Annotated in this window: 40 protein-coding genes and 1 pseudogene; 15 read left to right on the forward strand and 26 right to left on the reverse strand. The window is 66.4% G+C overall.

Annotated features, from left to right (window positions below; translation table 11 throughout):
* Positions 1-244 precede the first annotated feature (244 nt).
* From ligD to SREC43747_RS0110915, 5 genes are all read right to left on the reverse strand, one after another.
* Positions 245-1,930 carry a non-homologous end-joining DNA ligase gene (ligD, locus tag SREC43747_RS0110895; RefSeq protein WP_029721280.1) on the reverse strand — a complete coding sequence of 562 codons (1,686 nt, stop codon included), beginning with the start codon at positions 1,928-1,930 and terminating at the stop codon, positions 245-247.
* 33 nt (positions 1,931-1,963) lie between these two features.
* Complete coding sequence (gene metX / locus SREC43747_RS0110900) at positions 1,964-3,082, reverse strand: homoserine O-acetyltransferase MetX (protein ID WP_051387942.1); 1,119 nt, start codon at positions 3,080-3,082, stop codon at positions 1,964-1,966.
* 53 nt (positions 3,083-3,135) lie between these two features.
* Positions 3,136-4,449 carry a bifunctional o-acetylhomoserine/o-acetylserine sulfhydrylase gene (locus SREC43747_RS0110905; RefSeq protein ID WP_029721282.1) on the reverse strand — a complete coding sequence of 438 codons (1,314 nt, stop codon included), beginning with the start codon at positions 4,447-4,449 and terminating at the stop codon, positions 3,136-3,138.
* 616 nt (positions 4,450-5,065) lie between these two features.
* Positions 5,066-6,184 (reverse strand): acyl-CoA dehydrogenase family protein, encoded by a 1,119-nt coding sequence (locus SREC43747_RS0110910; RefSeq protein ID WP_029721283.1) that lies wholly within the window; start codon positions 6,182-6,184, stop codon positions 5,066-5,068.
* Entirely contained in the window at positions 6,169-7,095 is a 927-nt protein-coding gene (locus tag SREC43747_RS0110915; protein ID WP_081722530.1) for an oxygenase MpaB family protein, read from the reverse strand. Before SREC43747_RS0110915 ends, SREC43747_RS0110910 begins: the two co-directional genes overlap by 16 nt.
* Before the next feature lie 200 nt (positions 7,096-7,295).
* Between SREC43747_RS0110915 and SREC43747_RS0110920 the strand changes: the two genes are divergently transcribed.
* The 3 genes from SREC43747_RS0110920 (at position 7,296) to SREC43747_RS0110930 (ending at position 10,459) form a co-directional block, all read left to right on the forward strand.
* The gene (locus SREC43747_RS0110920; RefSeq protein ID WP_037331785.1) at positions 7,296-8,483 is read left to right on the forward strand and encodes a TetR/AcrR family transcriptional regulator; all 1,188 of its coding nucleotides are present in this window, start codon (positions 7,296-7,298) and stop codon (positions 8,481-8,483) included.
* Positions 8,484-8,653: 170 nt separating this feature from the next.
* Positions 8,654-9,430, forward strand: a complete 777-nt coding sequence (locus SREC43747_RS0110925; protein WP_029721286.1) for an oxygenase MpaB family protein — start codon at positions 8,654-8,656, stop codon at positions 9,428-9,430.
* A gap of 57 nt (positions 9,431-9,487) precedes the next feature.
* On the forward strand, positions 9,488-10,459 hold the full coding sequence (locus SREC43747_RS0110930) for an NAD(P)H-dependent flavin oxidoreductase (protein WP_029721287.1): 972 nt from the start codon (positions 9,488-9,490) through the stop codon (positions 10,457-10,459).
* 300 nt (positions 10,460-10,759) lie between these two features.
* Here the strand turns inward: SREC43747_RS0110930 and SREC43747_RS0110935 are convergent, their stop codons facing one another.
* From SREC43747_RS0110935 to SREC43747_RS0110975, 10 genes and pseudogenes are all read right to left on the reverse strand, one after another.
* Positions 10,760-11,377 carry an Rv1363c family protein gene (locus SREC43747_RS0110935; protein WP_152528388.1) on the reverse strand — a complete coding sequence of 206 codons (618 nt, stop codon included), beginning with the start codon at positions 11,375-11,377 and terminating at the stop codon, positions 10,760-10,762.
* Positions 11,377-12,561 (reverse strand): MlaD family protein, encoded by a 1,185-nt coding sequence (locus SREC43747_RS0110940; RefSeq protein ID WP_029721289.1) that lies wholly within the window; start codon positions 12,559-12,561, stop codon positions 11,377-11,379. The genes SREC43747_RS0110935 and SREC43747_RS0110940 overlap by 1 nt, the downstream gene beginning before the upstream one ends.
* On the reverse strand, positions 12,558-13,580 hold the full coding sequence (locus tag SREC43747_RS0110945) for an MCE family protein (RefSeq protein ID WP_029721290.1): 1,023 nt from the start codon (positions 13,578-13,580) through the stop codon (positions 12,558-12,560). Before SREC43747_RS0110945 ends, SREC43747_RS0110940 begins: the two co-directional genes overlap by 4 nt.
* Positions 13,577-14,656, reverse strand: coding sequence for an MCE family protein (locus tag SREC43747_RS0110950; protein ID WP_029721291.1), 1,080 nt, complete (start codon positions 14,654-14,656; stop codon positions 13,577-13,579). The genes SREC43747_RS0110945 and SREC43747_RS0110950 overlap by 4 nt, the downstream gene beginning before the upstream one ends.
* The gene (locus SREC43747_RS0110955; RefSeq protein WP_029721292.1) at positions 14,653-15,648 is read right to left on the reverse strand and encodes an MCE family protein; all 996 of its coding nucleotides are present in this window, start codon (positions 15,646-15,648) and stop codon (positions 14,653-14,655) included. Before SREC43747_RS0110955 ends, SREC43747_RS0110950 begins: the two co-directional genes overlap by 4 nt.
* Positions 15,645-16,304 (reverse strand): MCE family protein, encoded by a 660-nt coding sequence (locus SREC43747_RS19755; RefSeq protein ID WP_051387946.1) that lies wholly within the window; start codon positions 16,302-16,304, stop codon positions 15,645-15,647. Before SREC43747_RS19755 ends, SREC43747_RS0110955 begins: the two co-directional genes overlap by 4 nt.
* Positions 16,305-16,371: 67 nt before the next feature.
* Positions 16,372-16,644, reverse strand: a pseudogene (locus SREC43747_RS21945) (MlaD family protein); the annotation flags it as partial.
* On the reverse strand, positions 16,641-17,849 hold the full coding sequence (locus SREC43747_RS0110965; RefSeq protein WP_051387947.1) for an MCE family protein: 1,209 nt from the start codon (positions 17,847-17,849) through the stop codon (positions 16,641-16,643). The pseudogene SREC43747_RS21945 and the gene SREC43747_RS0110965, both read right to left, overlap by 4 nt.
* Positions 17,846-18,700 (reverse strand): ABC transporter permease, encoded by an 855-nt coding sequence (locus tag SREC43747_RS0110970; protein WP_037331786.1) that lies wholly within the window; start codon positions 18,698-18,700, stop codon positions 17,846-17,848. The genes SREC43747_RS0110965 and SREC43747_RS0110970 overlap by 4 nt, the downstream gene beginning before the upstream one ends.
* Positions 18,700-19,479 (reverse strand): MlaE family ABC transporter permease, encoded by a 780-nt coding sequence (locus SREC43747_RS0110975; protein WP_236623139.1) that lies wholly within the window; start codon positions 19,477-19,479, stop codon positions 18,700-18,702. The genes SREC43747_RS0110970 and SREC43747_RS0110975 overlap by 1 nt, the downstream gene beginning before the upstream one ends.
* 127 nt (positions 19,480-19,606) lie before the next feature.
* Here SREC43747_RS0110975 and SREC43747_RS20255 point away from each other — a divergent pair, with 127 nt between their 5' ends.
* A complete protein-coding gene (locus tag SREC43747_RS20255; RefSeq protein ID WP_051387948.1) occupies positions 19,607-20,218 on the forward strand; it encodes a TetR/AcrR family transcriptional regulator in 612 nt (203 codons plus the stop codon).
* 158 nt (positions 20,219-20,376) lie between these two features.
* Here SREC43747_RS20255 and SREC43747_RS0110985 read toward each other — a convergent pair whose 3' ends face one another.
* Positions 20,377-22,203: an AMP-dependent synthetase/ligase gene (locus SREC43747_RS0110985; RefSeq protein WP_029721297.1), complete on the reverse strand. Its 1,827-nt coding sequence runs from the start codon at positions 22,201-22,203 to the stop codon at positions 20,377-20,379.
* Between the two features lie 639 nt (positions 22,204-22,842).
* Between SREC43747_RS0110985 and SREC43747_RS0110990 the strand changes: the two genes are divergently transcribed.
* Entirely contained in the window at positions 22,843-24,027 is a 1,185-nt protein-coding gene (locus tag SREC43747_RS0110990; protein WP_029721298.1) for a cytochrome P450, read from the forward strand.
* A 47-nt stretch (positions 24,028-24,074) separates the two neighbouring features.
* Here SREC43747_RS0110990 and SREC43747_RS0110995 read toward each other — a convergent pair whose 3' ends face one another.
* Positions 24,075-25,250 (reverse strand): 4-hydroxybenzoate 3-monooxygenase, encoded by a 1,176-nt coding sequence (locus SREC43747_RS0110995; protein ID WP_029721299.1) that lies wholly within the window; start codon positions 25,248-25,250, stop codon positions 24,075-24,077.
* A gap of 402 nt (positions 25,251-25,652) precedes the next feature.
* Here SREC43747_RS0110995 and SREC43747_RS0111000 point away from each other — a divergent pair, with 402 nt between their 5' ends.
* The 4 genes from SREC43747_RS0111000 (at position 25,653) to SREC43747_RS0111015 (ending at position 29,303) form a co-directional block, all read left to right on the forward strand.
* The gene (locus tag SREC43747_RS0111000; protein WP_037331787.1) at positions 25,653-26,804 is read left to right on the forward strand and encodes an efflux RND transporter periplasmic adaptor subunit; all 1,152 of its coding nucleotides are present in this window, start codon (positions 25,653-25,655) and stop codon (positions 26,802-26,804) included.
* A 101-nt stretch (positions 26,805-26,905) separates the two neighbouring features.
* On the forward strand, positions 26,906-27,343 hold the full coding sequence (locus tag SREC43747_RS0111005; protein ID WP_051387949.1) for a DUF4383 domain-containing protein: 438 nt from the start codon (positions 26,906-26,908) through the stop codon (positions 27,341-27,343).
* A gap of 143 nt (positions 27,344-27,486) precedes the next feature.
* Positions 27,487-28,626: a Gfo/Idh/MocA family protein gene (locus SREC43747_RS0111010; RefSeq protein ID WP_029721302.1), complete on the forward strand. Its 1,140-nt coding sequence runs from the start codon at positions 27,487-27,489 to the stop codon at positions 28,624-28,626.
* Positions 28,627-28,682: 56 nt separating this feature from the next.
* Positions 28,683-29,303, forward strand: coding sequence for an L-threonylcarbamoyladenylate synthase (locus SREC43747_RS0111015; RefSeq protein WP_029721303.1), 621 nt, complete (start codon positions 28,683-28,685; stop codon positions 29,301-29,303).
* Between the two features lie 4 nt (positions 29,304-29,307).
* On the opposite strand, the gene SREC43747_RS0111020 is transcribed toward SREC43747_RS0111015, so the two are convergent.
* A complete protein-coding gene (locus tag SREC43747_RS0111020; RefSeq protein WP_029721304.1) occupies positions 29,308-30,279 on the reverse strand; it encodes a sigma-70 family RNA polymerase sigma factor in 972 nt (323 codons plus the stop codon).
* 365 nt (positions 30,280-30,644) lie between these two features.
* The gene (locus SREC43747_RS0111025) at positions 30,645-31,832 is read right to left on the reverse strand and encodes a zinc-dependent alcohol dehydrogenase (RefSeq protein ID WP_029721305.1); all 1,188 of its coding nucleotides are present in this window, start codon (positions 31,830-31,832) and stop codon (positions 30,645-30,647) included.
* 224 nt (positions 31,833-32,056) lie between these two features.
* Between SREC43747_RS0111025 and SREC43747_RS0111030 the strand changes: the two genes are divergently transcribed.
* On the forward strand, positions 32,057-32,860 hold the full coding sequence (locus tag SREC43747_RS0111030) for an SDR family oxidoreductase (protein ID WP_236623140.1): 804 nt from the start codon (positions 32,057-32,059) through the stop codon (positions 32,858-32,860).
* 11 nt (positions 32,861-32,871) lie between these two features.
* Positions 32,872-33,696, forward strand: a complete 825-nt coding sequence (locus tag SREC43747_RS0111035; RefSeq protein WP_051387950.1) for an SDR family oxidoreductase — start codon at positions 32,872-32,874, stop codon at positions 33,694-33,696.
* A 14-nt stretch (positions 33,697-33,710) separates the two neighbouring features.
* Here the strand turns inward: SREC43747_RS0111035 and SREC43747_RS0111040 are convergent, their stop codons facing one another.
* Positions 33,711-34,685: a TIGR03557 family F420-dependent LLM class oxidoreductase gene (locus SREC43747_RS0111040; protein ID WP_029721308.1), complete on the reverse strand. Its 975-nt coding sequence runs from the start codon at positions 34,683-34,685 to the stop codon at positions 33,711-33,713.
* Positions 34,686-34,984: 299 nt separating this feature from the next.
* Here SREC43747_RS0111040 and SREC43747_RS0111045 point away from each other — a divergent pair, with 299 nt between their 5' ends.
* Together SREC43747_RS0111045 and SREC43747_RS21045 are read left to right on the forward strand one after the other, a co-directional pair.
* The gene (locus SREC43747_RS0111045; RefSeq protein WP_051387951.1) at positions 34,985-35,287 is read left to right on the forward strand and encodes a hypothetical protein; all 303 of its coding nucleotides are present in this window, start codon (positions 34,985-34,987) and stop codon (positions 35,285-35,287) included.
* Positions 35,288-35,342: 55 nt separating this feature from the next.
* Positions 35,343-35,534, forward strand: coding sequence for a hypothetical protein (locus SREC43747_RS21045; RefSeq protein WP_152528389.1), 192 nt, complete (start codon positions 35,343-35,345; stop codon positions 35,532-35,534).
* Between the two features lie 775 nt (positions 35,535-36,309).
* On the opposite strand, the gene SREC43747_RS0111055 is transcribed toward SREC43747_RS21045, so the two are convergent.
* Positions 36,310-36,501: a ubiquitin-like protein Pup gene (locus SREC43747_RS0111055; RefSeq protein WP_029721310.1), complete on the reverse strand. Its 192-nt coding sequence runs from the start codon at positions 36,499-36,501 to the stop codon at positions 36,310-36,312.
* A 336-nt stretch (positions 36,502-36,837) separates the two neighbouring features.
* On the opposite strand from SREC43747_RS0111055, the gene SREC43747_RS0111060 reads away from it, so the two are divergent.
* Complete coding sequence (locus SREC43747_RS0111060; RefSeq protein WP_037331795.1) at positions 36,838-38,268, forward strand: MFS transporter; 1,431 nt, start codon at positions 36,838-36,840, stop codon at positions 38,266-38,268.
* On the opposite strand, the gene SREC43747_RS0111065 is transcribed toward SREC43747_RS0111060, so the two are convergent.
* Positions 38,256-39,158 (reverse strand): glycosyltransferase family 2 protein, encoded by a 903-nt coding sequence (locus SREC43747_RS0111065; RefSeq protein WP_160173003.1) that lies wholly within the window; start codon positions 39,156-39,158, stop codon positions 38,256-38,258. The two genes, SREC43747_RS0111060 and SREC43747_RS0111065, sit on opposite strands and share 13 nt — an antisense overlap.
* A gap of 124 nt (positions 39,159-39,282) precedes the next feature.
* Between SREC43747_RS0111065 and SREC43747_RS0111070 the strand changes: the two genes are divergently transcribed.
* Complete coding sequence (locus tag SREC43747_RS0111070) at positions 39,283-40,260, forward strand: NAD-dependent epimerase/dehydratase family protein (RefSeq protein WP_037331789.1); 978 nt, start codon at positions 39,283-39,285, stop codon at positions 40,258-40,260.
* On the opposite strand, the gene SREC43747_RS0111075 is transcribed toward SREC43747_RS0111070, so the two are convergent.
* The 4 genes from SREC43747_RS0111075 to SREC43747_RS0111090 are packed head-to-tail and all read right to left on the reverse strand — an operon-like array spanning position 40,211 to position 42,493.
* Positions 40,211-40,657 carry a hypothetical protein gene (locus SREC43747_RS0111075; RefSeq protein WP_029721314.1) on the reverse strand — a complete coding sequence of 149 codons (447 nt, stop codon included), beginning with the start codon at positions 40,655-40,657 and terminating at the stop codon, positions 40,211-40,213. The genes SREC43747_RS0111070 and SREC43747_RS0111075 overlap by 50 nt on opposite strands.
* On the reverse strand, positions 40,654-41,079 hold the full coding sequence (locus tag SREC43747_RS0111080; protein ID WP_029721315.1) for a phage holin family protein: 426 nt from the start codon (positions 41,077-41,079) through the stop codon (positions 40,654-40,656). The genes SREC43747_RS0111075 and SREC43747_RS0111080 overlap by 4 nt, the downstream gene beginning before the upstream one ends.
* Before the next feature lie 53 nt (positions 41,080-41,132).
* The gene (locus SREC43747_RS0111085; protein WP_081722532.1) at positions 41,133-41,621 is read right to left on the reverse strand and encodes a GAF domain-containing protein; all 489 of its coding nucleotides are present in this window, start codon (positions 41,619-41,621) and stop codon (positions 41,133-41,135) included.
* Positions 41,615-42,493 carry a glycosyltransferase family 2 protein gene (locus tag SREC43747_RS0111090; protein ID WP_029721317.1) on the reverse strand — a complete coding sequence of 293 codons (879 nt, stop codon included), beginning with the start codon at positions 42,491-42,493 and terminating at the stop codon, positions 41,615-41,617. The genes SREC43747_RS0111085 and SREC43747_RS0111090 overlap by 7 nt, the downstream gene beginning before the upstream one ends.
* Positions 42,494-42,563: the final 70 nt, after the last annotated feature.

Genomic DNA, 42,563 nt, shown 5'->3' on the forward strand with positions numbered 1-42,563 from the left:
CATGCCGATCGTGTAGTGGGCGTCCGGCCCCTTGCAGGCCTGCGTCGGGTCCTGGGCGTGGACCTGACCGCTGCTGTTGATGACGTAGACGCTGTTGTGCGGTTTGTTCCCGCGGCTGAGGCTGCTTCGAAGACGATTCCTGCTGTGCCACTGGCCCCGACCAAGGTTTCCAAACCTGTCCTGACTCGCTCATTTTGGCCTCGTCGAGGGCGGATGGCATGCAGACGGCGCCCCGGCGGGAGGGTCAGTGCGGCTCGGGCAGTTCCTGCTCCACCCCCAAGAGCGCGGCGAACGGGTCACCGGCGCTTTCCAGCCGGGCGAAGACGTCCCGGATCGTCCAGCGGTCGGGGGCGAGCTGCGGATCTTCCAGCTCGTCCCACTCGATCGGCACGGACACCGGCGCTCCCGGTTGCGGCCGAACGCTGTAAGGAGCGACGAGCGTCTTGTTGATGACGTTCTGCGTGTAGTCCAGTCTGGCGAGCCCGCGCCGCTGCTTCTTCTCCCAGGCCCAGCTGACCAGATCCGGAACCGCATCGCCGATGGCGCGGGAGACCTCCTGCACCCATGACCGGGTCTGTTCGAACGTGTACTTGGGTTCGATGGGCACCCAGATCTGGATCCCGCCCTTCCCGGTCACCTTGGGGCGCGCGATCACCCCGAGGTGCTCCAGCGCGGTCCGGTGCAGTCGGGCCAGGGTCAGCACGTCGTCGAACGAGGTCTTGCTGCCCGGGTCGATGTCGAAGAGCGCCCACGTCGGGTTGTGCACGTCGGGGACGCGGGAGATCCACGGGTGCAGTTCGACGGCGCCGTAGTTGGCCAGCCAGGCCAGAGCGGGCACGCTGTCCGGCACCAGGTACCACTGGCTCTCCCCGGGGTCTGCCTCGGAGTGGTGCCAGCGGCGCAACCAGTCCGGCGCGTAGGAGGGGATCTCCTTGTGCCAGAACCCCTTCTGCTCGACCCCGTTGGGGAAGCGGTGCATGTTCAACGGGCGCTCGCTGAGATAAGGGAGCATCACCGGGGCCACCCGGGTGTAGTAGCGGATCAGCTCCCGCTTGGTGATGCCGGGGGCGTCACCGCCCCCGGGGAACAGCACCTTGTCCAGGTTGGTCACCCGGAGTTGTTGCCCGGCCAACTGCCAGGTTCCCTTGGCGGACATCTGGTCGAGGGCGGCGAGTTCTTCCTCGGTCGGTTCCGGCCAGCTCTGCCGGGCCGATGCGGTTGTGGCCTTCTTCGACTTCTTCGCGGCGGGCTTGCGGCCTCGCCCGGAGCTCTCCGCGCGGGGGAGCGGCACTTCGGCTTGGTCCGCTGGCCGGTCGCCGTGCCACACCGCTTCCGGTTCGGCGGCGACTTCCTCGTTGGTGCGGTCGCTCTTCACCGAGCGGGGGTGCTCCTCCGGGTTCCAGCCGGGGCGGGCGTGCTCGTCGTCCTTGTGCAGCAGCAGCCAATTGCTCTTGCCGGAGTCGTCCTGGCCGCGCCGCACCAGCACGAAACGACCGGTCAACTTCTGGCCGTGCAGGTCGAAGTGCAGGTTGCCCGACTCCACTGCCCCCATCGGGTCGTCGGTGTCCACCGCTTCCCAGGTTCCCCGGTCCCACACGATGACATCGCCGCCGCCGTACTCCCCGCGCGGGATGATCCCCTCGAAATCGCCGTACTCGATGGGGTGGTCTTCCACCTGGATCGCCATCCGCCGGCTCTTCGGGTCCAGCGTCGGCCCTTTGGGCACTGCCCAGCTCACCAGCACACCGTCGATCTCCAGGCGCAGGTCGTAGTGCTGGCGGCGAGCCCGGTGGCGTTGCACGACGAAGAGCCGGCCGCTCGTCCGCCCGGAGGTGCCGGCCGGCTCTTCGGTGCGGGAGAAGTCCCGCTTGGCCCGGTAGGTGCGCAACCGATCGGATTTCCGCCGTGACTTCGCTTGGCCCACGGTCATCAGGTACCCGGAACGGCGGAATCGAATCTTCCGTCAGGCTGGTATCGCCGCCCCGCTGCTTCCGATCGCGGGCAGCAGGTCCTGGCAGAGCTTGCCGACCTGTTCGATCTCGGTGAGGAAACCGTCGTGCCCGTTGGCGGAGTGGATGACCCGCGCGGGAGCCGCCCCCGGGATCAGTTCGGCGAGCTGCTGCTGCTCCGCGAGCGGGAACAAGCGGTCGGTGTCTACCCCGGCGACGATCGTCCGCGCTTGGATGCGCCCCAGCGCGGCAGCCAGCCCACCTCGGCCGCGGCCCACGTCGTGGGAGGACATCGCCCGGACCAAGGTCACGTAGCTGGCCGGGTCGAAGCGTTCCACCAGCTTCGCCGCCTGGTGATCCAAGTAGGATTCCACGGCGTACCGGCCGCCGTACCACGGGTGCTCAGCTGTTTGGTGGTCGGCGGCGAAGCGGTCTTGCAGCTCCTGCGGACTGCGGTAGGTGATGTGCGCTATTCGCCGGGCCAGCCCCAGGCCAGCAGCGGGGCCGGTGCTCTCCGGGTGTTCGAGGTAGCGCCCGTCCAGCCAGGCCGCGTCGTTGACGATGGCCTGTACTTGGGTGGCGGACCAGGCGAGCTGTTCTGCCGAGGAAACAGCGGAACAGCTCAGCAGCAGCAGGTTCTTGACCCGCTCGGGGTAGATGATGGCCCACTCCATGGCTCGCATGCCTCCGAAGGAGCCACCGAGCACTGCTGCCCATTGCCGGATGCCGAGCGCGTCGGCGAGCTCCTGCTCGGCGCGAACGGTGTCCCGGACGGTCACCATGGGGAAGCGACCACCCCAGGGCTTGCCGTCCGGGGCGCGGTCGAGCGGTCCGGTGCTGCCCTGGCAGCCGCCGATGGCGTTCGGTGCGACCACGAACCAGTGGTTCGTGTCCAGCGCCCGTCCCGGGCCGACCAAGCCGTCCCACCAACCGGGGCTGGGATGCCCCTCTTGCGCCGGTCCGGCCACGTGGCTGTCCCCGGTCAAGGCGTGCAGCACCAGAACGGCGTTGCTGCCGTCGCTGTTGAGCTCGCCCCAGGTCTCGTACGCCAGGCGAACCTCGGGGAGGGTTTCACCGGATTCCAAGGCCAGCGGCTGGCGGAGGTGCAGCCATTTGCGGCGCCCCGCGGGCATCCCTTCCCGCCAGCCGCCGCAGCCGGGAAGGGATGCCGGGGAGTGCTGCTGTCTCACTTTTCCTGAGCTGCCTTGGCCGCTCGGAAGCCGGCGTTGAGATCCGCCTTGAGGTCCTCCACGTCCTCGATCCCGACGGCGAGCCGGACCAGGCCCGGGGTCACGCCGGTGAGCAGCTGCTCTTCCGGGGTGAGCTGGCTGTGGGTGGTGCTCGCCGGGTGGGCGATCAGGCTGCGCACGTCACCGATGTTCACCAGGTGGCTGAACAGCTCGACACCTTCGACGAAGGCCCGACCCGCCTCGACTCCGCCGCGCAGTTCGAAGGACACGACCGCGCCGGCACCGCGGGGGAGGTACTTCTGCGCCAGCGAGTTCCACGGGCTGCTGGGCAGGCCGGCGTAGTGCACCGCTTCCACCTCGTCCCGCTCGCTGAGCCATTCGGCGAGCGCCTGGGCGTTCTGGGTGTGCTTCTGCATGCGCAGCGAGAGGGTCTCCAGGCCTTGCAGCAGCAGGAACGCGTTGAACGGGGAGATGGCGGGACCCATGTCCCGGAGCCCCTGAACCCGCAGCTTCACCGCGAACGCGCCCGGGCCGAGGGCTTCCCAGTAGCGCAGGCCGTGGTAGCTCGGGTCCGGCTCGACGAAACCGGGGAAGCGGTCACCGTGCGCGCCGAAGTCGAAGGTGCCGCCGTCGACCACGATGCCGCCGATCGTCGTGCCGTGACCACCGAGGTACTTGGTGGCCGAGTGGAGGACGATGTCGGCGCCGTGTTCGATGGGCCGCAGGAGGTAGGGCGTGGTGACCGTGTTGTCCACCGCGAGGGGCACACCCGCCGCGTGCGCCACGTCGGCGACGGCGCGGACGTCGAGCACGTCGGAACGCGGGTTGCCCAGGGACTCGCCGTAGAAGAGCTTGGTGTTCGGTCGAACTGCTGCCTTCCACTCCTCCAGGTCACCGGGGTTTTCGACGAAGGTCACCTCGATGCCGAGCTTGGGCAGCGTGTGCCGGAACAGGTTGTAGGTCCCGCCGTACAACGACGAGCTGGTGACGATGTGGTCGCCGGACCCCGCGAGGGTGAGGACGGTCAGCGTCTGGGCGGCCTGCCCTGAGGACAGCGCGACCGCGGCGACCCCGCCTTCCAGAGCCGCCACCCGCTGCTCCAGGACGTCCTGCGTCGGGTTGTTGATCCGGGTGTAGATGTTGCCCGTTTCGCTGAGGTTGAACAGGTTCTCCGCGTGCTGGGTGTCGCGGAAGACGTAGGAGGTGGTCTGGTAGATCGGCACCGCGCGGGCACCAGTGGTCGGGTCGGGGGTCGCTCCGGCGTGCACTTGCAGGGTGTCGAAGGACCAGCCAGTGGCGTCAGCGCTCAATTCTGCTCCTTGGAAGGCGGTATCCGGGGCGTGGGAAAGAAGGTCCTCAGCGGTGGTTGGTGCGCAGGTGGAGGAGGAGTGCCTGGTGGCAGGCCGCGCTGGGGGCCTGGATGCATTCGGCACGACAGCGCACCATCGCAGAGATCACGTCTCGGAGCGTAAGTAGCACGCATTGAAACAACAAGGATTGCTCATTCTTTGGGAGATGCTTAAGCAAAAAGGGTAATTTTGACTCTTTTCCCTAAAGGTGATCATCGATTCATGATAAAATGTATGCTTTTTGTCTACTTTTATTCGATGTGGTCGGTGCTGGAGCGCACCGCCGCAGCGAGCCACCTGCTGATCGGCGCGCCAGGGGCGTCTCGGACCGATTGCACCTGAAGGCCGGGGGCCCGGGCGTGCGGTTGTCCGCCTGGAGCAATTCCCGACTGGCGAGCTGACCGTCCAGCGGCAGTGGCTCCGGTGAGGGCGCTCGACCCGCAGTGGTCCGATCGGTGGCGCACGACGTCCGGTGGGGCTGGCAACGCCACCCACCAGGGGGAATGCCGAGCAGGTCGGCAGTTCGACGCAGTCGAAGGCTGCCCGGGCCGGACCTGCTCCCCGACGTCAGCGGGAACTACAGTCCGTAGCTCTTGCCGATGATGTCGCGCTGTATTTCGCTCGTCCCACCGTAGACCGTGGAGACCACGGTGGAGCGCAGGACCGCTTCCATGCCGTATTCAGTGGCATAACCGTAGCCGCCCATCATCTGCATGCCTTCCAAGGCGACGTGCTTCGCCAGTTCGGTGCACTTCAACTTCGCCATGGAGGCTTCCCGGGGGAACATCTTGTCCGGGTTCTCGTCAATGGTCCGTGCGACGTCCGCCACCAGCAGGCGGGCGCACTCCAGCTCGGTCGCCATGTCGGCGATCCGGTGCCGGAGGGCCTGGAAAGAACCGATCGGGCGACCGAACTGCTCGCGCTGCTTGACGTAGGTGACGGTGTCGTCGAAAGCCCGTTGGGCGGTGCCGAGCATGTTGGCCGCGAGAATCATCCGCTCCAGGTTCAACCCGGCCATGAGCTGCTTCCACCCATGGCCGACCTCACCCACCACGGCGCTGTCCGGGACGAAGCAGTCGGTGAAGAAGAGGTCGTTCACTTCCTTCCCGCCCATCGTGTCGATGCCGCGGATCTCCAGGCCGTCGATGTTGGTCGGCACCATGAACTGGGTGAGTCCGTCGTGCTTCCCACCATCGGTCGAAGTCCGGGCGATGAGCAGGATGTGGTCGGCGATGTGCGCATTGGAGCACCAGGTCTTCTGCCCGTTGATCAAGTACCCGCCCGGTCTGCGCTCCGCCCGGCAGCTCAGCGCACCGACATCGGACCCGGCCCCGGGCTCGGACATGGAGATCGACTCCACCCTGCCCTGGACCACGCCGGTCAGCACCGCCTGCTTCTGCTCTTCGGTGCCGAAGCGTTCGTAGGCGGCTGCGGAGATGATCGTGGTGGCGAATCCGCTGATGGGAGCCTTCCAATAGGCGGTGGTCTCCAGGAACAGGCGCAACTCGGTCATGCCCAGACCGCTGCCGCCGTACTTCTCCGGCAGGGAGATCCCAAGCCAGCCCAGATCGGCCATCTTGCGGTAGAGCTCCTGGTCGTGGTGGACGCCAGGAGTACCGGTACCGACTTCGCGCCGGCAGAACTGGGTGACCGCATCCACCAAATCCTGCTGCTCACTGGTCAGCGCACGCGCCATGACCTGCTCCTTCCCGGTGTCCGGTAGCGCTTCCACGAGTTCTGCGCGACTGATGAGGGGGTACGAGGGGCTTTGCTGCGACGGTCGCGGAGCATGGCGACGTACGCCAGCGGGGCGTATCGCAGCGGCTCGGGCAGGACGCGCATCGCCGCGCGCACCAGTGCGGCGAACCGTTCGAAACGACGCTGGTCGGTGCTGCTCCAGCGAAGCCCCAACCGCTCGCGCAGTGGGGCGGGCAGTGTTGCCGCGGTGGTCATCAGGACGAGACGGGCGAGCGGCCGCATCAGCAATTGCCACAGTGGACTGGGAATCCACCGCGCCGGCTTCGGAGGGCGCGAAAGGCTTTCGAGGACATCGGCGGTCGACTGGTTCGCTTCCAGCTCCCGCTCGACCACCTCCCAGAACCACCGCTGCGCGTCGGACCAGGTGGCGGGCATCTGGTGGTCCTTGAGCCGCAGTGCTTTGCCGATCTCCCGGAACTCCTGCCACATCTGCTCGGCCTCGGCTTCGCTCAGCGGACGGTAGAACCACCTGGCGGTGTCCGCCACGTATTGGGCCAAGGTCAGGTGGACCCAGGCGTACGCATCGGGGTGGAGCGCGTGGTAGCGGCGGCCGGCTCCGTCGACGCCCTTGATGCTCCGGTGCACTTCCCGCAGGCGAGCTCCTTCGGCGTGCGGTCCGCCCTGCATTCCGTAGACGAACCGCATGGTGGAGATGTGGGGGCGCAGCGCCCTTTTCCACGGGTGCTGCTTGAAATTCGAATGGTGCAATACGCCCGCTCCGACCACGGGATGAGCGACTTGCAGCAGAAGACCTGTTCCGGCGACGAAGAAACCCGGTAGCAGAGCGAAGTGGCGCCAAGTTGCGGAATCCGCTCCTGGAAGTCGCGGTTCTGTTCTCGTGGTGTCCACTGTGGGCCTCCACGGCGAAGCGTTGGCGGAGGATCTGCAACGACGGACTGCGGTGAAGTGGGAACTGTCGCTGGGTGAACCGTGCGAATCTCGATTAACAATGGAGCCGGCTGTTCCGTTCTGTCAAGGTGTTCCGGTGGCGAACTTCGCGAGAAAAGGGCGAGTAGAGTAGCCAGCCGGTTTGGAGAGGAGGGGCTGTCATGCCGACCTCGGAAGCTCGACCGGCCCGACGGCGTTCGAGCGAACGGCAGGAGCAGATCGCTGCCGTAGCAGCTGAATTGTTCTGCGAACGCGGATACCACCGCGTTGGGCTGGGGGAAATAGCTGCTGCCGTGGGAATCACCGGACCGGCGATCTACCGCCATTTTCCGAGCAAGCAAGCGGTGCTGGCCTACGCCGTTCGGCGATTCGCCGATGCGCTGGTGGAGTGCGCCGAGCGAGCGACGGCATCCCAAGGCGGTCCAGCGGAAGAATTGGACGAGGTGCTCCGCTCGGTGATACGTCTCGTCGTCCAGCGGCGCAAAAGCGTGCGGCTCTACCAGTGGGAATGGCGGAACTTGCCGGTCGGCGACCGCGCCGTGCTCGGCAAATCGATCCGTGCTCTGCTGTCGACGGTGGCTGATCTGCTGGGTCGGGTTCGGCCGGACTTGTCGCGGCAGAGCACGCGACTGCTGGCGTTCGCCGCGCTCAGCGGAGTGGCCAGCTGGTCCACGCACCGGACGACGCTGGCCGATCGGGCGGCCGAACGCGGATTGCGCTCACTGGCAGACGTCGTGTTGGCCGCCTCGCCTCCCGATGAGCAGCAGCGATCACGAGAACAGCCGCAGGTGCCGGTGTACTCCCAGCTGAGCAGGCGGGAAGAGCTCATCGCAGCGGCCCTTCCGCTGTTCCGGAAACGCGGTTTCCACGCCGTGAGCATGGAAGAAGTCGGCGCAGCAGCGGGGATCAACGCCTCCGCGGTCTACCGGCACTTCACGTCCAAGGCCGATCTGCTCGCGGCGATCTACTACCGGGCTGCGGAACGGCTCACCGACATCACCAACCAAGCGCTGGCCGGCGTGACCGATGCCGAAACCGCGCTTGAGCACGTGGTGGACGCGTATGCGAGCTTCGCCTTCGACAACAGCGACCTGGCAACCGTGTACCTGTCGGAGAACGGCAACCTGCCCGCTCCGGACCGGCACGCGCTGCGCCGCGCGCAGCGCGACTACGTCCGAGGGTGGAGCCGGCTGGTCGCCGACGTGCGCCCGGGATGCTCGCGCGGCTACGTGCAGCTGCTGGTGCACGGCGCCATCAATCTCCTCAACGACCTGGCGATGGAGGGTGGCCGGCTGGGAAATCGGACCCAGGCCGCTTTTCTGGCGGTTCAGGTGTTGCGCAACGCCTAGCGCAAGCCATCCGGTGAATTCCGCTTCGCCCAGTTGGCACTTGGCGAACAGGCTTTTCGGCTGCTTGATCGTTTGAAGATCCCCTGCTCGCCCGATCAGACCTTCCCGCTAAGTTAATCCGTATTTACACTGCTTCCATGTCCGAAAGACCTCGCGACTGCGCCGTGGAAATGCACCGGATCGTTCGTGAAGGGGCGGTTCTCGCCGGCGGGGCCCGCGCGATTCTGCTGCAAATAGCGAATCCGGGGGTTGGGGAGGGAGTGAGCCGGCACAGCGACTTCGCGTACCGCCCGCTGGACAGGCTGCGCACCACGCTCACCTACATCTTCTGCGTCACGTACGGGACGGAACGCGAAGTGGAGGTGATCACCAAACTGGTCACCCAGGCGCACGCGAAAGTGCGAGGTCCCGGGTACAACGCGCTCGACCCCGAGCTGCAGCTGTGGGTCGCGGCGACGCTCTACGACACGGCCACCCTGCTGTACGAGCGGATCTTCGGGCCGCTGGACGACGAAACAGCAGAACGGATATACCAGGAATACGCACTGCTGGGCACCGCTTTGCAAGTGCCACCTTCGTTGTGGCCGGCCGACCGGAAGGCTTTCCGCAAGTACTGGGACGAAATGGTGGCCACCGCTGAAGTCACCGACCACGCCCGAGCGGTGGCGCACGACCTGCTGCACAACAAGTCCGCTCCTCCCTGGTTGCGAGCGGCCTTGCCGTTCGTCCGATTCATCACCACGGGAATGCTTCCGCCGTCTTTGCGCTGCGAATACGGACTGTCGTGGGACGAACGCAAACAGCGACGGTACGACCTGCTGATGGACGGGGTCGCGCTCGTCTACCCCCGCCTCCCCATGGTGTTGCGGGAGCTGCCGAAGACCTACTACCTGCGGAAGATGCGCAAGTGGCTGGCCAGCGGTCGTCCCGCGATCGCAGCCGAGTAACCTCCAGGTGGTCGGCGGAGGTGGTAGCCGGCTGCTCGCAGCTACGGAAGGAGGGGCATGTTCAGAACGCAGTTCTGCGACCTGTTCGGCGTGGATTACCCGATCGTGCAAGGTGGTATGCAGTGGGTCGGCCGCGCCGAGCTGGTTTCCGCAGTGGCGAACGCTGGCGCCCTCGGCTTTCTGACCGCGCTCACCCAGCCCACTCCGGAGGAGTTGGCCAAGGAGATCCAGCGCTGCAAGGACATGACCGACAAGCCGTTCGGGGTGAACCTGACGATCCTGCCCACGATCACCCCACCGCCCTATGCCGAGTACAGGCAGGCGATCATCGAGTCCGGAGGGAAAATAGTGGAGACGGCCGGATCGAACCCGAAGGAGCACATACCGCACTTCAAGGAAGCCGGCATCAAGGTCATCCACAAGTGCACCAGCGTCCGGCACGCGGTGAAGGCGCAGGAACTCGGAGTCGACGCGATCAGCATCGACGGTTTCGAATGCGCTGGACATCCCGGCGAGGACGACATCCCGGGCTTGGTGTTGATTCCGGCCGCTGTGGACAAGGTCGAGGTTCCAGTGGTGGCCTCGGGTGGTTTCGCTGATGGTCGAGGCCTGGTGGCCGCTCTCGCTTTGGGAGCGAGCGGCATCAACATGGGCACCCGGTTCTTGTGCACCGCTGAAGCGCCGGTGCACCAGCGCATCAAGGAACAGATCGTCGCGGCTTCCGAACTGGACACCGAGCTGATCTTCCGGCCGTTGCGGAACACCGCTCGGGTCGCCAGCAACCCGGTGAGCCGGAAAGTGGTGCAGATCCTCGCCGAGGGTGGTGAGTTCGCCGACGTGCGCGAACTGGTGGCCGGTTCCCGTGGGCGGAAGGTGTTCGAGGAAGGCGATCCGGACTTGGGCATCTGGAGCGTCGGGTTGGCGCAGGGAATCATCCACGACATCCCGACCGTCGAGGAACTCGTTTCCCGCATCATGAGGGAAGCGGAGGAGACGATCCAGCAGCGCCTCTCCGGTTTCGTCAGCTGACGGTTCAGCACGTCCGATGTGGTGGTGGCCGGTTCGTGGGCTCGTGCAGTGGGAGCAGCACGAGAATCCCCTCCCGAACACCTGGAAGGGCAGTCCGCGATGCCGGGAACGGGCTGCGGATCCACCGTTGTTCCCGGTCACCACGACATCGGCTGCCGGAACTCCCGGAGTCCAGTCGTCGGGAGTGGTGAGGCAATGCGAGCCTGCAGGGGGCGAAGCCCAGCAACTGGGGCTGTGATCGACCGACTGCGGTAGCGGGATCCGGCGGTGGGAGCGCCGGCCCGCTTCTCGCGTTCCCGGTCACAGCAGTTTGATGTCGGCGATCAGCCAGTGGTTGTTTTCCCGGGACAGGGTCATCTGCATCCTGGTTCGGTCGATCCGCGGCTCCGGCGAATTGACGTTCGTGATCTTCTGATCGACGAACAGCAGCACCACCGCGCGGTTTTCGTCCAGTTCCGCTATCCCCGCGGACAGGACTGATCCGTCGGACACCGCCTGCTGCTGTTCGATCAGCTCGGTCAGCGCGCTGCTGACGTGCTCGTACTGCTCGGCGAACTGCCCGGTCGAATTGTCGGTGACCGTGGTGAAGTTGTCGTCCAGTTTGCGGTAGTCGTAAGAAGCGAGGTCCGCCGCGTACTTCCGGGCGGCTTCGACGGCGGATCGTCGAAAAGCGTCCGACTGGTGCTGCCGGTAGAGCTGACTGCCGAGAACCGCTGTGCTCGCCAAGAGCAGTGCGATCGAAGTCCCGACCAGCACAGTCCGCCACGACGGTTTGCGCCGCACCCGTGAGGTGCCGTTTCCGGGACGCGCATCGGACGCCTCGTCCGCAGACCGCTCGGTGGTGGTCTCCCCTGGTTCTTTTCCCGTGACAGCGGAACCGGTGTCCTTTTCGGATGTGTGAACTGGCTCGTCAGCCATCATCGGACTCCATTCAGCTGCATCGTGTACCACATGCCAGGAGCACTGGTGGTGCCCACTCGGAAACCGGCGCTCGTGGCACCGGTCTGCGGGTCGTACGTCGTCGTGATCGGGCGAGGAGCGTTGGCGGCTCCGCGCTGCTGGAGGTTCGGCTCGTCCGCGGGGCAGTGCCAGTGCAAATCCGGTTCCCGCTCAGCGGTTTCGGTGGGCGGACGCCGCTCCGCCCCGGTGTAGCAGGCGGGGCCTTGCGTTCCGACGAGGTAGAAGTCCGCGGTGTCCCCGTGCACGATGCTGCTGACTTTGCGCAGTGCTTCCGGTAGCGCGATGATCAACTGCTCGACAGCCGGCCCGCGCATGCTGATTACCTGGCTGGTGGTGACGAGGTTGCCCAGCAGAGCGGTCACCGCCGGCTGGGCGTCCGCTGCCAGACGCGTCAGCTGGTCGGCCACTTCCGGGGCGGTGGTGGCCAGGGTGCGCAGCTGGGGTTCGTGGGCGCGCAGCTCGTCGGTGGTCTCCCGCAGCTTCTCCGCCACCGACCTGATCCGTTTGACCTGCTCGGCATCGGGGCCGGTGAGGACCTCCACTCGGTGCGCCATTTCCCGCGCCCGCGGAATCTCCGAGTTGGCCAGTTCCAACAGCTGGGGAGCGTTGTCGAGCAAACGGGCCAGTTCGGGCCCGGTTCCGTGGAATCCGGTGGCCAGCGCTTCTGCCGCAACGCTGATGTCCTCTTCGTGGAGGCTGTCGGAGAGCTGGGCGAACTCGGTCAGCACCGCGGTCAGCGGCAGCGGTGCTTCCGTCTTGTCCGCCTCGATCACGCTGCCGTCCCGCAGGTGAGGGGGAGCCTGGTCAGCTGGCTGCAGGTCGAGGTGCTGCAGGGCCAGCGGGGTGTCCATGCTGACCACCGCGCGGGTGCTGGCCGGAATGCGTTGCCGGGGGTCGATCTTCAACCGCAGGACCACCCCCTCCTGGTCGATCTCCGACCCGGCCACCTCGCCGACCGGCACTCCGCGGTAGGTGACCGGAGAGCCGGTGGCCATCCCACCGCTGTTGGGCATGCGGACGGTGACTTCGATCGGTCGGATGTCCTGCGGGCCCAGCACGTTGGTGGCGACGTAGTAAGCGCACCCCGCGCTGATCACCAAGAACAGCGCGATCTGCAGTACGGCCAGCGAGTTCTTCCTCATGGTTGCCCCAAGAGCTGTTCCAAGGGGTTCTCCCCGGGTGGCGGCATCGGAGTACCGGGAGCCAAGAGCTGCACGATCGTCCCGGGGACGTCGACCGTTCCGTTGAACAGGACGTAATCTCCCGGGGTCGCCCGTTGGAACAGGGCGGAGAACCGCTGCAGGTTGCTCAACGTGGCTTCCAGGTCTTCCGTGGTGCTGCGAAGCTCGGCCAGCGCCGGCCGCAGCTGCCGCACCTGGGTGCGCACGGAGCTGTCGAGCTGGTCGGCGAGTTGATCGGCAGCACCGGCCAGTCGTGAGGTGTTCCCCAGCAGAGCGGTGAACCGGTCGCGCTCCGCCAGCAGCATCTCCAGCAGCGGGGGAGTGCTGGTCAGAGCTCGTTCGATGGTCGGTTTTCCCGCGGCCAGTCGTTCGGACAGCGCGTGCACGTCGTCGATCACCTCGGTGATCTGGTCGCTTTGCGCCTCCAACGCCGCCAGGCCGCTTCGAAGTTGCTCCAGCAATTCGCGCAGTTGCTGGTCCCTGCCGTCGAACGCGTTGTTGAACTCGCTGATCACGGTGCGGGCTTGGTCCATCCCCGCACCGTTCACCACTGCTCCCAAAGCGGCCAAAGCGTCTTCCACATCGGGGCCCTTGCTGGTGTTCTCCAACCGTGCTCCGTCGGGGAGCGGAGGGCCCGGCTCCGCCGGAGGATGGAGCATGACGTACTCCTCGCCCAGCGCGGAGGTCAGTTCGATCCTGGCCGTGGTCCCCTCCGGGACCGCGGTGTCGTCGGTGATGGAAAGCTCCACGACGGCTTGGAAGTCGTGCACCTCGATGTCGGTGACGCGACCGACCACCTGGGCACCGAAGCGCACTTCGGCGCCCAGCGGAAGACGCCCCGCATCGCTGAATTCGGCGGTGAGGGTCTTGCCGGATTCGCCCATCAGGTGACCGACTTCGATGTCGTGCAGACTCGGCGTGCAGGCCGTCAACGGCAGCACGGCTGCGGCGATGGACAACGCCAGAGCTCTTCGTCTCATCGGCCTCCTCCGCTCTCGGCATTCATCCCGAGCGGATCGGGCAGCTCGGGCGGGAACGGGATCGGGTTGACCAGACCGGCGCCGTTGCACAGCGGTAGTGGGAATGCGGCGCAGATCTTCGCGGTGGTGGAGAACTGGTCGAGATTGGTGGATATGTCCAAGCGAAGGCGCATGCGCTCGTCCTCGGTGATGGTCCGGGAAACGTTGTCCAGCGCGAGCGGCAGCACGTCCAAGGTCTCGGTCAGCTCGTGCTGCCGGGCCAGCACCGCGTTGCTGACTTGGACGAGCTGTTGAACATCACCGGTGAGCTCCGCGCCGTGCTCGTTGACCAAGTCGTTGACTTCGACCAGCGCGGAGGAGAGGGAATCGATCACCTCCCCCAGTTCCTGCCGTTGTCCGTGGAGCTCGGCAGCGGCTTGTTCGGAAGCCGTGGTCAGCTCTTCGACCGTCCGCTGGTTCTCCTCCAGAATCCGCAGCAACTGGTCGATGTTGTCCAGCACCGCCGTGATGTCGTCCTTGTTGCGGACGACGAGATCGCTGGCTTGCGTGAGGCTGGCGATCGCGGATCGGATTTGCGGTCCTTTCCCGTCGAGCACCGTGCCGGTGGTGTGCAGCAGCTTGCCGAGGTCCTCGTCCGCCTGCTGCGGACCGAGCGCGTCCAACAGGGTTTGAAGGGATTTCGTCAACTGGTCCCAGCGGATGGGGGCGTGCGACCGCTCCAGGGGGATCACGGCGCCATCGGTCAGTTTTTCCCCGCCTTGGTAGGCGGGGCCGATTTCGACGTATCGATCGCTGATGACGGCCGGGCTGGTGATGTAGGCGTGCGCATCGGCGGGGATTTCCGTTTCCGGTGGCATGGTCATGGTCACCCGCACGAAAGCTCCCCGCGGTTGGACCGACTCGACAGTTCCCACGGGAACTCCCAGGATGGCGACCCGGTTGCCGGGGAAGATGCCGTCCGCGGCGACGAAGTCAGCGGAGATCCGCAGCACCGGATTCGGCCGCAACAGCGCGTACCAACCGGCGGTGAGCACGAGCGCGACCACTGCCGACCAGGTGACCAGTTTCTTCGTCATCGGCAGCCCTCCAGCAGTCCGACGACGCACAGGAGGTTGTCCGGAATCGGTCCGGCGGGCGCGGAAACGTCTCCCCACGGTCCGTTTCCGGTCGCGTTGGCGATGTAGCGGCTGGCAGGTCCCAGCTGGCGAATGGTTTCGTCGATGTGCTGCTCGTTGCGGGCGAGGAGGTCGCTGAGCGAGTGCAGCTCGGTGAGCACTTGGTCGATCTCGGCGCGGTTCTCCGTCCACAACCCGTTCAAGATGTCGGTGACGCGGATGATGTCGTCCTGCAACCTCCGGATGGTTTCTCGGCGCTGGTTCAGGACGTCCACCACCAGCTGGGTGTCCCCGAGCAGCTGGACGAGCGTTTCCTGCTGGTCGAGCAAGGAATTGGTGAGCGTGCGCGTTCCGGTCAGCAGCTGCTGCATCTGCTCACCGCGCGCGTTGATCACCTCGGACGCGGCGGTGATCCCGGAAAGGGCTTCGGAGATCAGTTGCGGATCGTCCGGAGTGGCATCGCTGAGCACCGAGAGCATCTGGCGCAACTTCCCGGTGTCGATGCTCTCCGCGGTGCCGGTGGTCTGTCTGCTGATCTGGTCCAGGTCGTAGGGGACCGAGGTGTTGCGCAGCGGGATGGTGTCCCCGGGGGACAGCGGTTCTTCCCCTTGGGGAGAGAGCTGGACGTACCGCGACCCCAGCACCGTCTTGATCTTGATCGCCGCTTTGCTGTCGACACCTAGTCGTTGGTGCTCGTCCAGCCGGAAGAGGACCTTGACCCGATCTCCGGCCAGTTGAACATCGGTGACCCGGCCGGCCGGAACCCCCGCCACGTGCACCGGGGTTCCGGTCGAGACCCCCGCCGCGTTGCGGAACTCCGCTGCGTATTCTTCGGTCCTGGCCAAGAAGGCGATGTGCGGGCTGAGCACCACTCCGAAGATCGCCAGCAGGGTCACCGCCACCGCCACCGCACCGGTGCGGAGGACGCGGTTCCGCAACGAGGAGCGGTTCATCGGCACACCTCCGAATGCGGACCACCGTTGAGATCGATCGGGTCCCCCGCCACGTGGATGCTCAAGTTGCAGATGTAGACGTTCATCCAGGACCCGTACTGGCCGGCGCGGTTCAAGGCGCGCACGAAGTTCGGGAAATCAGCGACGGTCTGCTCCAGGTGTTGCTGGTTCGCCGCCAGCGCGGCGCTCACGTCCCCGACGTTGGTGATGTCCTCGGACAGACCGGGTCCGAGTTCGGTCAGCAGGTCCGAGAGCGAACCGGCCAACGCGGCTCCGTTGTCCACGGACTGGGCGATGACTTGTTGCTGGTCAGCCGCGGTGGCGGCCAGTTCTCCGAGCCCGGCGACCAGGGCCTGCAGCTCGGCCTGGTGACCGTTGACGGTGTCGAGCATCTCGTTGAGGTTGGCCAGGGTGTCCGCGATGACCTGGTCCCGCTCGGTCAGCGCCGCGGTCAGCGCCACGATCCGGTGCAGCAGATCGCCGACGGTGGCGGAGTTTCCTTGGAACACCGCGATCAGCTGGTTGGCGAGGGTGTTGACCTCGTTCGGGTCGATGACCTCGAAGAGCGGTTTGAAACCGTTGAGCAGCGCGGTCAGGTCCAGGGCAGGACGAGTGCGCTCGGCCGGAATGGTGGCTCCGGGGGGGCAACGCGGCACCCCCGCCCCCCGGTTCGACGGCCAGGTACCGGTTGCCGAGTAGGTCGGCGTACCGGACCGACACCACGGCGTCACGCGGTACTTCCTGATCGGCCAGCACGCTGAAGGACACGCGCGCCCGTCCGTCGTGGAGGACCACATCGGTGACCTTGCCCACCCGGACGCCGGCGATGCGCACTTCGCTACCGGTCAGCACTCCGCTGGCGTCGGTGAAAACCGCGTGGTAGGTGTGCGTGTCACCGTTCTCCGGCCGGTTGATCGTGTTCACCACGACGACGCCGCAGAACAGCGAGATGACGGCGAAGAGGCCGAACTTGGCCAGCGTCGGGGCAAGCCTCATGGGACCACCACCTCGGAACCGCGGAGCATGGGCGCGAACATCACGCTGAGCAGGTCTGGGGACGCTTCTCCTGAGGGTGCTCCGGGAAGCAGCGGAGCGAGCTGTCGCAAGGTGCCCTTCTCCGCCTCGCTGCCTTCCGGCCCCAGCGCGGGGCTCTGCCCGGAGGGGCAGTTCGGTCCGGCCAGCCCCGGGTAGCGGGGACAGTCCTCCGGGTGGTACGGGTACGGCTGGTCGAGCGTCAAGGAGGCGCGGATCTTGAAGAATCCCGTGGCGAAAGCCCGGTTTCCGCTGTCCGCGAAGGCCTCCAAGCTGGCCTTGGCCGCGCTGATGGAGCCCGGGTGGTCGGCGATGATCTCGGAGAACGGCTCGGTGGCGCGCACCAGCTTGATCACTCGCTGCGCGTTCTGGTCCAGGAACGCCTCGGCTTGTTCGGTGAGTTCGAGCCCCGAAGTCAGCAGCCGGGACAGCTCCGCGCGATCGGCTGCTATTGACTCGGTGAGGCTCATCGTGTTGTCCAGGGCGGCGAGCAGCTCGGGGGAAGCGCTGCCCAGTTCGGTGGCCGTGGTGGATATGGTGGCCAGGTCTTGGCCGAGCGCGTCCAACGCGGGCCGGCTGGTTTCGGCCAGTTCGCTGGCTTGGTCGAGCACCTGGCGCAGTCGATCGCCGCGGCCGTGCACGGCTTCGGCCAGCGCGCTGAGCGCGGTTTGCAGTTTTGCCGGCTCCATGGAATCCAGCAGTTCGTAGAGCCGGAGGTACACCGAGTAGAGCTGCTGCGTCTGCACGGAGGTGTCCGGGGGCAGGTGAGCTCCCGGGGAGAGTTTCGCGCCGCGGTTCCCGCCGGCCGGAACTGCGAGGTCGATGTATTGGTCGCCGAACAGCGTCTTCGGCAGCAACCGGGCACGGGCCTGCGCGGGGATGGAGCTCAGGTGGCGGGACTCGACCCGGATGGCCAACCGGCTGCCTCGAGGAGATGTCTCGACTTCGATGACCTCGCCGACGCGCACGCCGCGGTACTGCACGGCCGCGTTCTGCGGCACCAGCCCCGCGGAGGCGGGTATGTCGGCGGTTATCACCGGATCGCGCTGGAAAGTCCCAGCTCCCTCCAGAACCACCAGGACGGTGGTGAGCAGCAGCACTGCGATGGTGACCGCTCCGCGCCGGAAGAGCTTCGGGCGCTCGGTGGTCGTCAACTGCAGCGTGCTCATAGGCCCAGTCCTGGCAGGCTCGGCTGCAATCCCCAGATCGAGATGGTGAGCAGCACGTCGGTGATGGTGATGGTGACGATGCTGGTCCGGAGCGCTCGTCCGGCAGCTTTGCCCACTCCCTCCGGACCACCGGTCGCGTGGAAACCGTACGCGCAGTGCACCAGGGTCACGAGCACCGCGAACACCGTGGCCTTCAGCAGTGAGTAGAAGACGTCCTGAGGGGTCAGCAGGAGTTGGAAGTAGTAGCTGTACGTCCCCTGCGAGTCACCGTTGATGGTGACGATGGCGACCTGGGTGGCGATGTAGGAAGCGAACAGGCCCACCAGGTACAGCGGGACGACCGAGATCAGCGCGGCGACCATCCGGGTGCTCACCAGGTAGGGCATGGAGCGCACTCCCATGGTTTCCAGCGCGTCGATTTCTTCGCCGATGCGCATGGCACCGAGTTGAGCGGTGAAGCCCGTGCCCACTTTCGCGGCGAGCGCGATGCTGGCGACGATGGGCGCCAATTCCCGGGTGTTGACCAGCGCTCCGAGCAATCCCGTCATCGGGGACAACCCGAGCAGGTGCAGACCCCGGTAACCTTCCAGGCCGACTTGCGTGCTGGCCACAAAGGACATGGCGAACACCACGCCGATCGTTCCGCCGCCGGCCAGCAGTGAGGCGGATCCGAAGCTGATCTCACCGATGAGCTTGGCGATGTTCTTCCGGTAGCGTCCGATGACGTACGGGATGGCCAGCAAAGCGCTGGCGTAGCAGGTGATGTGCAGGCCGAGCGTGGAAACGGTTTCGACGGCGCGCCGCAGCGAGCGCGGCAAGACGTGAGCGGCATCCTGGTGCGTCTGCGGCATCAGTATTCTCCTTGTGCCGGGACCAGGATGGGGTACAGCTCGCTGATGCAGGTGTTGGCGAAGAACACCAGCACGAAGGAGATGACCACGGCTTCGTTGACGGCATCAGCAACTCCACTCGGTCCGCCCTTGGCGTGCAGCCCTTTGAAACAGCAAGCCAGCGCGGCGAGCGTGGCGAAAGAAGCCGCTTTGACCATCGCGACCACGAAGTCGGAGATGCGCGAGTACTGGACGAAAGTGCTGAGGAAGGTCTCCGGAGTAGCTTCCAACGCGACGACCTGGAACAGGAACGTCGTGCCGATGCCGGCCAACATGACCAAGCACGCCATCAGCATCGTCACGCAGATGGCGGCGAAGATCCTCGGGACCACCAGCCTTTCCACGGTGGAGATTCCCATTGCTTCCATTGCTTCGGTTTCTTCCCGGATTTTGCGCGCTCCGAGGTCTGCGCACATGGCGGATCCCCCCACGCCGCTGATCATCAGGGCGCAGATGAGGGGAGCTGCCTGGCCGACGATGACGAAAGCGACGACCGCGCCGCCGTAACCTTCGGCGCCCAATTGGCCGGCCAGCGAGCCCACGTTGAGCGCGACCACCACCCCCAGGGGGATGGTGACCAGCAGGGCGGGAACGGTGGTCACCGAGGTCAGGAACCAAGCTTGTTCGGCGAGTTCCCGCCACCACGATTTCGAGGTCCGGAACAGGACGCGGAAGGAGGCGAGCACCGAATGAACGCTGAATTCCAACAGCATTCCGGCCTGCAGCAGGGCATCGCTCACTGGACCCCGTGCGGTGGACAACTCGTCCCGCATTCCGGGCCCCCTCTCCATCGAGACTGGCGGCTCGGCTGTGTAACAAGTGTTACGTAACATTCGTTACACACACAAGAGCTATTCGGAGGCGGGCGTGGCCAAACAGTTCCGGGACGAGCAGAACCGGCAGCGCATCATCGAATCGGCTTGGGAGTTGGTTGCTTCGGCCGGAGTACGCTCCGCCACCATGCGTGCGATCGGTGCCCGCGCCGGAGTGACGACCGGTTCGGTCACCCATTACTTCGACAGCAAAGACGCGGTCATGAGAGCCGTTCTGGAGTACAACAACCAGCGGGCGGCTCAGCGCACCGAATCAGCTGCGCGAGGGCTGCGCGGACTCGCCGCGGCCCGCAAACACGCGATGGCGTTGTTGCCGACCGGGAACGACGGCATGTCGATATGGCGGGTGTGGTTGGCCTTCTGGATGGAAGCCGGTCCTTCCCCTTCCGGCCTGAGTGGACTGTCCGGTGGTTGGGAGCAGTGGCGTGTTGCGCTGAGCAGAAGGCTGCGGGAAGCCGTCGAAGACGGTGAACTTCCCGCCGGCATGGATTTGCGCTACGAGTCGGACCGGATCGGTACGCTGATCGCCGGAATAGGGCTGGTTTACGGGGTTGCCACGCAGGCGGGCAGACCGCGGCTTTCCCCCCGAGCGCGCAAGATCCTCGACGACCACTTCACGGCGCTGGCCGCAACCGGTGAGGGATGAGGGAGGCTCAGGGAGCAGTCCGCAGCTAGCGCCCACGTTTCGGGTCAGATTCTCCGTTGTTCCCGCGAAGTCTCCCGCCAAGTGCTTCTCCCGGCGTGCAGCCAATGCGGATTGCACGCCGGAAGAAGCCTCGGTGAGCAGCGCGAAGATGCTGTCCCTCATTCCGCGTACAGCTGATCGATTTCCTCCCGGTACCGTTCGAGGATCACCTTGCGGCGCAGGCTGAGCTTCGGTGTCAGCTCCCCCGACTCTGGTGTCCAGACGCCTCGCACCACGTGGTACCGCTTGATCTGCTCCACGCGGGCCAGCTCGCTGTTGGCCCGGGCGACCGCTGCGTCCAGTTCCGCGCGGACCTGGGGGTGCGTGGCCAGCTCCGAGATGTCGGTGACCGGAATGCCGTGCGCTTCGGCCCAAGCCGGGGTGGTCTCTTCGTCCAGCACCAGCAGGGCGGTGATGTAGCGCCGCCCATCTCCGATGGCTGCTGCCTGACCGATCAGCGGATGCGCCCGCAGCAGTGATTCGATGCGGGTCGGGGCGATGTTCTTCCCGCCAGCGGTGATGATGATCTCCTTCTTCCGGTCGGTCACCGTCACCAGGCCGCGGCTGTCCACCGTCCCCATGTCCCCGGTGGGGAACCAGCCCTGCTCGTCGGTGGCGGGTTTGACCGTTCCGTCTTGCTGCAGGTAGCCGGAGAACACCACGGGCCCGCGGACCAGGAGCTCGCCGTCCTCGGCGGTTTTGACCTCCATGCCGGGCGCCGGCCGACCAACAGCACCGATGTTGAAGCAGTCGGGGATGCTGACGGTGGCAGCGCCAGTGGTCTCGCTGAGCCCCCAGACCTCGTAAACCGGAAGACCGATGCTGGCGAGGACTTCCAGCACTCCCGTGGGAATAGGGGCCGCTCCGCTGAAGTTCCGCACCGACCGGTCCAGTCCCAGCGAGGCCCTGATCGGCAGCAGCACGGTCTGGTCCAGTTGGGCGAACTCCTCGGCGATCTCGTCCGGAACCGGTCGTCCGGCAGCGCGCAGGCGGAAGACTTCCAGCGCGAGGTCGCGCGCTCTTCCGAGCACCTCGGCTTTTTCCGAGGGGATCGTTTCCAGCTGGGCTTGCACGCCGGCGGCGATCTTCTCCCAAACGCGGGGGACGCCGAAGAACCCGTGCGGGCGGACCGCCTGCAGGGTCGGGAGCAGTTGAGCTGGATCTGAGCAGATGGTGACGTGCCCCGCGTTGCAGATCGGCATGTATATGCCGAGCACTCGTTCGGCTATGTGCGCGAGCGGCAAGTAGGCGACCGAGCGCGGGTGCTCTGGCACCGGGATCAGGTAGTTCTGCATCAGCGATTCGTAGATCACGTTCCGGTGGGAGAGCACCACTCCTTTCGGAGTGCCGGTGGTCCCGGACGTGTACACGACGGTGACCGGGTCGCTGCTCTTGGCTTCAGCGGTGAGCCTGTCGAAGGTCGAGGCGAACGTGGGGTGCTCACCTCCGCCGCGCAACTCGGAATAGCTGACGAACCTGATGTCCCCGGGCGGGATGATGCTCTCGTCGAGCACCACGAAAGCCCGCACGGAGGTCAGTTCGTCGATCACCGGCGCCCACCGCTTGAACTGCTCAATGCCTTCGAGCACCACGACGGTCGCATTGCTGTGCTCAGCGATGTGGCGGATCTGCGAAGTGCTGAGGGTGTCGTAGACCGTGCAGGGCAATGCCCCCAGATGGGTGGCCGCGAGGTCGACGATCCAATGCTCGGGGCGCTTGGACATCATGATGAGCATTCGGTCGCCTTTGTCGAGGCCGACGGACCGAAGTCCCTGCGTGAGCGCAGCTACTTCGTTGCGCAGCTGCTGCCAGCTCAAAGTTGTTGCGGTCGGGCCGATCCCACTGGTGAGTGCTGGTTTGTCCGGATGTTCCTGAGCATTGCGCTGCAGCAGCTGCGGAATTGTCAATCCATCAACCGCGGCGCGCACTTTCTCGGCCGTTGTCATGGCCTGTTCCCTTCTTCGCGAACTCCGGCCACAGATGCGAATCAGGCTGTAGGTGCGCTGTCCCCCTGTCAATAGGCCGATGGTTTGGCGACCAAGATCAGACTCGATTTCGGTGAACGCGATTTTCCCTGGGAAAAGCAATTTCCTTGGGAATTCAAGATCGCACCGGTTTGTCCGTTCGTGGTGGTCGGCGCTAGTTCAATAACGTTTGTTGTGTACGGACGCCGTCCCGGGGAACGACCGCGGAGCGGGGAAGGCGGTGCGAAGCCGTTCCGCGCTCGAGCGCTCCAGCTTCCTGGTGCAGGTCCGCCACCGGTGTGCGGTGGATTCGCTCTGGCAGTTCCGCGGTTTGGCGAACCCGCACCAGCGGTTGCGCTGTCCTCACGACCGCGTCGTGAGGGCGGGATTGTTGCGAAGACGGCAGTTGCGTCCGATATGTCTGCCTGGAACCGCCCGCGCTGCGATGCGCCGGGCAGCTCGACACGACCGCGGGGAACCGTTCGGCCCGCCAGCGAACTTGATCAACTTTTCACTACGAAGTTTCCCCACCGTCTGGGCCGCGTTCCGCTCAACTGCTAGAAGGTTAACTGGTTGATCACGAGCGCGCAGCGTCGTACCGAGGTGGAAAGGACACCCCTAGTGGCGACGGACCAGAAGAACGCACGCAAGATCGAGCGATCGGACACCGGTTCCGGCTGCCCTGTGCACCGACGGGCGGACGGCGTGTGGGAAATCCGCAGCTTCGCCGCCGCGCGCGCGGTCTTGCGCAGTCAGGACACCGTCCAGGCGGGTTTGGGGGTGGAAACGGTCGACAAGATGCCGGCGAGCATCCGCCGTCCTGTGCTCTACCGAGACGGTCCCGAGCACCGGGAGGACCGACGGCAGACGGCGCGCTTCTTCACCCCGAAGCGGGTCGCCGAGCACTACCTGCCGATCATGCACCGCGTGGCCGACGAGCAGATCGAAAAGCTCCGCAAGGCGGGGGAAGCCGAGCTGTCCGAGCTGAGCTTCCACTTGGCCATCGAGGTCGCCTCGGCGGTCATCGGGTTGACGGAGAGCAGGCCCGGCCTGCGGCAGCGCCTCGAGCGGTTCTTCCCGGATGAGTTCGGCCGGCCCGGCTTCACCAGCCTCCACGGGTTGTACTGGGTGTACCGGCAGGTCACCAATTGGCTCGGCATTTACTTGTCCGACGTCCGACCGGCGATCCGCGCCCGTCGTCGGCAGCGGCGTGACGACGTGATCTCGCACCTGCTGGACGAGGGGTGCACGGCAGCGGAGATCCTGGGCGAGTGCATCACGTTCGCCGCCGCAGGCATGGTGACCACCAGGGAATTCGTCGTTGCGGCCGCATGGCACCTGTTCACCGACGAGGAACTGCAGGCGCGCTACCGGGAAGCAGAAGAACCGGAGCGGCATGCCGTCCTGCAGGAGATCCTCCGGCTGGAACCGGTCGTGGGCAATCTGCGGCGGCGGACCACGGCCCCGGTCGAGATCCCGGACGGTGATCAGGAGGTGAAGATCCCCGCCGGGGAGGAAGTGGACATCGTGGTCAGCGCGACCAACACCGACGAAACCGCGGTCGGGCAGGACCCGCTGTTGGTGTGCCCCGGGCGTTCCCTCGCCAAGGGGGCGACCCCTCCGGTGCTGTCGTTCGGGGACGGGCCGCACAAGTGCCCGGGAGCGCACATTGCGATCGCCGAAACGGACGTGTTCCTCAGCAAGCTCTTCGCGATCCCCGGGGTTCGGATGAAGAAGCCGCCGCGCGTGTCGTTCAACGAGGCGATCAGCGGCTACGAATTGCGCGACTTCGTGGTCGCCGTTTGAGCGCGTGGCTGCGGGGCGCCAGCCAGGTCTGGCGCCCCGCAGGGGGCTCAGAGCTCCAGCGGAAGGCCGACGTAGTTCTCCGCGAGCAGTCGACGTCCGGCCGCTGAACTCGTGATGACGTCGAGCTCGGCCAACTGGCGCTTCCGGTCGAAACCGCTGCTCTCCGGCATCCGGTGCAGCATCGACGTCATCCACCAGGAGAAGTGCTGCGCCCGCCAGACCCGGCGCAGCGCGGTGTCGGTGTAGGAGTCCAGCAGCTGGGTGTCGCCGCGCTCGAAGCAACGGGCGAAGGCCTTGGCCAGCACGTAGACGTCGGCGATGGCCAGATTCATCCCCTTGGCCCCGGTCGGGGGAACGGTGTGCGCGGCGTCCCCGGCGAGGAACAGCCTCCCGTGCTGCATGGGTTCGCACACGTAGCTGCGGAACGGCAGCACCGACTTGGAGAAGATCCGGCCTTCCTCGATCGTCACGTCTTCGCCGGAAACCCGGGTGTGCAGCTCTTCCCAGATCCGGTCGTCCGGCCAGTCGTCGACTTCGTCGTCGGGATCGACCTGCAAATAGAGCCGTTGAACCGTGGGAGTGCGGGTGCTGATCAGCGCGAACCCGTTCTCGTGGTTGGCGTAGATCAGCTCGTCCGAGGACGGGGGTGCCTCGACGAGGATGCCGAACCAAGCGAACGGGTACTGCCGGAACAGGTCCTGACGGACCTCGCCGGCCGGGATCAACGTCCGGGTGGTGCTGCGCGACCCGTCGCAGCCGGCGACGAAAGCGCATTCCAGGGTCTCGGTGCGTCCCTCGTGGGAGAAGCTGATCACCGGCTTGTCCGTGGTCAGGCCCTCGACTCGCACATCGGTGACTCCGAAGCGCAGGTCACCGCCGTCTTCCACTCTGCGGGCGATGAGGTCTTTGAGCACTTCGTGTTGCGGGTAGAGGGTGACGGCTCGGCCGGTCAGCTCGGTGAAGTCGATGCGATGGCCGCGTCCGTTGTAGCGGATTTCGATTCCTTCGTGCACCTGGCCGATCCGCTTGACGCGCTCACCGACCCCGGTTTCGGTCATGAGATCGACTGTGCTCTGCTCCAACACCCCGGCCCGGATGGTGCCTTCGATGTCTTCGCGGGTGCGGGTGTCGATGACGACCGAGTCGATGCCGTTCAGGTGTAGCAGGTGGGACAGCATGAGACCGGCGGGGCCCGCCCCCACGATACCGACCTGGGTCTGCATAGAGGTTCCTTTCCGCTCGCACCGCTGACCGCGACGGGGCTCCCGTGCGCCCGGTACAACTGGACATGCACCTTGCGCTGCCCGGCCAGCCTTGTGGAAATCAGTCTTTCCGCTGAGCGGGAAGAAGCTCGTCGCAGTTGTCCAGTACAGACCGGTGAGGCGCGTTGCGCGCTCGTGCGACCGGCAGTCACCTGATCACCGCATCGGAGGATCAGCCGGGGAGGGGCAGGGCGTGGGCAGCTGTTGAGTTCTGGCTGCTGGTGGGCGCTTTGGCGGGGTGGCGTTGCCGTGGTGCCCCACCGGCCAGCGGTTTCTTCAGTTGCGTGATCGCCCGGGGCAGGTAGCCTGCCGGATGCAGCAGCCGCTTGCTGTCTCGTTGACTACCGTCCACAGGGGAATCGCATGGCTCGGTTCGGGCGCAGAGGACGGATCATCAGCGCTGTGGTGATCGCAGCCGTGCTCGCGGCTGCGAGCGCAGTGATCCTGGTGACCCTCCTGGCACCACCGCCGGACAGGCTGTTCAAAGTCGGTTTCGGCACCGTCACGCTGAGCGCCTCCGCCTCGGGAAGGTTGCAATGCGCACGGTACGCGGCCCCTGACTTCAGTTCGGAAGGGACGGTCACGGAGATCCACGTGAAGGTCGGGGACACCGTTGAAGAGGGGCAGAAGCTGGCTGAACTGGACTCGCGGGAAGCGGAGAGCAAACTGGCCGTGGCGCAGGCCGAGTACGAGGCGGCCAAAGCCGCACTGGAAGTCGCCCGGCAACGGCTGGCCGAGGCCGAGGAGAGGGACGAGGACGTGCTGTCGGCGACCGCTGAGCTGCAGCAGCAGGAGGCCCTCCTCGCGCAGAAGAACACCGCGGTCAGCGCCGCTCGGCAGGAGCTGGCGAGCACCGAGCTGATCGCGCCGATATCCGGCACCGTCACCGCGGTGCACTACAACATCGGTGATCGCGTGCAGTTGCAGCAGCCGCGCGCGCAAGGGGTGACCGACTGCAGCGTGCACGACCAGGCCAGCGGCTTCCTGGAGATAGCCGACCTCTCCTCGATGCACGTGGTGGGGATGTTCTCCGAGGCGGACATCGCCAAGATCGAACTCGACCAGAGCGCGGAGATCACTTTCGACGCGCTCCCCGACATGGAGCCGGTGCCAGCCCGGGTCACCGGCATAGCTCCGACGGTGACCGTTTCCGGAGGAAGTCGCTACTACGAAGTGGAGCTGCAGCCGGAGCACCTCCCGGAAAAGCTGAAACCTGGGCAGAGCGTCGACATCGAGGTGCTCGTCGCGAAGGTCGACGACGTGCTGAGAGTGCCCAACGAAGCACTCCACGGCAGCGGCGCGAACAGCAGTTTGACCGTCCTCCAGGACGGCGAACGGCGCCAGGTCCGGGTGGACACCGGAGTGCGGGGGGACGCCTACACCGAGATCATCGCCGGTATCGCCCCGGGCAGCATCGTGGTGCTTCCGGAGCGGAAGGACACCCCGCCCACGCAGCGGGCCTCCCACCAGTGCACCAGGACCGGCCTGGGATTCGGTGCAGAAGTTTGCGAGTGAAGCCCTTGGGCACTCAGCTGGTAGCGGGGCTGGACGGTCCCGATCCGCTAGGCCAGAAAGGATGAAAAGATATGGCGAGCGTTTCGGGTAGTGCCTCAGGGGTGCCTGGCTGGCAGCGCAGCACGGTCCGCTTGGCCACCTTGGCGGTATCGGCCGTGTTCCTCTTGGTAGGAGTGCTGGGGTTCATCCCGGGGATCACCACCGGCTACGAGACGATGACCTTCGCCGGTCACCACTCCGGGGCGATGCTGTTCGGCGTGTTCAACGTGTCCGCGCTGCACAACATCGTTCACCTGGCTTTCGGGGTGATCGGGGTGGCGATGTCCACCACCGTCTCGTTGGCGCGCACCTACTTGATCGGCGGCGGCATCATCTACTTGGCACTGTGGATCTACGGACTGCTGATCAACCAGGACAGCCCGGTGAACTTCATTCCGGTGAACACGGCCGACAACTGGCTGCACCTGGGACTGGGCGCCGGGATGATCCTGCTCGGGGGATTGCTCGGCAACCGGACCACCAGCAGGCAGGAGCGGTAGCGCACCACCCGGACGTGCTCGGCAGCGCTGGGGCAGCGGTTCCCGAGCACGCCGATGGCCCGAACATCCACTGGCATGAGATGCTGGCTTCGATCTCATCGCCTGCGGCGGGTTGCTGAACACTGCGGTGGACGGAGGACGCGGTGCGCAAACTGGGAGTTGCGCTGATCGGACATGCGTTCATGGGGCAAGTCCACTCCCAGGCGTGGCGCACCGCAGCACGCGTCTTCGACCTCCCGGTCGAGCCGGACCTGCTACTGCTGTGCGGGCGCAACCGGGAGTCGGTGCAGCGCGCCAACCGCAAGCTCGGCTGGCGCGAGACCACTGATGACTGGAGGGAAGTCCTGACCAGGGAAGACATCCAGGTGGTCGACATTTGCACCCCGGGGGACACCCACGCCGAGATCGCTATCGAAGCGCTGCGGGCGGGCAAGCACGTGCTGTGCGAGAAGCCGATGGCGAATTCGGTGGCCGAAGCCGAACGGATGGCCGAGGCGGCGCAGCAGGCCCGGCAGCACGGGATCCAATCCATGATCGGCTTCAACTACCGGAGGACACCGGCTCTCGCCCTGGCCCGATCGCTGCTGGCACAAGGGCGCCTGGGAACCGTTCGGCAGGTGCGCGCCGCCTACCTGCAGGATTGGCTGGCGCCAGCCGATGCTCCGCTCACCTGGCGACTGCAGGCTTCGCGCGCCGGTTCGGGAGCCATCGGCGATCTTGGAGCCCACCTGGTCGACTTGACCCAATACCTGCTGGGTGCCCAGATCACCGAAGTGTCCGGGATGCTGCACACGTTCGTCTCCGAACGTCCGCTGCCGGACGACCCCGGCGCCACCGGGCAGGTGACGGTGGACGACATGGCCGCCTTCACCGCTCGGTTCGACACCGGTGCCGTCGGCGTATTCGAAGCCACCCGGTACGCCACCGGGCGGAAGAACGGGCTGCGCGTCGAGGTGAACGGCAGCCGAGGCAGCCTCGGGTTCGACTTCGAATCCATGAACGAGCTGCAGTTCTACGACGCTGCCGAGGACACCGGCACTGCTGGTTTCCGACGCATCCTCGTCACCGAACCGCAGCACCCGTACCTCCAGGCCTGGTATCCGCCCGGCCACGTGCTCGGCTACGAGCACACCTTCGTGCACCAGGTGCGCGACTTCGTCCTCGCGGTCTGCGGGGAAGCGGAACCGAACCCGGACTTCTCCTCGGGACTGCAGGTGCAGCGGGTGCTGGCCGCCGTGCAGCACAGCGCGCACCAGTACAGCAGGTGGCTGCCGATCGACTAGTCCGGGCAGGGGTTTTCGCGGAGAACCGCTGGGGGAAGGCCGTAAGCTCCACTGGCATGACGGCCTACTTCGACGTTCACCCCAAGAACCCGCAGCCTCGCCTGGTGCGCAGAACAGCCGAGATCGTACGCGCTGATGGCCTGATCGCGTACCCGACCGATTCGGGGTACGCACTGGGGTGCCAGCTCGGCAACAAGAGCGGGATGGACCGCATCCGGACCATCCGCAACCTGGATGAACGGCACCACTTCACCCTGTTGTGCCGGGACTTCGCCCAGCTCGGACAGTTCGTCCACGTCAGCAACGCGGTGTTCCGCGCGATCAAGAACGCCACCCCGGGCAGCTACACGTTCATCCTGCCCGCCACCAAAGAAGTCCCCCGCAGACTGCTCCATCCGAAGAAGAAGACCGTGGGGATCAGGATTCCCGAGCACCGCTTCGCCCAGGACTTGCTGGCCGAGCTGGGCGAGCCGCTGCTGTCCAGCACCCTGCTGCTTCCCGGTGAAGAGGACCCGATGACCGAGGGCTGGGAGGTCAACGAGCGCTTGGCCGGACGAGTGGACGCGGTGATCGACTCCGGTGATTGCGGGACCGAGCCGACGACGGTCATCGACTTCTCCGGTGGGGAACCCGAGATCGTGCGCCGGGGAGCGGGCGACCCGGCACTGTTCGAGTGATGCGTCAGCTCGCCCACGCGGTCAGCGGCTCGCGCAGCTCCGGGCTGCGCAGTTGAGCCAACGCCTTCTTCTCCAGTTGCCGCACCCGCTCCCGGGTGATCCCCAGCTGATCGGCCACTTCCTGCAAGGTGTGCTGGTTGCCGTCCAGCAGGCCGTAGCGCAGGGCGAGGATGTTGCTCTCCCGCTCCGGCAGGTGGCGCAGCAGCCTGCGCAGTTCTGCGCTGAAGGCCCGCTGTTCGACCAGCTCCATCGCCGTGGTGGCGTCGGTGTCTTCGATCAGCGAACCGATGCTGGTGTCGCCGTCCTCGCCCACGGGCAGGTCGAGGCTGGCCGCGTCTCGAGCCGCCTGGTGCAGTTCCTCCACCCGGCTGGCGGGGATACCTGCGGCTTCGGCGGTCTCCTCGACCGTCGGTTCCCGGTTGAGCTTCATCTCCAAGTCCCGCTCCAGCCGCTCAACTTTGTTGAGCTGTTCAACCATGTGCACCGGAAGCCGCACGGTGCGGGTCTGGTCGGCGATGCCCCGGGTGATCGCCTGGCGGATCCACCACATGGCATAGGTGGAGAACTTGTAGCCGCGCCGGTAGTCGAATTTCTCCACGGCCCTGATCAGGCCGAGATTGCCCTCCTGGATGAGGTCGGCCAGCGGCAGACCCCGCCGCAGGTACTTCTTGGCGACCGAAACCACCAGGCGCAGGTTCGCGTTGATCATGGTTTCCTTGGCGCGGCGACCCTCTCTGACGAGCTCGGCCAGCTCCTCCCGGTGCTCGGCCGATAGGGGGCGCTGCCCGGCCTCGTGCTGGCGCAGCAGTTCAGCGGCGTACAGCCCGGCCTCGATGCTCTTGGCCAGCTCCACCTCGTCGTGCGCGTTCAACAGCGCTGTCCGCCCGATCCGGCGCAGGTAGTGACCGACCAGATCGGCTTCTTCCAGCTGTTGCCGCTCGATCTCCGTGCCAGCTGTGCTGATGGCCTGCTGCATGCGAACCTCCTTCGGTCTTGGCTCGCCGGTGGAGCAGCGTGCGCTAGTCAGGTGGGGGGTGCACGTCCAGACGTCCTCCTGGCGCCGCACCCCCGCGTTCCGGTCTCCGGGACTCCAACGCTGTGGTTTCGGCGGCCATTCCCATGCAGTGGGGATTCCCGGTGAGCAGCGTTGGAAATCCAGGTCCTTGGCCCTGGAGCAGGCCACGTGACCCGGAGGCGACCGGCGTGCGGGCGAAGCGCCCCGGGATCGCCCGCGAGCCCGAAGCCTGCGGGCGGTCTTTCGCGCAGTGGAAGCGGAGTTCGTACGCCGAACTCGGGAGCCAGGCGTCGCGGCAGCCGGCGCGGAGCGCTGGCCGATCGCGCTCAGCGACCGGTCTCGAGCAGCACCTTGATCGAACCGTCCGCTTTGCGCTGGAAGATGTCGTACCCGTGCGGTGCCTCCTCCAACGGCAGGCGGTGGGTGGCCAGGTCGCGCACCCCGAGCGGATCGGACTCGTCCAGCACCAGCGGCATCAAGGGCTCGATCCAGCGGCGCACGTGGGCCTGCCCCATGGCCAACCGAACTCCCTTGTCGAACATCCGCAACATCGGAAGCGGGTCGACCGCGCCGGCGTAGACACCGCTCAAGGAAATGGTCCCACCGCGCCGGACGGTGTCGACGCACTGGTAGAACACCGACAAGCGATCCAGACCAGCTTTGGACATCAGCGGTTCGGCGATCGCGTCCGGCAGCAGGGTGACCATTTTCTGCGCCAGCTGAGCTCCGGGAGAACCGTGCGCCTCCATGCCGACCGCATCGATGACCGAGTCGGGGCCGCGCCCGTCGGTCAGATCCCGCACCACTTCCGGAACGTCTTGGTGCTGCTGCGCGTTGACGACTTCGATGCCGTGCCGGGACGCCATGTTCAACCGGTCCGCCACCAGGTCGATGCCGATCACCCGAGCGCCGCGGTGCTTGGCGATGCGGGAGCACATCTGGCCGATGGGGCCGAGGCCGAACACGGCGACCGATCCGCCTTCGGGGATGTCCGCGTACTCCACCGCCTGCCACGACGTGGGCAACACGTCGGAGAGGTAGAGGAACTGCTCGTCCGGCGGGCCCTCGGGAACCTTGATCGGCCCGAACTGGGCTTGCGGAACGCGGAGCAGCTCGGCTTGCCCACCTGGAACGCTGCCGTAGAGCTTCGTGTAGCCGAACAGCGATGCGCCCATTCCGTGCTCCCGCACCTGGGTGGTCTCGCACTGGGCGTGCAGACCGCGCTGGCACATCCAGCAGTGCCCGCAGGCGATGTTGAACGGCACCACGACCCGGTCCCCGGGTTTGAGGTTCGTCACCGCTGACCCCGTCTCCTCCACCACGCCCATCGGTTCGTGGCCCAAGATGTCCCCCGGTTCCAGGAACGGCCCCAAGAGTTCGTACAAGTGCAGGTCGGAGCCGCAGATCGCCGTGGTGGTCACTGAAACGATGGCATCGGTGTCCGCTTCCAGCTTCGGGTCGGGGACCTGCTCCACGCGCACATCACGAGGCCCATGCCAGGTCAGCGCTTTCACGTCTACCTCCCAGCGCCGGAGTACGGGTTTTCCCGGAGTTCCCCGGCAACCTGTTGCGCACACCTGCACGCGCTGGTGGTGACCATGGCCTGTTTCTCCTGCGCGGGCCCGGGTAGCCCATTGCTGCGGTAGCGAAGTCGAACCTCCGGAGGTGCACCGCAATGGCCGGGACATCGGACCAGGCACCAGGGCAACAGCAAGAGCACCCGGGCACCACTCGACCGATGGAACCGCAACCGCGGGACGAGATGCGCGATTACACCGGGGCCAACCACTTGGCGGGCAAGAAGGCCCTCATCACAGGCGGGGATTCCGGCATAGGTCGCGCGGTCTCGGTCGCTTTCGCGAAGGAAGGTGCCGACGTCGCGATCGCCTACCTCGACCCCAGCGAGGACCACGACGCCGACCACACCGCGGCGCTGGTCCGCGAGCAGGGACGCACCTGCTACTTGTTCCGCGGTGACCTGGCCGACGAGAACTACTGCAACCAATTGGTGGAAAAAGCTGCGGAGAGCTTGGGCGGCCTGGACATCGTGGTGAACCACGCCGGCACCCAGTTTTCCACAGAGGACTTCCGCGATATCAGCACCGAACAGTTCGACCGCACGTTCAAGGTCAACGTCTACTCGATGTTCTGGATCTGCCGCGCTGCTTTGCGCTACCTGCCGGACGGAGGAGCGATCATCAACACCGGTTCGGTCAACGGTTTGCGCGGCAACAAGACCTTGATGGACTACGCAGCCAGCAAAGGAGCGGTTCACGTGCTGACCCAGTCGCTGGCCCAATCGCTGACTTCCCGAGGCATCCGGGTCAACTGCGTGGCTCCGGGACCGGTGTGGACCCCGCTGATCCCCTCGACGCTCCCGGAACAGCGGGTGGAGGGGTTCGGTGGTCAAGTCCCCATGCAGCGCATGGCGCACCCGGACGAGATCGCTCCCTCCTACGTGTTCTTCGCCGCTGATCGGCTGTCCAGCTACTACACCGGGGAAGTGCTGGCTCCGGTGGGCGGGGAAACCCACCCTGGCTGAACGGGGAAGAGATGGCGGAGGAGGTCGCTGGAAGGCCGAGCGCTCCCACCGTGCGCACGGCCATCATCACCGGAGCGGATTCGGGGATGGGGCGCGCGATCGCCGTTGCGCTGGGCAAGAGCGGAGTGGACATCGGCATCACTTACCGCACCGATGAAGAAGGTGCCCGGAACACGGTCAGCGCGGTGGTGGACGAAGGGCGCCGGTGCGTCCGTCGCCAGCACGATCTGCGCGACCTCCCGGACGCGGCCGATGCGGTCGACCACCTGGCTGATGAGCTGGGTGGAGTGGACATGCTGGTCAACAACGCCGGAACTGGGACCAGGCAGCTGGCCTCCGAAATGGAGTTCGACACGTGGCGCTCGGTGGTCGCCACCGACCTCGATGCGGCGTTCGCCTGCGCTCAACGAGCCGTGCGGAGGATGTTGGCAGCGGGCCGCGGTGGTCGCATCGTCAACATCACGAGCGTGCACGAACACGCTCCACGAGTGGGTGCTGCTCCTTACTGCGCTGCCAAAGCTGGGCTGGGCATGCTCACCAAGGTGCTCGCCTTGGAGCTGGCCGAGCACGGCATCACCGTGAACTCGGTGGCACCCGGTGAGATAGCCACTCCGATGACCGGGCAGGACAACCAGAGCCCGGGGCAGGAGCCCAGACCGGGAATCCCGCTCGGCCGACCCGGGCACGCCGACGAAGTCGCTGCGCTGGTGGCTTTTCTGGCCACTTCGGAAGCCGAGTACATCACCGGGGCGTCATTGGTGGTGGACGGTGGAATGCTGAACATGGGTCCGCAGGCGGGATCGCACCTGAGCAGCAACGCGTGGCGGCGTCCCTGAGCGCGAGGGGAGCGTCAGGAAGCGGCGTCGCGCAGTGCCGGCAGCAACTCCTTGTTGGCGAAGTCGAAAAAACCTTCCGGGTCGTCGTCCACGGCCACCTGCACCAGCGCTATGTCGGTGAAACCGGCCTTCCAGAACGGCTCGGCGGATGCCACGATGGCGTCCGCGTCCGGTCCGCACGGGATGTTCGCTGCCACGTCCTCGGTGCGCACGAACTGAGTGGCCGCTTCGAAGGAAGGAGGACCGGGAAGTTCGGCGTTCACCTTCCAGCCACCGGTGAACCAGCGGAACTGCTCCCGCGCCCGTTCGGCTGCTGCTCGCTCGTCCTTGCCCCAGGCCACCGCGATCTGCCCGAACTTCCGGGAATGGACGCCGGACGCTTCGTCCCACTGCCGGACCAGCTCAGGATTCGGTTCCACCGCGACCATCGCGTCGGACAGTCCGGCGAACCGCTGGACGGACTGGTTGCCGGAAACCGCGGTGGCGATGGGCACGCGCCGGCTCGGAAGGTCCCACAGCTTGGCCGAATCCACCCGGTAGTGCTTTCCCGCGTAGTTGGTGTAGCCGCCGTTGAACAGCTGGCTGATGATCTCCAGTGCTTCGGTCAGCATTTCGTGCCGGATGTTCACCGGAGGCCAACCGTTGCCCACGATGTGTTCGTTGAGGTTTTCCCCCGCGCCCAGGCCGAGGATGAACCTGTTGTCCGAAAGCAATCCCATCGTGGCGGCTTTCTGCGCGACAACGGCCGGGTGATAGCGGATTATCGGGGCGGTGACGAAGGTCATTAGTTCTACTTGGTCGGTGACCTGGCTGACGGCCCCCAGCACGCTCCAGGCGTACGGGGAATGGCCTTGCACGGTGAGCCAGGGCGAGAAGTGGTCGCTGATCACTTCGAAATCGAATCCGGCCTGCTCTGCCGAAGTGGCGTGCGACACCAGGTTCTGCGGCGCCGATTGCTCGGTGAGCAGTGTGTACCCGAAGCGAACCATGCTCCCAGGCTGACATGGCTCAGAACCGGTTGCCCGCCGTTCATGTCGTGCTCGCGCCGGGGAACGGTGGATCAGTGGGGCGAGCGGTTTTCCGGCGGACCGGTGGTGGAGCGAACCGACCGGGCGTTCCTGCTGCTCTATGACCTGCCGCTAACTGGTGAGCACCGTTTGCCCTCGTTCAGCGGCGGGTAAATGAGGGCAGGCCGGAGCTGTGGGCACTGCAACACGGTTCCGGCGATTCACTGCAAGGACAGGGTTTGCCGCAGCAGCGGTCGCTGCGGCAGCGCTAGGAGAGTGAGATGGTCACCAGTGAAAAACCGGTCCGGCGCGGGCCTGTTGTGTTCATCGGCAACTCACAAGACCTGGACCGGGTGAGGACCTGGGTCGAGGGACTTGGACTGCTGTGCCTGGACGAACCCGTGCCGGAGGCTGAACTGGTGGTGGCGGACGAGCTGATCCTGGACGGCATCTGCACACCCCGGGAAGGTGTTCTGCTGGCGACCGCCCGCGAATGGGGACTTTTGTGCCTGCCACCGACGGCGGCCCTGGGCTACTTTGGCGAGCTGGTTCACAGCCGGGCGAGGATGGACTCCACGCTCTGACCTGGTTGTGCGCCTCGAAGGATTGCCGCTGTGGCGAACCTCGGGAGGAAAGAGCATGACCCACGAACATCCGCGGCGAGAACACCGCACCACCGGGCTTCCTGGGCGAAGCGCGGAAGAGCGCTCCCGCGCTGTGCGATACCTGGCAGCCCACGCCGCCGGCCCGGCGGAGTTGAAGGAGTGGCTGGCGATGCTCGGACTGGACCCGGCGGAGGGGAACGTCGTCCAGCAGCCGAGCCAGACCTGAGCGACTGCTGCGACTTCCGCAGTGCTCACCGCGCGACGGTGCGGTAGACCCGTCCGGTACGGCCACTGCGCAGAGCGGCGGCTCGAGCCGCGCTTGCCCTCGGACCACCGAGCACTGCGTCGCGAGACGGACCGATGCGCTGGTCGAGACCAGCCCGTCAACAGGGGCGCCCGTCTCGGCCAGCGCTGGAGCCGGCGGAGCACGAGTTGCCGGTGCGGAGCTGAGCCGCCCCGCTGATCGAGCCTTCCACCAGATCCGGATTCGCGTCGCGCCTTCGCCGGCCCCAGCACGTGCCGGTCCAGAACGCGGCCGCGCAGCCCTGGCGCGCGCTCGTCCAACACCAGTCCGACGTCTTCGACGTGGCACCGCGGCTCAACGGTTCGCGGTGCGTCCAACGCGGGCAGCGCGGAGTCCTTCCGCGCCGGAAGGGATCTCGTCGGGCCGGCGGTGAGCGGTGCGCCGGCGCCACCGACCGGCGCGGGAACCCGATCGCTTGACGTCGAACTCGGTCAGCACGTGCGACGCGGCGGCCAGCGGTTGGGGAGAGGCGTTGAAAAAGGTCGTTGCGGAAGCCCCGAGCGGTCCCGGAGGTTTCTCGGGCGCTGCTCGGAGCTCCGCGCCGCTTCCAGCCCGTGTCCGCGGTCAGCGAGCAGGTCGGCTGTGACCGACTCGTCGTGCTCGCGCCGCTCACCACCACGTCAGCGGCTTCACCGACCTCGGGTCCTGCTGCGAAGGGGAGTGCGGGCAGCGGCCAGGCGGTCCACCACCAGGAGGCTCACTGCCCGCCTTTCTGGACGTAGGAGCGCACGAAGGACTCGGCGTTCTCCTCCAGCACGGCGTCGATGTCTTCCAGGGCGGATTCGGTGTCTTCGTCGAGCTTCTCCCGGCGGTCTTGGCCGGAAGTCCCCTGGGCAGGAGTTTCCTCATCGTTGTCGTCGGGGCGCCGGTCGATCTTGTCCTTGCGCATTCGGCTCTCCTTGCCGTCGGAGTGGGTGCTCTCACTACTCGTACCCGGATCGGAAACGGAAAAACCTGATTTCCGCTTTCACCGAATGCGGTCAGTCAATTCCCCGCGGCCAAGAAGTCATACATTGAGTAATTAATTGTTCGTTGTCGCGCTTTTCTTCTTCCCCTACATGAGTGAGCAGGCTTGAGAGCGCAAACACAAAGGGTGTTTTCAGGTCGAAATACCGTGCCACCGTTGGGCAGTGCCGTGAACAGCGCTCCGGGAACCCCCGATCTTCCCCGGCGTGCTCCTGACCGACAGTGGCGAAAGGACGTCGTGCACGTCTCCCCGAAACAGATGTTCCGAGCCCTCCGGCACCCCAACTACCGCAGATGGGCTGTGGCGGACTTCGTGTCCGTCACCGGAACGTGGATGCAGAACCTCGGACTCAACTGGTTCGTGCTGACCAAGACCGGGTCCCCGGGACTGCTCGGTCTCTCCCTGCTGTTCCAGACCCTGCCCGGAGTGGTGCTGTCCGGATGGGCGGGGTCCATCGCCGACCGGTGGCCAGCCCGACGCGTGCTGCTGGTGACCCAGGGTCTGCACGGCGTGCTCGCGCTGTTCCTGGCCGTCGGAGCCTGGTTCGACGCCCCCGTTTCCACCTTCTACGCGTTGGCCCTCCTCGGCGGTGTGGTGTCGGTCTTCGACGGACCGGCCCTCGGCCGCTTCAGCGCTCAACTGGTCTCCCGAGACGATCTCAGCAACGCCCTGGGAATCGGCTCGGTGCTCAGCTCAGGTGGGCGGATCCTCGGCATGGGCATCGCCGGTGCGCTCGTGGCCGCCACCGGGGTGCCGGTCTTGTTCTTGATCAACGCGCTCAGCTTCAGCGCCGTGCTGCTGGCCATCCTGCGCGTGCGGCAATCGGACGGGATCTTCCCCCTGGCCAAGAGCTCCGCGGCGCGCGAGGGCGTGCGCGCGGGCGCCCGGTACGTCCTGAGCCACCGCCCGCTGATCGTGATGTTCCTGCTCAGCTTCGTGCTGAGCGCCCTGGGGCGCAACTACCAGGTGACGATGGCGGCCATGAGCGAAGGCCAGCTGAACGCGGGAGCGGTCGGCTACAGCACCCTGTCCATGGTGTTCGCCGCCGGAACCGTCGTCGGCGGATTCGTGGCCGCCTCGTTCAAGCAGCTGACGCTGCGACTGGTGCTGGTGATGGCCCTGGGCACCAGCCTGCTGCAGATCGCCAGCGGCACCACGGCATCGCTGTGGTCGTTCGCCCTCACGCTGTTCCCGATCGCGGTGGGCGCGGTGGTGCTGGACACCGCGACGAGCACCCGCATCCAGCTGGACACGGACGAGGACATGCGCGGTCGAGTGCTGGCCGCCAAGGCGATGGTGACCGCCGCGTCCGGGGCGGTCGGCGGACCGGTCCTCGGCTGGCTGTCGGAAGTGTCCGGGGCAGGCCGGGCGCTGGAGGTCGCCGGAATCACCACCGTGCTCGCCACCGCTGCCGCATGGCTGGCCTTCGCCAAGTTGAAGGAACGTCGGGCCATGCCGGCCGACCAGAGGTGGGCCCAGCTCGCCCCGGTGCAGCTGCAGCCGGCGGACACGGCCAAGCCGGTTTCGGTGCCGGTGCGGGAGAAACGAGCCACCAGCGCAGCGCGGGAAACCGGTCGGAACGCTCGGCCGCCGCGCGGCCCCGCGTGGTCGCGACCAGCCCGCCGGCTCACCGGGCGTGCTGCCCGCAAACCGGTCGCCGAATCAGCGGACAAACCTCAACCCACGTAGCGGCGAGCGGACGAAGTGCGCTGCGGCTCCTCCAGGAGCCGCAGCCAGCGCTCCACTTCCTCCGGAACCACGTGCCGTTCCTTGACGATCGAAGGAAGCTCCCGCAACGCCTCGGTCACGGCGGCCGCGGTGCAGCGGTCCTTCGGGGCTCCGGCCAGCACAGTGGCGCTCCGGCGCAACGCGCTGCTGAGCGGTCTGCGCAACCAGGTGGTCCACAGCGTGTTGCGGATGCCCAGTTGTCGGCGGCGACGAGCGTCCCGCACCGGGGAAGGAGCGTGCTGGATGAAGATGTCGTCCCGCCAGCACAACCACCATCCCCGGCTGAGCAGGTCGAGCGCGAGCAACTCCTCCTCACCGCCGAGCCACATCCGGGTGGAGAACCCGCCGACCTGCCGGAACGCCTGAACCCGGAACGTGCTGCAAGCGGCCATCACACTGGCCAGGGCTGGCCCGGGGAGCCAGGAGGGCGCGGGTATCGGTGAGGCGCGCAACTCCGGGGTGAGCGGATCCTCGCGCAACTCCGGTTCCACCAGGCAGCACCCCATCACCGCTGCGATCCCCGGGTGAGCGTCGAGCAGATCGACAGCCCGGGTGATGGAGCCCGGTTGCCAACGCGTGTCGTCGTCGCAGAACGTCACGTAGGGCGTGGTGATGCGCTCCACAGCCAGATTCCTGGCTTGCGCCCCCGCGTTCCGCCCCAGCGCGATGAGCTCCACCCCGGGGAACTCCGCGCGGATCCGCTCCGGGGTGCCGTCCTGCGAACCGTTGTCGACCACGATGGTCGGTGCGCCATCGGGCAAGGAAGTCATGTGCGCCAATGTGCGCAGCACTTCCGAACGGCGGTTGTGCGTCATCACCACCACGGTCGTTCGCGATCCCCGATCTCCCACCGCGCACCTCCCGTCAGCCGCTCCGCGGGTACCCGGGCTCGCCACGCCCCACGCGCACCGTTTGATCAGCTACCGCACCGGGTAGCTCGAAGCGGACCGGAAGTTCCTGGAGTAAGGGGACGCAGTGGACCGGAAGTTCAACCGGGTGGTGGTCACCGGAGGAGCCGGGTTCCTCGGATCGCACCTCTGCGAAGCACTGCTCGCCCGAGGCAGTGCTGTCCTGTGCATAGACAACCTTTGCACCGGGAGTCAGCAGAACCTCCGAAGACTGCAGCACAATCCCGAGTTCACCTGGTGGGAGCGAGACATCTCCCACGACCCGGTGCCGGAAGTACCAGCGGAACTCGTGGTCCACATGGCCTCTCCAGCATCTCCGCAGCACTACTCCCGCCTACCGCTGGAAACGCTTCAAGCGGGCAGCACCGGAACGCAGCGCGCGCTGGAACTGGCCGACCGCGCCGGAGCTCGCTTCCTGCTGGTGTCCACCAGCGAGGTGTACGGAGATCCGCTGGTCCACCCGCAAACCGAAACCTACTGGGGGAACGTCAACCCGGTGGGGCCGCGCGCGGTCTACGACGAAGCCAAGCGGTACGCGGAAGCGCTGGTCACGGCTTACCAGGACAGCAAGGGCATGCCCACCCGGATAGCGCGCGTCTTCAACACCTACGGCCCGCACATGCGCGCGGACGACGGACGGATGGTGCCGAACTTCATCACCCAGGCGCTGCGAGGCGACCCCATCACCATCGCCGGAGATGGGGAGCAGACCAGATCGCTGTGCTACGTGACGGACACGGTGCGCGGCTTGCTGGCGGTGGCCAGTGGTGAACACCCCGGTCCGGTCAACATCGGGAACCCCGAGGAGATCCCGGTGCGCCGGTTGGCCGAGCTGATCCGGAGGATGACGTCCTCGAGCTCGGTGCTGAAGCACGTCCCAGCCGCCCCCGACGACCCGCACCGGCGATGCCCGGACATCTCCCTGGCGCAGCGGGAACTGGGCTGGAGTCCAGCGGTGGGCATGGAGCACGGCTTGCGCCGCACCATCGAATGGTTCACGGCCGATACCGGTGCGCTCCCAGCCGGGACGACATCTCGGAGCTGAGCATTCGGCCCGCACCCCTGCGGTGGCGTGGCACAGCGCGCCCCGTGGTCATGATCCAAGTCCGGCTCCGGCGCCCTGGCCACCGCCCGGAGCGGACGATCTTGGTCACCGCGTACGCGGCGACCGCCGCGGTCACGAACACCCCGGCCACCGCAGCAACGCGTGGCCCGGTGAGTCCAGCGTTGCGAGCTTTGCTGGCCGCCTGGGAAGCCTGCTGCTGGGTTCTGCGCGCGTACTGCTGAGCCACCTGCTTGGACCTGTCGGCCACATTGGTCCGCTGCACCAGTTCCCGCAGTATCTGGTTGACGTCTTCCCGCACCAGTTCGCGCTCGGCTTGCAAACCGGTTTCGGTGCTGTTGGTCCGCCGCGTACCGGCGTGTTCGTTCGTGCTGCTCACCGCCGAATCGCCTCCCGGATGTCGCTCCAGTCTTCACGTGCTGCGCCCACCGTCTGCTGTGGAATGAGCGGTGAGCTGCGCTGCATGCGGGAACGACCCAGCAGTGCTGCAGCACCGGCCACGGCCAGCAGGAGCACCGCGACGATCAGGGCGGACAACCAGGCTGGCAGCACCAGGTCGAGCGCGATCACCGCTGTTGCGATCAGCGTGCCCAGACCGAACAGTCCGGCCACCGCAGCGATCCCGAACATGGCGACGCCCATACCGGCCTGCTTGGCCTTCTGCGAGACCTCCTGCTGGGCCAGTCGCATCTCGGCCCGGATCAGCCGGGTGAGCTGATCGCTGAGGTCGGAGATCAATTGGGTGGTGGATCTGCTGGCCAGCTCGTTCTCGTGAACCGGACTGACTCGGGTAGTGGTCATCATCCCTCCCGGATGCCGTCACGGCGGTGCCGTGCTGGGTGGCTCACCACGGGTCATACCCGCTGCGACACCAGTCCACGCATGGCCGAGATCGTGGCAGCGACGAAGCCGACCGCGCGTTCATCAGAGCTGCCCAGGGACCGGGGCTTGCGGCTGTAGCAGCTGAGCGTGCCCAACGTCGACCCGCCCCGCAGCACCGGTGCCACGACGAAACCGCGTATGCCCGTTTCCCGGCACAACCGGGCGAAAGCAGGCCAGAACACGCGGATCTCGGTCAGCTCGGCCCGCACCGTGCGACGTAACCGGATCGACTCCGGGCACGGTCCTTCGCCCGTGCCCAGCTGCTCGCGATCCACCACGGCGGCCAGCTCCTCGGTGGCCACCGGGTGCACCCAGTCGTGGCCGAAGAAGGTGAGGCACAGCATGTCCGCTCCCGGGGCAGCTGCGGACAAGCCGGTCAGCAGCCAGGCCAGCGGGCAGCTGGTGCTCGAGCGCAGGGCTGGCGTTCCCGGCGCTCCTGGTGTGCTGCGCGGAGCTACCATTGGTGGTTCTGTTCGAGGAAGCTCACTTCGCGCTCGGTGCTCGCCGGCAGTCTCCGGCGATTCCGCAGCACGGTGGGGAACTTGCCCAGCGCGCCCAGCACGGCTTCGCGGCACGATGCGTCATAGCAGCTCTTCCTCACCAGCTCGGCGGTGCTCCGGAAAGCCCGGGGCGCAGGACGGCGCAGCCAGTCGATCAACAGGTTGTTGCGCAGCTCAGCAACGCGGCGGTCGTGCGCCGACGATCGGCCGTTCGACGGCTGGTGGTGGGCGGTGATGCCGTCGGCGTACACCAAATCCCAACCAGCAGCTGCCAGGTCGAGCGCCAGCAACTTCTCCTCCGCGACGAAGAACAACACCGAGCTGAACCCTCCGACTTGTTGGAACGCTTCTCGGCGCACCACTGCGGCACAAGCGGTGAACCCCATGATGCGGGGCCCAGGAAAACCCTCCACAGAAGACAGGGGAGAACTCGACATCAAAGCGTTCACCGGATCAGGTTTGCGCTCCCGTCCCACCGTTGTTCGAGCCGCGACCAATCCGATCGAAGGATGGGCATCGAAGATCTTCTCCGCTTGAGCGAGCGAGTCGTGCTCCCACCAGGAGTCGTCATCGCAGAACGCCACGTACGGCGTCCGCGCCGCACGCACGCCCGCGTTCCGCGCTGCAGCTCCTCGATTGACCGCATTGGCGATGAGCTGCACCTCGGGGAAGAGCGCTCGAACGGCTGCCGGTGTGCCGTCGTCGGAAGCGTTGTCCACCACGACCACCGGAGGGCGAGGAGCCAGCTCGCGAAGTCGCGCGAGGGTGCGCAACAACTCGTCCCGGCGGTTCCGGGTGGCTATCACCACGCTGGTCCTGGCCGTTTCGCTCATGCGCTCTCCCACGCGGACTCGCCGAGCAGGCGCTGAACCAGACCGACGAGCATCGGCTCGTCACCGGAGG

Origin of the sequence: Saccharopolyspora rectivirgula DSM 43747 (assembly GCF_000497205.1) — a bacterium.
Taxonomy (GTDB): Bacteria; Actinomycetota; Actinomycetes; order Mycobacteriales; family Pseudonocardiaceae; genus Saccharopolyspora; species Saccharopolyspora rectivirgula.

Excerpts from the sequence above, each read along its gene's own strand:
- ligD (WP_029721280.1), bottom strand. The coding sequence starts at position 1,930 with ATGACCGTGGGCCAAGCGAAGTCACGGCGGAAATCCGATCGGTTGCGC.
- metX (WP_051387942.1), bottom strand. The coding sequence starts at position 3,082 with ATGCCCGCGGGGCGCCGCAAATGGCTGCACCTCCGCCAGCCGCTGGCC.
- SREC43747_RS0110910 (WP_029721283.1), bottom strand. The coding sequence starts at position 6,184 with ATGGCGCGTGCGCTGACCAGTGAGCAGCAGGATTTGGTGGATGCGGTC.
- SREC43747_RS0110920 (WP_037331785.1), top strand. The coding sequence starts at position 7,296 with ATGCCGACCTCGGAAGCTCGACCGGCCCGACGGCGTTCGAGCGAACGG.
- SREC43747_RS0110925 (WP_029721286.1), top strand. The coding sequence starts at position 8,654 with ATGCACCGGATCGTTCGTGAAGGGGCGGTTCTCGCCGGCGGGGCCCGC.
- SREC43747_RS0110930 (WP_029721287.1), top strand. The coding sequence starts at position 9,488 with ATGTTCAGAACGCAGTTCTGCGACCTGTTCGGCGTGGATTACCCGATC.
- SREC43747_RS0110935 (WP_152528388.1), bottom strand. The coding sequence starts at position 11,377 with ATGGCTGACGAGCCAGTTCACACATCCGAAAAGGACACCGGTTCCGCT.
- SREC43747_RS0110940 (WP_029721289.1), bottom strand. The coding sequence starts at position 12,561 with ATGAGGAAGAACTCGCTGGCCGTACTGCAGATCGCGCTGTTCTTGGTG.
- SREC43747_RS0110945 (WP_029721290.1), bottom strand. The coding sequence starts at position 13,580 with ATGAGACGAAGAGCTCTGGCGTTGTCCATCGCCGCAGCCGTGCTGCCG.
- SREC43747_RS0110950 (WP_029721291.1), bottom strand. The coding sequence starts at position 14,656 with ATGACGAAGAAACTGGTCACCTGGTCGGCAGTGGTCGCGCTCGTGCTC.
- SREC43747_RS0110955 (WP_029721292.1), bottom strand. The coding sequence starts at position 15,648 with ATGAACCGCTCCTCGTTGCGGAACCGCGTCCTCCGCACCGGTGCGGTG.
- SREC43747_RS0110965 (WP_051387947.1), bottom strand. The coding sequence starts at position 17,849 with ATGAGCACGCTGCAGTTGACGACCACCGAGCGCCCGAAGCTCTTCCGG.
- SREC43747_RS0110970 (WP_037331786.1), bottom strand. The coding sequence starts at position 18,700 with ATGCCGCAGACGCACCAGGATGCCGCTCACGTCTTGCCGCGCTCGCTG.
- SREC43747_RS0110985 (WP_029721297.1), bottom strand. The coding sequence starts at position 22,203 with ATGACAACGGCCGAGAAAGTGCGCGCCGCGGTTGATGGATTGACAATT.
- SREC43747_RS0110995 (WP_029721299.1), bottom strand. The coding sequence starts at position 25,250 with ATGCAGACCCAGGTCGGTATCGTGGGGGCGGGCCCCGCCGGTCTCATG.
- SREC43747_RS0111000 (WP_037331787.1), top strand. The coding sequence starts at position 25,653 with ATGGCTCGGTTCGGGCGCAGAGGACGGATCATCAGCGCTGTGGTGATC.
- SREC43747_RS0111015 (WP_029721303.1), top strand. The coding sequence starts at position 28,683 with ATGACGGCCTACTTCGACGTTCACCCCAAGAACCCGCAGCCTCGCCTG.
- SREC43747_RS0111020 (WP_029721304.1), bottom strand. The coding sequence starts at position 30,279 with ATGCAGCAGGCCATCAGCACAGCTGGCACGGAGATCGAGCGGCAACAG.
- SREC43747_RS0111030 (WP_236623140.1), top strand. The coding sequence starts at position 32,057 with ATGGAACCGCAACCGCGGGACGAGATGCGCGATTACACCGGGGCCAAC.
- SREC43747_RS0111035 (WP_051387950.1), top strand. The coding sequence starts at position 32,872 with ATGGCGGAGGAGGTCGCTGGAAGGCCGAGCGCTCCCACCGTGCGCACG.
- SREC43747_RS0111040 (WP_029721308.1), bottom strand. The coding sequence starts at position 34,685 with ATGGTTCGCTTCGGGTACACACTGCTCACCGAGCAATCGGCGCCGCAG.
- SREC43747_RS0111045 (WP_051387951.1), top strand. The coding sequence starts at position 34,985 with ATGGTCACCAGTGAAAAACCGGTCCGGCGCGGGCCTGTTGTGTTCATC.
- SREC43747_RS21045 (WP_152528389.1), top strand. The coding sequence starts at position 35,343 with ATGACCCACGAACATCCGCGGCGAGAACACCGCACCACCGGGCTTCCT.
- SREC43747_RS0111055 (WP_029721310.1), bottom strand. The coding sequence starts at position 36,501 with ATGCGCAAGGACAAGATCGACCGGCGCCCCGACGACAACGATGAGGAA.
- SREC43747_RS0111060 (WP_037331795.1), top strand. The coding sequence starts at position 36,838 with ATGTTCCGAGCCCTCCGGCACCCCAACTACCGCAGATGGGCTGTGGCG.
- SREC43747_RS0111080 (WP_029721315.1), bottom strand. The coding sequence starts at position 41,079 with ATGACCACTACCCGAGTCAGTCCGGTTCACGAGAACGAGCTGGCCAGC.
- SREC43747_RS0111085 (WP_081722532.1), bottom strand. The coding sequence starts at position 41,621 with ATGGTAGCTCCGCGCAGCACACCAGGAGCGCCGGGAACGCCAGCCCTG.
- SREC43747_RS0111090 (WP_029721317.1), bottom strand. The coding sequence starts at position 42,493 with ATGAGCGAAACGGCCAGGACCAGCGTGGTGATAGCCACCCGGAACCGC.